The organism is Xenorhabdus anantnagensis (assembly GCF_028598555.1).
Taxonomy (GTDB): Bacteria; Pseudomonadota; Gammaproteobacteria; order Enterobacterales; family Enterobacteriaceae; genus Xenorhabdus; species Xenorhabdus anantnagensis.
Genome location: NZ_JAQRFN010000001.1, coordinates 115,343 through 173,013, shown reverse-complemented (window position 1 = coordinate 173,013; position 57,671 = coordinate 115,343). Strand labels below are relative to the sequence as shown.

Below are 57,671 nucleotides of genomic sequence, written 5' to 3'. Positions count from 1 at the left end.
TATCAAGCCCAGACAGAGATTGTTTCTGGTCTGCCACGAATGCGGTCAGCACCCGTTGATAGATACCCGCCAGCCGCACGATGGTTGCTTCGTCGAACAGGCTGGTTGCGTAATTCAGGCAACCCGTAATGTTGGTTTGTTCATCAGAAAGAAGCAAACTCAGGTCAAATTTAGCGGGACTGCATAGGAACTCATCCAGTGCAACTGGACTAAACGGCAAGCTGACCTTGTTTGGCAGATTCTCCCCAAAATTTTGCAGGCTGAACATCACCTGAAAAATTGGGTGACGGGAAGTATCCCGTTCAATTTCCAGCGCTTCAACCAAATGTTCAAACGGCATGTCCTGATGGGCTTTGGCTGCGGCAATCAACTTATGGGTTTGTTTAATCAGGGTTGTCACGCTGGTGGTCTGCTCAAACTGTGCCCGCAAAACCAGTGAGTTGACAAACATACCGATCAGGGATTGAGTTTGGGCATGGTGGCGGTTATCGGTAGGAGTACCCAATACAATATCATTTTGTCCGGACAATTTTGCCAGCATGACATAAAAGCCACTGAGCAGCACAGTATACAGGGTAGTTTCCTGATTTTGTGCCAGTGCTCTTAATTGTTCAGATAGCGTTGCGTCCAGCATAAAATTGAAATCCCGTCCTTGATAGCTCACTTGTACCGGTCTGGGATGGTCTGTCGGTAAAGCCAGTGCCTCGTAGCTGGCTAAAGTTTGCCGCCAGTAGGCAAGCTGGCGTTCTCGCACATCACCCTGTAAATACTCTCTTTGCCATGCAGCATAATCGCCATAAGTGATATCCAGAGGAGGCAGTTGGCTGTCACGGCCTTCTAACAAGGAATGATAAATCTCTGCCAGTTCACCCAGAAAAATATCAATGGACCAGCCATCAATGGCGATATGGTGCCACAGCATTAATAAATAATGCTTATCGGCAACCTGATAGTGACATAAGCGCAGGCTTGGTTCAGTGGTCAGATTGAATGGCGTGGTTATCTCAGAGCTTACCGTGTTCATAAGCGTGTTGATATCGTCGCAAGGCGGTGTCCTTGATTCGATAACCAAATTCCTATTAGACATCTGTTGGTGGATCTGTCCTGCATCATTACTTGGACTTGGGTACACCATTTTCATCACAGGATGGCGTTCAACCAGTTGGTTTATGGCTGTTTCTAACAATGGCAGACAAGCGTTGTTATCCAGTTGAACCAGATAAGGGATATGGTAGGCATAGGTGCCTTGTTCAAACTGTTCGATAAACAACATTCGCTCTTGGGCAAACGATAAAGGATAGCGATCTAGCCCGAGGTGAGGGATGATCGTATAGGCTTGCTGTCCTATGTGGGCCACCAGACCAGCAATGGTTTTCAGCTCAAACAATTGCGTCAGTGATACCTCCATTGTCAGGATTCGACGAATAGCTGCCGTCAGTTTAATCGCCATCAGGGAGTTACCGCCAATGCGGAAGAAGTTATCTTCAATGCCAACCCGCGCCAGACCCAACACTTCCTGCCAAATCGCACACAACTGGGTTTCCAGCACATTGCGGGGAGCGACATAATTGCTCTGATTTTCTCTTATCGGCTCCGGCAGGGCGCGGCGATCCAGCTTGCCATTCAGGGTCAGCGGCACGGACTCAATGCGGGTAAAACTGACAGGCAACATATATTCCGGCAGGTGGACAGACAAGTGCTTAATCAGGGTTTCGTCGGACAGTGCGCCATCCGCCACCAGATAGGCGACCAGCACTTTATTCCCGTTGTGCTCACGGTCAATCACCACCGCTTGTTTCACCTGCGGATGGGAAGTCAGGACACTTTCGATTTCTCCCGGCTCAATGCGATAGCCCCGGATTTTGACCTGAAAGTCATTGCGCCCCAGATATTCCAGAGTGCCATCCGGTTGCCAGCGGACTAAGTCACCGGTTTTGTACAGGCGGGTGTAACCTTTGGCCTTGTCTTCGGCGCTGGCAAAAGGATTTGCCACAAAACGTTCGGCGGTCAGTTCAGGCCGGTTCAAATAGCCCCGCGCCAGTCCGGCACCGCCGATATACAGCTCTCCCGGTGTCCCGATAGGAGACAGGTTGCCATAATCATCAAGAACATAGAGACGGGCGTTATTAATGGCCCTGCCAATATTTGTTGCAATATCCCCGTGTTGGTATCGCTTTCCGGTTGCACAAACAGTAACTTCCGTCGGGCCGTAAGCATTCAGGACATCGCTGTGCTGGCTGAAATATTCAAGAAAATCTAAAGAAGGCGATTCTCCGGCCGTCACTAATAGTTGCAGGGAGGGTAACTCAGTGCCCATTAATAGCTTCAGCATGGCTGGGGGTAAAGTGGCTATTTCAATGCCTTCTCGCTGAATAAGTGCTGCAACCGCAGGGGCATTGCGTTCTGTTTCACTGCAAATATAAACCGTCAGGCCATGCAGTAAACTGAGGAATAATTCGGAAACCGAAGCATCGAAGACATAAGCGGCAAACATCAAGGCTTTTTTCCGCTTTGCCACATCAAAAAGCTCTGCCTGTGCTGCCATCAGATGAGCCGCATTTTTATGCTCAATCATAACGCCTTTGGGACGGCCGGTGGTTCCAGAGGTATAAATGATATACGCCAAATCGGTCGGTTTACTGATTGGTGACGGATTTTTCACGGGCTGGCCTGCGGTGGTGGTTTGGTTATCCGCCGCTATCAGTGTGGGTTGTATCCGTGCTGGCTGTTCAGCAAGCAGTGCTTGAGTGTATTCCGCCAATGCCGCGAAGTGTCGTTGCTGGGTCACGATGCAAGGAGCCGCGGTATCAGCCAGAATAAACTGCACTCGTTCTGCCGGGTATTCCGGTGAAATGGGCACATAAGCGCCGCCGGCTTTCAGTACCGCCAACATACTGATAACCATGTCCAGACGGCGGTCGAGGTAGAGAGCTATCGGGGTATCGGCCTGCATGGGGGCATCATTATGTTGCTGGCAACATTCGCGGATCACACCGGCAAGTTGGTTCGCCCGTTGGTTGAGCTGGCGATAGGTGAGTGTTTCTCCTTCAAATACCAGTGCCACGTTATCCGGTGTCCTTTCCACTTGTGCTTCAAACAGTTGTTGCAGGGTCTTGTCCTGCGGGTAGGGGGCATCGGTCTGGTTCCAGCTATGAAGCAGGGTCTGGCGCTCTTCCTCACTGAGGAACATGATTGACGCATGAGGCTGGTGTGGATTACAGGCTACGGCGTGCAGAATGCGTTCAAGCTGACAGAGCAAGCGTTGTACCTGTTTATCCGTCAGCCAGTCCTCACCATAATTCAGTTTTATTATTAAACTATGATCCTGTTCATAGGCCATTAGTGACACCGGATAATCCACTTTTTCAATGGCCCGCCGGAATGTCAGGGTATTTTCGACACCTTCCCTGTTTTCGTTCACGACGGGAACAGGGTAATTTTCAAAGACCAACAGGCTATGGAATAACCGTTCCCCGCCGGATTGCAGGCTGGCGAGTGAGACGGCACTGTGGCTGTTGAGTGCGGCGATATCTTGCTGTATGTCTTGTAAGACGCCGATAATGCTGTTTGTTTTGTCCCACCGCACTGTCAACGGCAGGGTATTGATATACAGGCCGACACTGGACTCAATACCTTCCACGGGGACATCACGCCCGGATACGGTGGTGCCGACAATAGTCTGTTCATCTCCGGTGTAACTGTGCAGTAATTTATGCCAGGCAAATTGCAGTACCACATTCAGGGTTACGCCTTGCGCTCGACACGTATTCTTAAGCTGCTCATAAGCGTCTCCTTGTACGGTGAGCATCTGTTCAGCCGGTTTTTCAACGGATTTTATTTGCGTCAGGTCAACGTGATGACTTAACAGGGCAGAAAGATCATTGGTGCCTTGGAATCGTGTTTTACGTTCTGTCCAATAGGCCTCTGATTCAGCCTGATGATCCAGATGATATTGCAGGGTTGCCAGATAAGCCTGTTCCACTACAATCTGAGGTACTCGCCCCTTTACCAATTCGTTGTAATACTCATGCACAGTCTGCAATAAAATCGGGCCACTCCAGCCATCGGAAATGCAATGGTGCTGGGTGATCAGCACTGTTACCAGCCGTTCATGTTGCCTGATGAAAGTCAAGCGAGTTAAATTGGACTGACTTAAATCAAAAGGCAGGTTACGGTCATGTTGTTGGATCGCTGCAATTGCATTATCCCGTGTTTCTTCGGGTAATTGACTGATATCTTCGAGCTTGACATCCGCCGAGCTAATACTGGCCCCTGCGGTTACAACCTGCAAAATTTCCCCTTCCCAATCAAATGCCGTTCTGAGGATGGGGAAACGCAATGAGGCCAGTGACCAGGCTTGTTGATAGGCAGCAAGGTCGAGTCGGGTGTGATAATCCAACAGCATCTGCACACGATAGGCATCATCTTGTGGCTGAATCAGATGATGATAAATAAATCCCTGCTGCAAACTGGTGGCAGGATATAGATTTTCCACCTGATAGCTTTGCTGCAAACGGTTTAAGCGTTCAATTGAAACTGTTTTGAACTCATAATCACTGGGTGTTTTGACTCCACCCAATAGAGCCTGTTTCTGACCGGCAACGATGACATCATTGAGGGCTTGCTCAAAGGCCGTGATAAACATTTGTGTCTGGGCTGATGTCAAGCGAGACAGTACACTGAATTGCAATCTTCCCGCCTGAACGGCGCCATTGATATCCAGCAGTAAAGGGCTGCCATTCTCGCTGGCTATCAGCAAACCACAGTCATCGTAAGTGAGTGCCCAGTCCTGATGGCTGGATTGTCCGGCCTCATCGCCTAATTGACCAAGCCGCAATTGACCAAGCCGCAATTGACCAAGATAGTTAAAGCTGATGGGCGGTAAATCTCCGGTCAGATATCCGGCCTGATGCAAGGCACCGTAGCCAATGCCCCTATTAGGTACAGCGCGGAGCATTTCTTTGGTGTGAATAATGGTTTTCGCAATATCGGCCTGCATTGCCAGCCGAACAGGATACACGGTTGTAAACCAGCCGACGGTTTCGGAAACGTCCAGTGTGCTGTCGATAGTTTCTCGCCCATGTCCTTCTAGAATAATCGGGTTCACTGGTCGGGAGAAGGTTGTCTGCAATGCCAGAGTGAGGGCACTGAGCAGTAAGTCGTTAATTTCAGTGTGATAACCTAAATTGGCTTCACGCAGTAGTGTGTCGGTCAGTTCAGCCGAGAAACTTAGCTGACACGGAGTGATTTCTCCCATTGCTGGATAAGTTTCTTCCCCTGTCATTACGTTCTGCCAATAGGGCACTTCGTCTTGTTGCTGTACTGCATAGCTCTGGACAGCAGTGACCCATTGGCGATAACTGCTGGTCTTCGCTGGTAGCGTTGTTCCTTGTAATGGCAAATGCATGTGTAGCAGCAGACGCATATCTTCAACAATAATCTGCCACGATACCACGTCAATAATCAGGTGATGAAATGCAAAAAATAACCGGGCGCTGCCGTCTGCGTATCCGGTCAGATGAGCGGTTTGCCATAAAGGCCCCGCACAATAATCAAAGCTACTCTGCCATTGGGTCAGTTGCTGGTGTCGTTCCGTATCATCCAATTCGCTAATATCACAATGCAGTAATATCGGCAGCCAAGACGGTATTTCTGTGGGATAACACTGACGATAACCCTGTTCTGTGGAGACAAAATGGGCACGTAACATATCATGCCGTTCGGTCAGCTTTATCAGGGCTTGTGCAATATCTGCGTGTTTGATATTTCCGGGAATCTGGAACATAAACGCCTGATTCCAATGGTGCGGACACGGCAGATTCTGGTTGAAGAAATCTTGCTGGATAGGCAGCAAGCCAAATTCTCCACTCAATAATCCCTGCTCTGCAACCACGGTGACCGAGGATGAGGCTTGAGTCAGCAATTGCGCCAGGCGTGACACGGTGGGTGCTTCAAAAATCGATTTGACCTGAAGAGAGAAACCTATCTGCCGTAATTTAGAGACTAACCGGATGCCGATAATCGAATCGCCACCGATACGGAAGAAGTTATCTTCAATACCAATCCGTTCTAATCCCAAGACATCTTGCCAGAGCGCGCACAACTGGGTTTCCAGCTCAGTACGTGGCGCCACATAACGATCCTGATCTTCCCATACGGGAGTGGGCAAAGCATGGCGATCGAGCTTACCGTTGATGGTCAGGGGAATGACATCAATGCGGGTAAAGCTGGCAGGGATCATATATTCCGGCAGGCGGGTTGAGAGGTGTTCCATCAGAATGTCATTGGTCAGGGCTTCATCTGTGACCAGATAAGCTGCCAGTGCTTTATGGCCCGCATGTTCGCGGTCAATCACTACCGCCTGTTTCACCTGCGGATGAGAGGACAATGCCGTTTCAATTTCCCCCAGTTCAATGCGGTAACCACGGATTTTGACCTGAAAATCATTGCGTCCCAGATACTCAAGGTTACCGTCCGGCAGCCAGCGCACCTGATCGCCGGTTTTGTACAGGCGGGTGTAGCCTTTGGCCTTGTCTTCGTCTGTGGCAAACGGGTTTTCCACAAAACGCTCGGCAGTCAATTCTGGACGGTTCCAATATCCTCGTGCCAGGCTGGCACCGCCGATATACAACTCTCCGGGGGCACCTATAGGAGATGGTTTTCCGTAATTATTAATGACATACAGTCGGGTGTTATGATGCGCCTTGCCGATGGGAACACTGCCATTAAATTCATCAACTACATCAAAATGAGTAATGTCATTTGTTGTTTCAGTGGGGCCATAGAGGTTAATTAAGGTACTCGAATGACTATTTATGGCTCTGAACGCATTGACATGGGACATCGTCAACGCTTCTCCACCACACAGAACATAACGGATAGTGTCGGGCAACTGCTGTCCTGAATCCCGTACTATTTGGCAAAAGGCACCTAACATGGACGGAACAAATTGCACCACCGTCACGCCAGTTTTTTGTATCAGTTGATACAAAATCTCGGGCTGTTTATGGATATCCGGTGAAGCTATCACGATACTGGCACCGAACCAGTTAGCGGCAATGAGTTCCCAGACTGAGGCATCAAAGGTATAAGGGATTTGTTGCAGGACTTTATCCGACGCACTTAATGGATATTGGGACTGCATCCAACTTAGGTGATTGATGACGTTTCGATGGGTTAATTCAACGCCTTTCGGCTGTCCGGTTGTTCCGGAAGTATAGATAATATATGCCAGATCAGTACTTGTGTTCACCGGCACCAAATTTTCCACTGATTGGTTTTGGGTTACTGTGCGGTCATCTGCGGCTATCAGCGTCGGTTGACTTGATAAAGTGTATGTACATTTCTCTAATGCCGTCAGATGTCGTTGCTGAGTCAGCACGCACGGACTTCCGGTGTCTTCCAGAATAAACTGAACCCGTTCCGGTGGATATTCCGGGGAAATCGGCACATAGGCACCACCGGCTTTCAGTACCGCTAAAATACTGACCACCATTTCCAGACTACGGTCGAGATAGAGGGCTATTGGTGTATCCGCTTGCATTGGTGCATTACACTGCTGCTGACAGCGTTCACGTATCACAACGGCGAGCTGGTTTGCCTGTTCGTTGAGCTGGCGATAGGTCAGGGTTTTCTCTTCGAATATCAACGCCACATTATCTGGAGTAGCTGCTGCCTGAGTCTCAAACTGCTGTTGCAAAATTTGATTCTGCGGGTAGGGGGCATCGTTCTGGTTCCAGCTGTGCAGTAGTGTGTGGCGTTCCTGTTCTAATAAAATAGGTAATTCACTAACTAATAAAGAAGGGGAATCAAGCAAAGCAGTCAATAAATTTGACAATCGTTCAAGTGTTTTTTTTATCTCTTGCTCACTAAAATATGCCTGCAAGTAATTTATTGTTATCATTAATTCCTGATCATATCCAAAGTCTTTCAATCGAAAAAGGATGGGATCAATATCAAATATTCCTTCTATAAAATAATGCTGTGCTTGGTTGATTTCAGATGCTGATTCTGAAAGTCTTTCATACAATATAAATATATTGGGTAAAGCAATTCCCTGGTTATTAGCCATTCTAATCAGGTGAGAATAAGGAAATTGCCCGTGGTGAAAGTTCTCTTTTAGTGCTAATTCTATTAGCTTAATCTGTTCAATTACACTGACTGAGTTAGAAATATGGCAATGTACCGGATACAAATTTGCCTGCATTCCCACAACATATTTCTCTAATTTTGTTTTTCTTCCATGCGTAATAGTATTAAACGTTAATTCTTGTTGTCCTGTCAGCTCTGACATCATAATCATGACCAGACCCGAAAAGACAGAAAGAATATTCGTTTTATTTTTTTCACAAAAAACACGCAAAGCTGCTTTCATTGAAAAAGGCAATATCCAAGTATCATTACCAGAGCCATTATTTTGATAATAAGGTGTTAATTGATGTATATTGTTTTTTGTTAAAAAAGAATGCCAGTAGTTTTTATCTTTTTCGTAATGGGCAGAGTTAAGATAATCTTTCGATTTCTCTATTGTATCTAAATATTGTGGGATTTCTGATAACCAAACTGTTGATGTGCCATTTTTCAGACATGCGTACAACTTATGGATATATTCATGGAATCGGAATAAACCGACTCCATCAATGATAATATGATGGAATTTAGTAAAAAGATAATACTTCTCACTAGTAATGCGCAACAATGAAGCCTGGTATAAAGTTTCATTGGGAAAGTTTATAGGCTGATCTATCTGTTGTTGCATCCACAGTTTTGCTTTTTTTTCAGGGTCAGACTGAGTTGCAAAATCATGGAATATGACTGATTCAGGAATACTCTGATTTTGAATATATTGGATTGCTTCATTATCCGAATTAACAGATATATGTAACCTTAGTATATCAACATGTTGATGTAGTAATCTCCACGCTTGTTGTAAGATGACTATATCAACCTCACCTTCCATCAGGGTATACCAGCCTAAGTTATGCTGTTGAATGTTTCCATAGAGGGATTGCTCGTTAAATACATCCTCTTGAGAGGGGTGAAGGTTATATAAGTTCGAATTCAACGAACCTTCAGGTGTTATCATAATAAATTATACGAATGCATTCCGTTTACAAGTTTTTTGTAATTTTTGCTACAGATAAGTAGATTTCAGTATTTGCCTAACCTTAATTTGTTTATGTTTTAGCATTAATATAATTTAATGCCTTATATTTTATTCTTTATAGCTTTCAATATTAAATTGCTATTTTTTAATAGGTTTTGGCATTATCTATCATAGTATCATTACAGCTAATCTCGCAACCTTTCAGCATTCTTCCTTATGCAAAATAGTTAATATTCTTTGGCCAATGGTTAAAGTTTTACTTTTAATATATTCAAGTCTACATCCTTGTCACCTTCCTTATCTTATTCAACTTGTTTTTATTTTCAGTTGCGAACATTATTTATTACTCATTATTCCATGGTTGCGATTAAATCGTCGTACTTATATCTCTTTGAGCTGTAATAGTGGTTATCAATTGTGTTTAAGTCTATATTATTTTTTATTTAATATGGGTGTGTTTTTTATTGCTCATGGATACAAGACGGTATAGTTAAGTCTATTTATGGTTATTTTCTAATATTTAAAATGCTATCATGCTGTTTTTGTTAAAAATAAATGATTTTGAGTCATTTTTATATTGAAATAAATAGTTCCTTTGAGTCATTTTACCAAAGAGTTGTAATGTTTTTTATTAGTTGAAAAAAGTATTTTAATTAAATTTGTTGGATGTGGTAGTGTTGGTTGTTGAAAACATGAAATTTGACTATAAAAATTATACTCCGATAAACGCAATAAGATAAAAATATAAGGTGTTGTTTTTATAGTTATATAATTGAGTGTTCATAATGATAGAAAACACCTCATTTCGTTCAAGCATTGCATTTCAAGTTATGGTAGATTAACCGGTTTTTTTGGTAAATGTGGTCTATCTTATAAATTTGTTTTCTAAAAATGTAGGGCACTGATTTATATATTGTTCGTTATTAATAATCAGGAGATAATATGCTGATAAAGCGAGGTATCATTCTTGGCAATCTGTTACTGATTGGAGCTATATTGGTAGGTTGCAGCGGGCATCAGACGAGTGCTTTATCAAACCGCCACAAGCATTATCAATATTCTGATTTGGGCATTAACCTGAGTAAAGACGCCAGTGACAGTTGTTCTGATGCGGGAGGAATTCCAGCATTAACCAAGCAATTGAATGGGCGTTCTATTCCTGTTTGCCAATTGGCGAATGGTCGTCGCTGTAATGAACAGGCTTTGTTGGATGGTGGATGTACTTCCATCTGACTTTTTTATTTTTCTAATTTCTCTATGGCAGAGACATTTATTGTCCATAAAAATGTTTCTGCCAATTTTTGATCTGAATTTTTCCTCATATTTATGATATTTCCTCTTCCTGCAAAAAGAAAAACGTTTTCTGGAGTATAAAAATATTTATTTCATTCATTGACTGAAACGATACACTAATGATAGGTATTAGAAAGAAAGGCAAATAATATTTTTTATTTCCGGGCCTTTTCCCAGGAAAATACCAAATTATTTTGTTGTTAATATTGCAGTCTACAAATAATGAGTAAGCATGCTGCTCATAATATCTGCATGATGTTTATGGGATTTATTCAACAAATCACTTCCGCCATCATATTCCTCCAAGCTTTCTTGACTTACCTTATTACTTTTACTTTTTCTTTTCCATTTTGCCTTTACTTCTACATCAAAGGTGAGTTTTAATCCCTTATGGGAAAATCCTGCCCGTTACGGGTAATTAATCCGTCCTGTTCTAACTTGGTTAATCAACGGCTGAAATTCTTCACATTCACCCCCATCGCCTTTAAATCATCACGCACAAGGGTAATGGGGCAATGCTACAAGGTTCTTTCAGAGCAGTGCGTGACCGGATGCACTGCCATAGTGCAGTATGGAGAACACTGGGGATTTTAACTGTTTTACTCAGGGCAGGTACTTTGTAGAAAAATAAATCAATACGTGAATATTGATAATTTTGCACATTCAATACGATTTTATTGATAGGTTTTGATATCTGGACTGAGTGTCTATTAAATATAAAAAGAAGAATTGTCACTTATAATAACTATGCTAAAAATGTGAGAACTCGCCTTGCCCCTTTTACTGAAATGGCTCAGCTATGAGTTTTTAATTGCGATGCGGGGTCATGCAATTAAGTTCTTTGAAAGATTAGAATATTTAAAATCTGCAACAATGGGAGATTGTGTACAGGTTATGCAGTATTTAGGAAAAATAAAACTATAATAGAAATAATATTAATTAGTTTTAATCTGGCTGTTATCCGCTTTATTTATCCATTTTAATGAGATAAATATAATATTATCGCTCGCGGTAATGATAAATTATGGTAATCAGTGAAACTGAAAAGTTGGTACTTGATTGGTGCCAAAAAATGGAATGGAACATATTTCTTCTCCAGAAAACCGTGGAAGTTAGATCTTAATACCAGTCTGACAACGGGGTCACCTCCGTGGGCTTGGGAAACTGGAGAAGAAATCATCAATATCCATGAGAATACCTTACATTGAACCTGAGCCATTGACCTTGAAAATGCTTGTTGAGTCAGCCAAAGCAGGGAAATGGATCTACAAATAAGGAAATGGATCTACAAATAAATAGTGCTACCTCTATGATAGTTCCGAATCAACCGTTTTGCCGGTTCGACCTGAAAGAAGGCGATTTGGGGAAAACCAGATTCCCCTCTGGTTTCCCCCGAAATATGATGACTATCTATCCCAATAAGTTCTTAATCTGTTTACCAGAATTAAGCACGAACATATTTCACAATGCATTCAAGTTTTTCGCAGGTTTCCTGCCATTCTCGTTCTGGTTTTGAATCTCTGACCAACCCCGCGCCAGCCTGAAGCCAACTGCGTCCTTTATGTTGATAGAAAGAACGTAATACCAGCGCGGCATCCAGTTTTCCTGTGCTATCCAACAACATGACACAGCCACTGTAAAGCCCACGCGGTTCCCCTTCATAACGAGAAATGGCTTCTAATGAAGGTTTCTTCGGTATCCCTGAAGCGGTGACTGCCGGGAATAGGGCAATGAAAGCGTCCCAACGATTTTTATCTGTTTGCAGCAATCCTTTTACGCGTGATGCCAAATGCTGTACTGAACCACGTTCACGAATAGCCATAAATTCTGATACGCAAAGTGTGTCTGCCTGACAAATCGGAGCCAATTCTTCTAATGCGAGTTTTGCAGACACTGCGTGTTCAGCGATCTCTTTCGGATCAGAAAGTAAATCGGCCCGTAGCCGTTGATCCAACTCCTTGTTATGTGTCAATGCTCTGGTGCCCGCCAGTGGTTGGCTATTGACCCAACCAGAACCATCGGCCTCAACCACGGTTTCTGGGCTGAAACCGTAAGCAGAAAATTCTTCATCCCGTAAGAAGAAAGAGCGGGCAGGTGTGTTCGCCTGACGGCCCAGCCAGTAACTGTGTGTTATATCAACATTTGAACCAAGCTCAACTTTGCGTGACAGGATCACTTTTTGGTAGTGACCTGCGGCAATATCTTTAACCGCATTCGCTACGTTAGCCTGATAATGCTTCGCTGCGTCTGCCGTGTTGATAATTTCCAGCTCTTTTGTATATGGGGAAGCCGGTATACCTGCTTGATCAGCTTGCCTGACTTTCTCGCTCAATATGGCGATTTGATCTTCTTCAAGCGTCCGTATCAGAACCTGTCCTTGAGTAATGCGTAATTCATGCTGTGGAACAGTGATTTTTATTAGTGTTTCATTTTGCTGTTCTAATGATGAATCTAACGGTAGCCCGTATGCCATATGGGAAAATTCAAATAATGTTCTGCCATAAGCACGCCAGTCTTTGATAGGAAGCGTATTGAGTGCCAGTTCCAGTTTTTGGCTTAATGTACTGATATCATATGGATGAAGATTGCCTTTTGAATCAATTAATTGCCCAGATGCATCGGCACTGATGCTGGCTGCATAACCTATCCCCAATGACCATTCACCTTTGATTTCATAGAGCATACAAGGTTGTGCATCATTCTCTGCGAGATCTGCAAGCAAGTGAGTGACCAGATCTAACGGGGTGCTGGTAATAACGATAGTGTGTTCATGATATTGTTGCATTGGACTTCCGTATTCTGCTTGTGCCATCTGTACTAACTGACGTTTGTCAATTTTTCCTACTGTGGTCAATGGCCAATACCCTACAAATAACCATTGATCTGGGGTTTTATGGCGCTGAACGCCTTTCTGATGCAAAAATGCCTGTATTTGTGTAGGTTCCGGTTGGTTGCTGCTTTTTGGTATGCAAACGCAAATTCGTTCACCCAAGAGTTCATCAGGAACTGCGATAACAACTGCGTCATCAATATCGGGATGTTGCAGCAGCAATGTTTCAACTTCTTGCGTCGAAATTTTCTCACCACTGCGGTTGATCTGCTCTTTAATCCGTCCTTCAACGATCAGGTTGCCATCTGCTGTCATGCGAACCAGATCGCCGGTACGGTAGAATCCATCAGTGGTGAAAGCGACAGTATTATGTTGCTCTGCACGGTAATACCCCTTAATAGTGTAGGGACCTCGTGTAATCAGTTCACCGACTTCACCGGATGCGACAGGTTGCAGATTGGCATCAACAATTTTGATCTCATCTTCTTCTGATAATGGACGACCTTGGGTATTAATAATGACCTCATAGGGATCGTCCAGTCGGGTATAGCAAAGCAAGCCTTCCGCTGTACCAAATACCTGCTGTAAAGGACCAAGGCGCGCCATAACCTGTTCTGCCAGTTCCGGTATGAGCCGGCCACCACCGACTTGTAAGCAGCGCAGGGATGAAAGGTCGCTCTGTTCCCAGTCACGAGCCTGTTCCCAGAGCCGGGCAAGCGCCGGCACTAGCGCGATATGTGTCACCTTGTGCTGTTCGATCAATGGCATGGCTTCATCACAACTGGCGCTGTCACTCAGGAGTACACACCCGCCCTGAGAAAGTGTACCCAGAATACCGGGGCTGCCTAAGGTGAAGTTATGTGCAACAGGCAATACCGCTAAATAAACGCTTTCGGTATTTACTGAACACAGACGGGCAGAGAGCACAAAATCATAGGTATAGGCATCATGAGTACGCGGAATTAATTTCGGTGTTCCTGTCGTTCCGCCGGAAAGGAGGAGTACGGCAATATCGCCATAACATGGGCCAGAGACATTGAGTGGTTCACCATCAATGGAGGCCAATGCGGTAAATTCCTCAGCTTCTCCATCAACGATAATATGCTGCATATCAGGACAAGATGCCGCAACTTCCCGCGCCATTTCCCGATAATCAAAACCGTGGATGCAATCCGGGATAATATAAGCCACCGGACGGGCAATCTGACAAAGTGCATGAACATCATGTGCCCGTTGTGTCGGCATCAATAACACTGGATGAGCACCCAATCTAAACAGAGCAAAACAGGTGACAACAAAGGAGATGCGGTTAGGTAGTTGCACCATGACGTTATCGCCACGACGTATTCCCTGCTGGAATAATCCACTTGCCAGCCTTTCCGCAGCTTGATGGAGTTCACGGTAAGTCAGTTGTTGTTCTTGATAGATCAGCGCGGTTTTATCACCCCAGATATTCGACCATCCTGCAAGCTGTTGGTCTATTGTTTCGCCATTCCAAAGATAATCTGGCGTCATAGTAAGGTCTTTTTCTGGGATTGAATAAGGTGCCATTATGCGAACTCCTGTGGATAAACATATTGCATAAATTGGGTAACGCGACGAATAAAACTCTGCGGTTTTTGCGTGATATAAAAATGATTGCCAACAATCTCTTGGCAGCAATACGAAAGATTTTGCTTGTCACCTGCAAGCCAGTGATGCCACTGCTGCACTTCCTGGGCGGAAGCTTCTTTGTCTTCGTTGCCATAAAGCAACAGTGTTGGTGTTTGCAGTTTTACGGAATCAGATTGAATAACATGGTGATAGTGCTCTGTAGCCCCAAAATCAGCACGTAGCATAGGTAAGAACAGTGCCAGCAAGTCTGGATCTTCTCGTAAAATCGGGTTGCACCCGCCAATATCAATCAGTTGTTCAATGAAGTCATGATCAGGTAATCCACTCAATTGACGGCGGGATTGAAGATGAGGTGCATGACACCCCGAAAGCACCAGTGCCTTAGGAGGACAGGCATGTTGTTCAAGGTGTTGGCACGTTTCAAAAGCAACCTGAGCGCCCATACTGTGACCGACCAGTATCAAATTTTCTCTTTGTGCGGGCGTGAGTGACATGATCAGATCAGAAAGTGATTGCGCTAATGGCGCAATTCTGGTGACCGCCTGTTCATTCATGCGGCTGTCACGTCCGGGGTAAATTACCAATGAAACGGCGATGTCTGGATTTTCCAGAGTAGACCATTGGCGGAATGCACTGCTGCTGCCCCCGGCAAAGGGGCAGATTAACAGGGTGTATTTAGGTTCGCCACGAGGTGTCAGACACGGGCGAAGCATCGGATGTACAGGGAGTGCCCACTTCATCAGGATTCTTCCTTAATTAGCATCAATAGATAGCATCAACGGTTAGCGTCAATAGTCAGCATTAATTGAGCCGGATCAATCCAGACTGGGGGCTGTAATTCCTGACTAACAGGCTCTCCCATGATGCGCAAAATTTGTTGCCATAAACCTGCCAGCCGTAGCTGGTAATCGTAGCTGAAAGCAGGGGGGCAGAGTGCACCATTCAATACAGAACTTAAGGTACTGAGTAGAAATGCCACGCCTTCCGCACCATCACATTCAAATGCCGTCATCCAGTCTTTGGTTGCCGGACAAAGAATGTGAGATGTTGTTTGGTGCAGGTAAGTGCCATCCGGCTGACCGGCGTTCAGATAGAGGCTCTGCCCATTATTCAGATGATTTGGTGCATGAAGAACCGGTGTCCAGATAACCGGCCCATAACTGGCTTCTTGCGTCAGGTAACCTGCGGGCCAAATCAGCGTCGTCTTGTGCATGACAAGGTTGTGCATATCTGGATCTCTGAGGTCCAGATAGGATTGAACGTTTAACGTTATCGTTGTGCCTGCAAAGCTGAGTTCAAAGCAATGAAATGCGCCACTCGGTTGACTTACATCAGCTATCTCTATCTGTTCCGGGCAATGACATGCCTGTAGCAACAGATCAAGTGCGGAAAACAGTAACTGACGGCTGGTTGTCAGATTGCCACTTATCGGACGTTGCTGTGATAACTGGCTGATTTGATGGGCCGCATGTAACCAGCTTCTGCCGGCATGGCATTGGCTGTAAAAGCTATTGACCCAAAACATAACACCATGTTTGTCAGCGGTTGACTGATGCCTTTTGATGGCTTCTGTATCAAGGGGGTGTTCCTGAATAACAGAAATACCCCGCGCCAATAATGCTTGAGTTAATTGATCGCCTTTGCCACCAATAACTTCTGCGCGTATTACCACGCAGGCAATATCAATGTCGTCCGGCAATTCATCCAATGAGCGGAATAGGGGCACATTGAAATCACGGGCCAGTTGCTGCGAACGAGGGCTGCCTTGTGCCAGAATACCGGCCAGTTCCAGATCTGGCCGGGGTTGCAGAAATGCATTAAGGTACAGTTCGCCAAATTTGGCACCGACAATCAGAACCCGCTGTGGCTTTATCATATGTTCTCCTTAACAGGCTCAATAGTTGGGGCTGAACGCAGGATGTTTTTCAGACACGTAACCAGAGAGCTGACATGTTTGGGTTGGAATAGGCTGTAGTGATCACCATCAAGTTGTGTCACATTGACTGGCCCGAAAGCCTGCCAGCCAAGATCAGTTGAGGTGATTGTTGTTGGATCGAGATAATCCATAAAATCAGGCAACGCCTGTGCTGCCCGAATAAGGCAGAAAGGTTGTGCAGTCCGCGGTGGGCAGTAACCAAGCAATGCCCGCAGATTATGGTGCCATACGGCATAAAGTGCGGTCAGCGAGCTATCAATCTGTGCAGATTGTGGCAGGGCTCCATGCAGCGATTGCAGGAATGTCTCTGTATTGGTCGTGATCGCACTGTTATCCAGTGTCAGATCAGGGAATTGTCCCTGTAAATCGCGCAGGAAATGACGGTGGCAGAATGTATTATCCAGAATCAGATCGGTGCGTACGTTCGGTGCGAAGCTATCAATCAGGATGCAGTGAGAAACGCTTTCACCCGCAACACGTAATTGATGCGCCATTTCATAAGCGACTAATCCACCGAAAGACCAACCTGCCAGTGCGTAAGGGCCTTTAGGCTGGAGAGTACGGATTTGGTTGATATAGTCAGCCGCCAGCGCTGCAACAGAAGGTTCATCGGTATTCAGGCTAGCGGGTGTAAATGCCAGACCAATCAGACGTTGAGCGCCGAAATCAGCCGCCAAATGACGATATCCCAACAGATGTCCGCCAATAGGATGGACGATGAACAATGCAGGTTGTTCAACATTTCCCTCGTTCAGTATCACACCTTGGCAGGTGTTTTCCGGTTGATGTTCAATAAATTCAGCCAATGAATGCACGGTATCGTAAGTTTGCAGCAGGCTGAGCGGATATTGGCGATTGAACGTCTGATTGATTTTTACCATCAATCGTACTGCTGCAAGAGAATCTCCACCAAGGGTAAAGAAGCTCTCATATATGTTGATACCTTGTTGCTCTAATACTGATTCCCAAAGGTTTAATACCGTTTTTCCTGTCACATTGAGCGTCGTTGCAGATGGCGTTGAATTAACTTCTTGCGCTTCTTCAACCAGAGTAACCAATGTGCGTCTGTCAATTTTACCGTTGTCGGATACAGGGATCGTATCAAGAATAATAAATCGCTGCGGACACATCCAAATCGGCAGGGTTTGCTGTAACCAGTGAGGCAGTATTGGTAAAAGTTCAGTAGAGACTGGTGCGTTATCCGTTAAACGTAAGCCCGCGACCAATTGCAATGCACCGGTTGACGTCGTATGTGCAAATACCAGCGCTTGTTGTATCGCAGGATGTTCACATAAACGATGCTCAATTTCGCCCAGTTCAATCCGGTAGCCACGAATTTTAATCTGGTGATCATTGCGCCCCAGAAACTCGATATTTCCATCTGGCAGCCAGCGCCCTAAGTCACCTGTGCGGTAAAGCCGTCCACCCGTTTGCGGATGAGTGATAAATGCCTGTTCTGTTTTTTCAGAATCGGCCCAATAACCCAGTGCCAGCCCTTGTCCGCCAATATACAGTTCACCGGTTACCCAGACCGGACAAGGTGAAAGTACCGCATTAAGTACATAGAAAGTCTGATTAGCCAGAGGCTTACCATATGGGATACTGCGCCAATTTGGATCAACGTGTGTAATAGGATAGGCAATGGACCAGATTGATGCCTCGGTTGCACCGCCCAAACTCAGCAAGTTAAGTGCGGGATGAAGAGCATATAATTTTGCCGGTAAATTGATTGGTATCCAATCACCACTCATCAATACCCAGCGCAGACTGTTTAGGGGATGTGGATGTAGGGAATGCGGATAGCTGTGGGCATATTCCTCAAGCAGTTGCACAAATGCCGGAACAGAGTTCCAGACTGTAACCGATTCTTGTTGCAGCCATGCCAGTAATTTGTCGGGTTGTTTACTGTCACCGGGAGAAGGCATAACCAGTTTTGCCCCACGGCTCAGCGTGCCAAATAAGTCATAAACTGAGAGGTCGAAGGTTAACTCTGAGATTGCCAGCACGCTATCGCGCTCATTGAGTGCGATGCGTTGGTTAATATCAAGAATGGTATTGATCGCACCCTGATGATCTATCATCACGCCTTTCGGTTTTCCGGTAGAGCCTGAAGTGAAAATGACATAAGCCAAATCTTCAGGGCGTACAGATAAACGCGGCTCGCGGGTTACTGGCAAGTTGTTGAGCAATGTTTCATCCAGAGAGATGACTTGTACATTGTCAGGCCAGCCGATCTGTTGAGCGAACTTAGGTTGCGTCAGTACAGTATTCACTTCTCCTGATGCCAATAGCTGGTGAATTCGCTGTTGCGGATAGCTGGCATCAATGGGCAGATAAGCGCGTCCTGCCAATAAAATTGCAATCACCGCAACAACCTGTTCCCAGCCTTTTTCCATCACGATACCAATCAAAGACGAAGTCTGATTTTCCTGCGCTTGCAAATGAGCCGCCAGTGATAGGCTTTGTGACCACAAAGTGCGATAGTCGATCTGGCGAGAAGCATCGACAACGGCAATGTGTTGCGGATACTGGTTCACTGCCTGTGCAATCAGCGAGCAAAGGGTATGGGATGGAAAATCACTCTTGGTCGAATTACTGTTCTGGCACAAAGCGTGATCATTTGCCGGAAGCCATTCAGGAAGCGGGGTACTCCATTGATAATTCGGTTCGAGCAATGCAACGATGCTGGCTTGATAATGGGCAAACATGTTTTCTGCCACTTGGGGCTGGAACAATTGCGGCAAGATCGCCCATTGTATGGTGACACCGCCATCTGAGCCGGAAATGAGCATACAGTCGAGATAAACATGAGGGGTTTGTGCACCAAAGAGATTCAGTGTTCCTAACCCTGATGGCCCTTTGCCCGCAGTACCGGTTGTATCGTTGAATACGATCGGCATTCCGGCATTCAGATTGTGGCGATGCTGATTTTTCTCTCTGAGTACCAATTGACCGTCAAACAGTGCATGTAGAAGATCGGCGAACCATTGTCTTTGTATCCGGCTTGCGGCATCGCTGAACCCTGAAATATTGCGTAAGTCCACTTCCAGCAATGATGTAGTGGACAGATTGCCAACTAATATATCGCAATGCTGTGGCATTAACAGGCGATTGCCATGCAGGACATTGATCGTGAAATGTTCGCTGTTGCTCCATACCGACAAAATATGGGCAAATAGCGTGAGCATCACCTGTGATGGTGATACCCGATGTTCTGCTGCACGTTGTTGCAAGCGCTGCCATTGTTGTGGACTGATATATCCTGTCAGGCACTGTTGATCCAGTTGCTGTGACTGGTGATCTTTCAGTGGTAGTACCGGCGCATCAGGCAGTGAAGGCAAACGATCGAGCCAGTATTGTCGGCTTTGTTGCCAGGTTTCTTCGGTTTTTTCATTCTCCAGTGCCTGAATATAGTCACCAATAGTCGCAACTGGCGGTTCTGGCTGCCAGTCAGGTTGCTGATAGCAATGATGTAAATCACGCAAGATTAACGTCAGGCTTTTACCATCCGCCACCAGCAGATCAATGGTCAGGTGCAATAGATGCGTCCGATCATCGGTATGGTACAGCGTTAAATCAAACAGCGGCCAGTTGTCGCTGGGAACCCCTTGAATACGCAGAATGTCGCGGGCGTTATTCAGTTGTGTCTCGCGCTCATTCGGCATCATGCTACGGCAATCAATGACTGTCGGCGTATAGCAGGGAACTTCCGGCAGAATATGATACTGACCATCCTTCACATAACCGCGTAATTGCGCATGATGGTTTATCACTCGATTCCATGCAGTTGTGAAACGAGGCAGATCCAGCCCGTCGATAGCCAGTTCAGCGTAGAAATGGGCGATACCGTTACCAAACTGGAACAGTTGGCTCTCTCCCAACCAATAAGCATATTGCAGGGGGGTGAGTGGCAGCATTTGCTCTGATGCTGGTTCAGTTTGATGCGGTGTTGCCAATGCCACTGAATTTGTCTCAACGACCCGCAGGGTACGGCAAAATTCACTCAACTTGGGATGTTCAAACAGTTGTTGCAGATTAGCTTGTCCATAACCTTGGCGGCGTAGTTGCACCACCATGCGGGTTGCAATTAGGCTGTCACCACCACTTTGGAAAAAGTCACTGTGACGCTGTATTGACTGAGGAAGCAGTGAATTCCAGAGCGCCATCACTTGCTGTTCAATATCAGGAAGCTGATCGTCTGCTGTTTCCGATGGCACAGTTTCCGTGGTTAACGGTTGTACCATGTTCTCTTTGGCGGTCACTATGTTCAACCGGAAACTCGGCGGTAATGCTGCCAACGGTAACTGCTCTTGCTGTTGAATATGCAATGAGTAAGGCAAGGTGGAAAATTGTGTCGCTATTTCGCTGACATTCAGTCGTGCTTGTTGTTCAGCCTGCGCCAGAATCAGTTGTTGATGCAGTTCTGGCCCATCTTGTCCCGGCCATTCCAGTGAAACCCGATAACCGGACTTTTCCAAACACTTACGCCAGCCTGCAAGTTCCAGCAACGCGCTATTACCGTAGCCATCACCGTGATCATCTCCGCGATCGTCAGCCCAGGCGTTAATGCCTTCAATAAATCCGACACTGGCGAGCTGCATCGCACTTTCGCGCTTGGTTGATTCAATAATCAACAACCACCCGCCGGGTTTCAGTAAGCGGGACAGACGTTTCAGGGTATTTTTCAGATGGATGGCATCATGCAAGACGTTAACTGCCATAATCAGGTCATAGCCAGATTCAGGATGCTGAGCAAAATCAATATGTTGGTTAATGTCGAACAGGGCAAATTTTACGGTTTCGCCATAGTGATTGAGTAACTGGCGTGCATCATCCAAGAATAGCGGCGAAACATCAGTAAAGTGGTAACTGTCAATGGCTTGTGCATTGTGTTTAAGGACTTTTTCTGATGTGGCTCCCGTTCCTGCACCCACTTCCAGTACCGTGAAATGTTCGGATGTCTGGCTCAATTGCCGGACAATTTCAGCGGCAGTTTGGTTCAGACAACGTAATGCCGGGTTCTCACTGTAGAGGCTGGCTGTGGTTTGTTTATCGGTAAACAGCAGTTCCAAGGCATTGGTTCGTCCGGCAAGCAGGGTGTCATGTTGGTTGATACATGATGCTACATAACGGCTGATAGTTTGGCACCATACCGCATCATCCAGTTTTGCCGTAGGGGCAGGGATCTGGCTGAGCGGTTGCAGACAACAGTATCCGTCACCGACTTTTTCAATAAATCCTTGCTTGCTTAATAACGCAAGCCATTGGGTAAGCAGGCGTTGATATTGTGGTGCCAGTTGTAAGCGTTGTTCGATCTCTTCACGAGAATGGCATTTTTTTGAAGAAGTGAACAAATTATGGCGCAGTAAGGTCTGACCCAGCCCCAAGAATGCTTGTTGCTCAATATGTTGCCAAGAGTGCTCAAATGCTTGTTGTTCCGCTAACGTTGGTAGCGGTAATACTCCGGTGTTTATTGCCAGCGGTTCTGGCAACGATAATGACAAATTATCTTCTGCTACCAGCCATAAATTGTAACTTTGAGTATCGTCCTGACGTGGCTGAATCTCTGCCAGCCGTATTTCAGGCTTAGAACGCAGATGTTGTTCGGCTTGATGCAATTCAGGATGTTGCGGCCAGAAGTCATAGCGTGTGTGACCGACAGGCGGTGTATGAAGATCATAATTCTCGATGCGTTCAGGCTGGTGGCAAATTTGCGCTGTTTGTGCTGCTTGCGCGATTTGCACTAGCAGCGCGTTGTAAGCAGCAAACAGTGTTTCAATAACACCCGGTTCCAGCACATCATCCATGCAATACCAGTTAAACAGCAAGTCACCATCCACTTCCATAACCTGATGATCGAGCCAGACTTGCGGGGTTTGGCTCAGAACAAAGACCGGATCGCCCAGTAATTGAGTAATGGATTGCTTGATTGCGACCCCTTCTTGTGCCATCCCCAACATACTGGTGAAAACGACCGGTGTCAGTGGTTGCCGGCTTTGGGCTTCACCAGATTGCTGGCGACCGAGTTCCCGCAATACTTCAACACCATTGACATGACTATGGCTCAGGCGCTGCCAGAGCAAGGACTGGGTTTTTTCCATGCTGGCACGCAGGGAGGTGGTCTTGCGTAAATCAAAATCCATCAACATGACAGAGGTAAAATCACCAATCAGCTCTTGAACCTCTGGATGGAAAGGCTGTCGGTTAAAGAATGTCAGGTTGAGGGTAAACAGCGGATGACGACTGTACCATTCAAGCGTATGAGCAAACAGTGTCAACAGCCCCGCAGAAGGCGTGACTCCCCATTTTTTCCAGCTTTGTTTCAGTAGTTGCCAGTCAGATTGTGCCAGACGACCTTCATAAGTCGTGAATTGTGGTTGGCTACGCTCAGGCAGTTGTGGATTCAACGGCAATCTTGGCGCAGGGGGCAGTGAAAGTAATTGTTCCTGCCAGTATGCCCATGATGCCCGCCACTCTTTACTTTCACGTTGCGCCTGTTCTGCCATCACGTAGTCGCGGAAAGTAAATGTTTGTGGAGCCAATGGTTGCTGCTGGTGATAAGCCCGTTGGAGATCGTCCATCATGATCCGGAAACTCTGTACGTCAAATTGCAACAGATCCAGGTTCATATGTAAGCGGCAACGTTCATTCGGTAGCAATGAAACAGAGATTTCAAATAGTGGCCACTGTTCCGCGGATGGCACTTGGTAAGAAAGGGTATGACGACGCTGAGCCAAAGCCTGTTCACCGGTTGTATCGTCCAGCGTCCGTAAATCATCTTGCGATAAAGAATACCAAGGTGTTTCAGGTAGAATTCTTTGTTGCCCATCTTCATCCACTATCATGCGTAACATGCCATGACGCTGAATTAAAGCATTCCATGCCTTCTCAAAACGTGGGATATCAAAGCTATCCAGTTCCAGATCCCATTCAAACAGGACGTGACAAGCCACACCACCAAAATCAATGGCCTGAGTACGGCCGATCCAGTAAGCGTGTTGAATTGGTGTCAAAGGAAATGGCTCATGATGTCGGGTGCTGTCAATCATGATCTCAGATTGAGAAAAGGCAACGGGTTGCTCAGGCAATGCGTCCCCAATAAGTGCATCAAGCCCTTCCAGCGTCATATTCTGATAAGCCAATCCTGCGGTTAACCTGAAACCAAATTGCTGGTGGATCACTGTATTCAGCTCCAGAAACAGCAGGGAATCCAAACCGAATTGCAATAAATCCTGTTGTGGTTCTAAACGTTCAGGCTGTTCTAAACGCAATAGTGTCGCGATATGCTGACGCAGCCAGATAATTCGCTGTTTACTGTCCTGATAGAGCGAGTTATCTACAGAGACTTCGGCAGAGGGGGAAGATGCAGGTTTTTCGGCGACATGGGTAATGTCAGCTTGTAAACGCCGCAAAATATCAGGATGACGTTCATCTAACCGCATTGCCAGATAGCAAGGCGATGAGGTGTGCAGAGATTGATTGAGATGCCAGATACCTTCATTTGTGCTGAACGGTAACATGCCATCTTGCGCCAGTTTTTCCACCAATCGTCGGTCGCTGGCCATACCAATGCCACCCCAAACGCCCCAAACCAACGTTTTTACTATTAATGTTTTTACCGTCAACGACTCGGGGGCTGTCAGTGCCAAAGATTCTAAACAAGCGTTGGCGATTGCGTAGGCGCCTTGTCCCTGAGCGCCTAACATGGATGCGGCAGAAGCGTGAAGCAGCAGATAGTGTGCATTATGTTGTTGAAGTGCGGCTTGCAACGCCGATGCACTTTGGGCTTTGACGGATAACATTTGTGACAGGCGTGGATGCTCCAGTTCTGCCAGCCGGGTATGATCAGCGATTCCGGCAGCATGAATCGCACCCGCGATGCAATCCTCTTGTGCCAGTGTTTGCACTGCGTTTAACAAGGCTGGCGTGTCAGTGACATCAACGTTAATCCAACGTATTTCACATTCGTTATTCAGTGACAGCGCTTGTACAAAGGCATCCCAGTCCGCATTTTGGCGGCGGGCAAATACGGCAATCTTACGCGCGCCATGTGCCAGCAACCAACGGATGGAAATCTGACCGATACCGCCCATGCCGCCAGTAACGATATGCCACCCCTGATGAGGAATTGACATCGGCTGTTGTGATAACGCTAATGGTTGACATTGTAAAACAGGCACCGAAACTTGATTTCCGCGTACTCTCAGCCAACGGTGGTTTTCATGTCTGTGTTTGTATTCATGATCGTGTTCATTCAAATAGCCAAGCGCTAATGACAAAGCGTCAGCATCGTTGATATCAGCCATATCAATCGCCTGAATACGACGATGGGGATACTCTTCAACCGCGACACGCAGCAACGCCCAAACCGCGTATTGAGCCGGATTGATATTCTCTTTTGATAAGGTGGTTTCCGGTTGGGCGCAGCAGGTAATAACAGTTAAAGGCGCTGTTTCATCGCGTTTTAATTCGCTGATAACTTGATCACATAATTCAGCAACATCATTGCCTTGGAGCAGTAATAATGTATTTCCGCTTTCAGGCTGCAAATTAATACCTGCCTGACGCCAATGGTTGGCAATCGTGTCACTCGCCGTTGACGAACGAAGAGTCGTTGATGAGCAAAAAGTATATGTCGCTGAAGATTTCTGTTTATCCGCATTATCCACAATATTTATTGTGCGCCAATGCAGGGCATAATGAGTATCAGGACATGGCTGAGGCGCAGGCAACCATGATTTTGTCATGACTTGTTTTTTTATGGATAAGCATTGGCGGGGCAGATCGGCGCGACCACTCAACAGAGCGAATAAGCGTTCACCAGCGTAGATCAGTGCCGGAAAATCAGTGAGTAAATTTGCCTCCAATAACCGGCGTCTGGCATACGGCAGGGCATGGTGAGGACGATACATTTGACTTATTGTTTGGGCGGACGCTGTTGGCCCGGAAACTGTTGGCCCGGAAACTATTGGCCCGGAAACTTCTTGGTAATAGCCTTGTTGAACACAATAAGTCAGTAATTGTTCCAGCAGTGGGCACCAGCACGGTTGCAGCCGACCAGCCCGAATCGTGTCGATAGCGCTGAAACCTTGTTCAGCTTCACGCCCATGACATTGATATATCAATGCATCGGTATACAGTGCTCGTAGTATTGCCGCATCGGAATTTTGCTCAATAGCAGGATCGATCAGGGAATTGATATCCGGCCCAGTATTGGCATTGGCTGTAAGTTGTACAGATTTGGCGGCCGCAAAGCTGTAGTGTTGCTTATCAAATGGATAGAGCGGAGCATGGCATTTTGCCCCTGTGAGCGGGAAAAGACGCTGCCAATCCAGTTGTACACCAGCACAGTAAAGTTGCATTAGAGCCGTTTGCTGAACTGTTTCTGGGGAGCTTTGACGCTGTGCACAGGCAATCCAGGTTTCTTGTGGCAGACCGACACGCCGTCCGATACCCGTTAGCTGTGCATCAGCACCGAACTCTACAAATAATGCCACACCTTGCAGGCGGACAAATTCAATGGATTGATAATAACGCACTGTCTGGCGCATATGGTTACGCCAGTAGTCTGGTGAACCCAATTGTTCAGACGTTGCAATATTGGTTGTCAGGGTGGAGACCAGCGGAATTTCTCCCGATGCAGGTCGTAAGCCGTTACAATGCAGAGAAAATGCATCCAGAACTGAATCAAGCATGGCTGAATGCGCTGCACAGGCAACGTTAAGGCGCTGGCAACGAATCTGTTGCTGTTCCAGCCGTTGTGCCAGTGTATCAATTTCCGTTTCTGTACCCGCCCAGACCCAGTGTTGTGGGCCATTGCAAACGGCTTGATCCAATGCCAGCGAACGAGTAAAGGGAAGAATATCTTCTTCGTTGGCAAAAACGGCCAGCATTGCCCCGCCTTGGGCACATTTTTGCATCAGTTTGCCCCGCACCGTGACTAGCGGCATGACTTGTTCAGGCGTGAAAATGCCGGCAACAACGGCAGCGGCGAACTCTCCGACTGAGTGCCCCAATACGTAATCAGGCTTTAATCCAAGCGCTCGCCAGTGTGCCGCCAGCGCAATTTGATGCGCTACAATTGCTGGTTGTGCATATTCAGTGGTAGCTAATGCATCATCATGTTCTCCGAACATCACGGCTTTTAATGGCAGTGCCAACTCGGATGCACAGGCAGCACAACAGCGATCCAACATGGCGGAGAAAACAGGAGAGTTGACATACATGGCTTTTCCCATGCCAGACCATTGACAACCTTGTCCGCTGAATTGCCACAGTTGCTTGCTTTCACTTTTGGCTTGCCCGCTAAAAATGTCCGGAGTTGGGCTATGGTTCGCAAAGGCAGATAAACTCGCAGCACTTTTTGCAGCACTTTTTTCAGCGTTTTTATCAACATCTAGTGGTGTCAATGTAAGAGCCAAACGCCACGGCAGTGAAAGATCGCGCCCCTGCAATGCAGTCCAGGCCAGATCTGCATGATTTTCTGGTGTGCTATTGAGTGCCATCGCGTAACGTTGTGCCAATTGACGCAATGAGGATTCGGAAGCGGCAGAGAGCAATAAAGGCGCTGTTTGTGAAGGAACTTGTGCATGAGCTTGCGAATGATTGATACGGCGGTGATGTAATTCTTCGGGCAATGATTGCACCACGATATGGCAGTTGGTGCCGCCAATCCCGAATGAAGAAACGCCAGCGGTACGCAATTCTTGCGTCCAATGTTGCCCTTGTATTGCCAGCCTGAATGGACTTTCTTCCAGTCTTAATGCCGGATTGGGTTGCTGTACATTGATCGTTGGCGGAATGTAACCATGCCAGACAGACAGAACCGTTTTAATCAGGCTGGCAATGCCTGCGGCGGTATCGAGATGACCAATGTTGCTTTTCACTGAGCCAAGGTAACAAGGTGGTATTGCCGAACTGCGGTCAGAGAATATACTGCGTAATGCGTCAACTTCTATCGGATCGCCAAGGGGTGTGCCTGTGCCGTGTGCTTCAATCATGCCAACATCATCAATGCTGACATCTGCCAGTTGTAATGCTTCGGTAATAACGTTGCGCTGACCATTAACCGAAGGGGCTGTAAAGCCCACTTTTTCGTTGCCATCATTATTAATCGCACTGCCACGCAGCACCGCCATAATGGGATCACCATCGCGCAGCGCATCACTCAGACGTTTCAGTGTGACAACACCAACGCCATTGCCGCCGTAGGTGCCATTGGCTTGGCTATCAAAGGGGCAACAATGTCCATCAGGTGAGAAGATCATTCCCGGTTGATACGAATAGCCGCTTTCTTGTGGGAAAGAAATCGCTACTCCACCGGCCAGTGCCATGTCGCATTCACCGGAACGCAGGTTTTCACAAGCCATATGTACAGCAACCAGTGAACTTGAGCAGGCTGTTTGTACTGTCAGGGCCGGGCCTTTCAGGTTTAATTTATAGGCAGTGCGAGTCGCAAGATAATCTTTATCATTGCTCATTAACGCCTGTAGCCCTTTAACTTTGCCCACATCGGTCATGGTGAATTGTGACCATGAAGGCCAGGTACTGACCCGGCTACTGGCGAAAACCCCTGTTTTCAGGTGTACATTCCGTGGTGAATAACCGGCATGTTCAAGCGCATGCCAGGCTGTTTGCAGGAACAGACGCTGCTGAGGATCGAGCATTTCGGCTTCCTGACGTGAATAGCCAAACAGCGTAGCGTCAAATTGTTCCGCGTTCTCCAGTAGTGCAGCCCGATTGACAAAATTTTCACTATCAATGACTTCAGGAGGAATACCTGCATCCAATAATGTTTGACGGGAGAGTGTAGTTGTACACTCAACCCCATGTTGCAGGTTGTGCCAGAAAGTATCGCTATCTGGTGCCTGCGGAAAACGGCAGGCAAGGCCAATCACTGCGATGGGATCACAATTATCGTAGTGAGGCGTTAAATCAGTCATTGTGCAGCTCCTTTATGACGTTTTTCCCGTTGTTGCAGACGCTTTTGTTGTTGACGCTGACGAAGAGTCATCGACTGGTGATTTTCGTCTTGAGTGTCCTTTCGGCAGTGCAAGCTGAGTGTTTCTGGTGTTGGATAAGCGAATAAGTCAGTAATGGCAAGATGCTGGAAACCCGCATGTTGTAATTTGCCGTGCAATTGAATGAGTTGTAGCGAGTTGGCTCCTGCCTCAAAAAAGTTCTGTTGTGCATTGATAGGTTGATTTATTACGGATAAAAACAGGCGTTGAATTTCGCTGCATATTTCACGGCATACTTGTGGATCAAATCCTTCCGAACGTGTTGGTGCAATAACCGCAGATGCGTTATCTTCAACCACATTATCTTTAACCACATTATCTTCAATCATCAGGCATTGCTGGCGTGGCATCAGTTGTTCCAATGCGGAATGCCAGCTTTCTGGCTGTGCAGCGAGAGTGCGTAATAGCGCCATATAGCTGTTGAACATGTTTTGTAGCTGATGTGGCTCAAATAATTCTTCCACCGCATCCCAGTTCAGGCAAAGCTCGTTGTCAGATTCGTAAACCTGATGATCCAGCCAGATTTGTGGCGTTTGCGAGATACCCCAAACGGGTTTCATCCATGATGAATGTGAAAGGAATTGTCCTTCATGGGTTCCCAATGCACTGGTGAAAACAACCGGCATAACGGCCGCCTCGGCACCACGACTCTGTGTCAGTTCACGCATTACCCTGATCGCTGAGATATGGCGGTGATCCAGATCTTGCCATAACTGTTGTTGCAGCCGCCGAGCACTTGATAGCCAGTTTTTCTCTGGGTGCCAGGCCAGTAGTGACAGTGAAGTGAAATCTCCCAGAATATGTTTAATGTCTTCGTGCCAGTGTGGGCGATCGAAAAGGGTGAGATTAAGGGTTAATTCCGGTTTGGTGCTGAAAGCGGACAAAACAGCCGCATAAGCTGCAATGAGAAGTGCGGAAGGCGTTATCTGATGAGGTGCAGCATGTTGCTTTAACTGATTCCATTCATGTGCAGATAACCGATCGCTGTAACGCACAAAACGCGGGGATTGAACACTTTCCGGTGCAATACGCAATGGCAATTGTGGAGCCAGTGGTAATGTTTTCACTCGCTCCTGCCAATATTGCAGTGAATTCTGATGCGCCGGCATTTGTTGCTGACGTAACACACAATCCCGGAATGTGATGTTCAGTGGTGGCAATTCATGTTGCTCGTCAAGGTATAGCTGTTCTAGTTCAGCCAGCAATATCTGCATGCTCAACCCATCTAACAGCAGATTATCCAGACTGACAAATAGCCGGGAGACAAAGTTGTTATCTTGTGCCAGTTGGAAATCGAACACTGGCCAGTGGCTGGCGTCTAATACCTGATGTGACAGGTGTTCGCGCAATGTGTCTGCTTCAGTGATATCAGCAAATGGGTGTTGTTTAACTGAAAACATGGGGACATCTTTCAATATCTGCTGCTGTCCATTAATAACAACCGTTCTAAGCACCGGATGGCGTTGGATCAGGTGATTTAGTACCCGATTCAAACGTTGAACATCTAATTGTTCTATCCGGTATTCGATAAAGAAATGCGCACCAACTCCACTCAGGGCAAAACCGGGATGGCGTCCAACCAGATAAGCTTGCTGAACTTCGGTTAATGGGAAAGGCTGATATTGATCTTGTTCTTCTGGTATTGCATACGCTTCTGATGACGTTTCAGACAGAGGCGCAAGTAAAGGAGAAAGTGTAGCGGTGAACGCAGCCAATTGCGGATTACGGAAAAGGTGATTGAGTTCACCTTTAAAGCCTTGTTGTGCCAGTTCACCAATTAGACGTGTAGCTAAAAGGCTATCACCACCCAGTTGGAAAAAGTCGCTGTTATGGTCTAGCTGCTCTGTATTGAGCAGGTGTTGCCAAATGGCGGCAACGGTTTGTTCCAGCGTATTCAACGAAGTGATTTCATTCTGGCGTGCAGCTTCTGTTTTTGTGGCGGACATTACGCTTGTAGCAGACGATAAGCCTTGCGCCAGTGCCTTACGATCAATCTTACCGTTAGGGGTCAGGGGCAGATGCGGAATAACATGCAAGCGCTGTGGGATCATATATCCCGGCAAATGTTGCGCCAGCACGGACTTAATTTTCCCCCGATCAGGAATGGTGACGCTGTCACTTGCTTGCATCAACAACACACTAAGATTGCCGATGGTAATGGGTGTTTCTGTTTGTAATGGTAGTGGGGATAGAAGAGATAACCACTGTGACGCAGAGTGTAGCTGAATACCATGAGGTGAAAGCAACTCAGTGGTAATCAGAGAGAGAGAAGAGGCTTGTTGTAACTCCATTGCCAACACTAATGCACCGGGTTGTGCCAAAGGCAGCAATGACTTGATGCAGCTTGCCGGATCTTCTTCTCGGTGTAATACATTGTTCAGCAGGATAATATCTGCCTGATGTTGTAGTAACTCAGATTGTAGTAACTCAGATTGTAGTAACTCAGATTGTAGTGGTTCAGATTGCAGCGACTGAGGAATTTGTTCAGGCCAGCGTTTTACTGACGTATGAGCGTAGCGACTTAACCGTGTTTGCATCTGGTTAATCAGTGCCTGAGAACGTTCAAAGCCGATATAGGACAGATGTTGGTCAGTAATATGTTCTGCCAGCCATTGGGCACAAAGACCACTGCGGGCGTCGAACTCCATTACGGTAACGGGGCGTTGTAATCGCTGGGAAAGGGCAAGGATTACCTGTTTTAATCCAGCCAGCCCTTGTTGGGTTTCTGGTAGTGCAAAGAGCTGTTGTTCCGGTGCAAATTGTGGATCATCAAGTAACGTTACTGCTGCCTGTTGTCCGGTAAGAATATTACGCAGCGTAGCATGCCAGCGCTCAGGGATAGATCCTGCTTCATTATTATTGAATGAAGTGAATGAATGATCAAATGCAGTGGATGGCGATGTGGCTTGGTATACATGATGTGCAGACTCAGCCAATAGACTGTATTTCAATAGATTACATTGGCAAAGAGATGCCAGCATACGGGCAAACCAATCATGGTATTCCGGTTGAGGTTGGTAGTGTTTCAGACAATCGGTTAACGATTGAGGCGAAGTAAACGTAATACCATAACGTGACAGATGTTCCAGCAGGAATATTGCAACTTGAGGTTCACTGAGATCATCAGGTTTACCGGACTCATTGGTTATTGCCTGCATTGCAGGAAACAGATCACGATAGTTTGTCGGTAACTGCGGAGCACTATTTACCCGTTGGCATAAAGCATCGCCTTCCAATTCAAGGAACGCCACCAGCGATTTCTCTTTTTCGCCACTGGTTAATGCAACTCCTTTACTGATACCGGTTACTTGATTAAGGGCAGCATCAATTTCTCCCAGCTCAATTCGGTAACCTCCAATTTTGACTTGACTATCGCGGCGTCCCATAAATTCAAGCCAGCCTTCAGGGTGATAACAGCCCAGATCACCGGTACGATACCAGCGGGCTCCCTGATCGACGACGAATTGGGCGGCAGTGCGTTCTTCATCATTAAAATAACCCAATGCTACACCAGCGCCGCCAATCCAAAGTTCACCGACAACCCAATCAGGGCAATCCCGACCATCTTTACCGACTACACGGTAACGCTGGTTAGCCAAAGGATAACCATAAGGAATAGAACGCCACTGTGCATTAATTTGTTTAACGATATATTCATTCGACCAAATAGCGGCTTCTGTCGCGCCTCCCATAGCACTTAATACACCATCAGGATTGAACGCCCGGTAACGATCAGGTAATGACAAGCCGATCCAGTCTCCGGACAGCATCACGGTACGAAGCGCTTTCGGCGCATCGACTTCCATCCCTTCGCAATAGGTCAGCAACATATCAAACAGTGCCGGCACGCTGTTCCACAATGTAACGTTATGTTGCCCGATCAGCATTTCCCAGGTTGATGGGTCGCGGCGTTGTGCTTCGTTAATTAATACCAATGCTCCTCCGGCACTGAGGATGCCAAAAATGTCATAAACGGAGAGGTCGAAATGCAGGGCAGAGAGTGCCAGCAACCGGTCACTGCTCTGAACCTGATGACGGCGATTGATGTCCAGACAGGTATTGAGAGCGCTTTGATGGCTAATCACCACCCCTTTTGGCACCCCGGTTGAACCAGAGGTATAGATGATATAAGCAGGATCGGTCACTGCGCATTTAGGCATGTCAGCTAAAGGCAGTAACTGCTCATCCTGATGCCAGAAAATGCAGTGTACATCCTGTGACCAAGCCGTATTCTGCTGTTTTGGATCGATGATAACAACATTGATCCCGGCACTTTCACAGATAGCGCGACGTCGGTTTAATGGTTGATCTACGGGGACGGGAACGTAAACACCACCCGCATAAAGTATGGCTAATATAGCGACAATTTGTCCGATGCCTTTTTCCATACTGATGGCAACCCGATCTCCCGGCATAATCGGTATTTTTTGCAGCACTGCTGCTAAACGACGGGCTGCGAGACTGAGTTCGCTATAACGCATTTTTTCATTATCAATGATTAAAGCAACAGCATTGGGGGTGCGTTCTGCCTGTGCAAACACTTCCTCATGCAATAAGGCGTCGGGTAGTGGTTCAATCGTGTTATTAATTTGATGTCGCAAATGGTATTGCGATTCAGGCATCAGATCGGGGAGTTTTTTGCTCCATTGCGCAGCATTTTCTGTCAGATTCTCAATAAGCCCTTGATAGGCAGTGAATAAGGTATCGATTAAACCATCAGGGAAGAGTTCATCGTTGCTATCCCACTGAATGTTGAGCGCGTTTTCATGTTCAAAAGCAACGAAATCCAACCATACCTGAGGAGTTTGTGATATTCCCCAGCTTGGTTTTCCCAGCACATCAAGGGTATTCTCACCATATAAAGGGCGGCCTAAATTGCTGGTAAATACAATTGGTGCACCGTGTGGATGGTTACCTCGTTTCTTGAGTTCACGCAGAACTTCTACGCCAGACCAGTGACGATGTTCGTAAGCTTCGGCGAATGTTGCCTGTGCATCCTGAGCCAGTTGGCAGAACGGTAAATTATCACCGGGAATGTCCAGTAATAGAATGTTGGTAAAATCCGCCAAAATGTTGTCAACCGCAGGATGCAGCGAAGCTCGGTCAAATAGTGTTAGGTTAAACAACAAGCGTGTTGAATTGCTCCAGCGACATAATAAAGCAGCAAATGCAGTCGCCAATGCCATGGTTGGCGTAACGCCGTTTTGCTGCGCTAATTGTTTAAAACACTCCCAATGTTCAGGTGCTAACTGGAAACATCTGCGCTGAATCCGGACATTTTTTATCAGGGAAGGGTCTCGCGCCAGAGGAAGCTGGGGAGCAAGTGGCAAAGTGTCTAATCGGCTACGCCAAAATAACGCCGCTTCCTGCCGGGCTTGCCCGAATTGGCTCTGATATTGCGTTAGATAACTGCAAAAATCATAGTCAGAAGAAATAGCAGGCAGGCTGCGTTTGGCAATTAGTGCTGCCAGTTCGGTAAAGAACAGGCTGAAACTGGCGGCATCCATGATCAACAGGTCGATATTCGTATGCAGCCGATGTTGATTATCACCAAACAGACTCAGCTGAATATCGAATGTTTCTCCTTTTTCAACCTGCAATACCCGATGGTCCAGTTGCTCACGTATGTTGCTCAGTGCTTGTTGCTGTTCATTTGCTGTCAGGTTGCGCAGGTCATGAACCGTTAATTTTTTCCAGTAAGCGTGGGCTATGCCTTGTTGGCGTCCATCTGGCAAAAAACGCACGCGCAACATCGGATGCCGCTGAATCAGCACATGAATCGCGGCCTCTAATTGTTTTGGTTCCAGCCCGATACCATCAAATTCTTGATACAAATGACAACCAACTCCCCCCAAGGTTTGTTCTGGTGAACGCCCGACAAAATAAGCATGTTGTACAGCCGTCAATGGGAATGGACGAGCATCTACAATTCGTGGCAGTGGAGCCCGTGGCAGTGGCGTTATATCTTGGGATACCGAAGGAACAACCGGTGCATGGCGTTGCAGAAGTTGGCCCCAGGCATGCAATGTTGGCTTTTGGTAAAGCTCACGCAAGGTAACGCGATATCCTTGACGCCTAAACTGGTTTAGCAATGCCATTATTTGCATTGAATCCAATCCGTTGCGAATTAAATCGTCGTTATCGCCCACCAAAATATTTTTTTGATTAAGCAGGCCAGAGATGAGCTGGCGCAGTGAATCAGGGGAGAGAAGGTCCGTATGCATGAAAAAATCCTATAAAAGTGGCAGTTACGTAAATAAGTCAAAGAATGGGTGGGTTACACCTTATTCGGATGGATGTTGCGGGTGTAAGTGCCAATGCTCTTCTGAACCAAGGTGATTTTTCCAGAGAGATTGATAAAGCGGACAGCGATTAAGTAATTCGTCATGGGTGCCGCTATCACAAAGGGTTCCATGATCCATTACCAATATTTGATCAGCGCGGGTTATCGTGCTTAACCGATGAGCGATAACAAAGACGGTTTTATTCTGAGTAAGAGAATCAAACGCTTCTTGTATCAGCCGTTCATTTTCAGGGTCCAGTGAAGCTGTTGCTTCATCCAGAAATAAAACGGGAGACTGTTTTAAAATAGCGCGGGCGATGGCAAGGCGCTGGCGTTCACCGCCGGACAACGTACCGCCATCCACACCTAAAAGGGTATCGTATCCTTGCGGCAAGGCCATAATCGTATCGTGAATATTGGCAAGACGAGCAGCTTGTTCCAACTCCAACTGTGTCGCATTCGGATTGCCCAAACGGAGATTATTAGCAACAGTATCCTGAAATAGCGCTGTTTCCTGAAACACCATTGTGACGGTGTCATATAGGGCTTGAGTCTGGTAATGATGGATGGGAGCACCACCCAGACGGATTTCACCTTTATCCAGTTGATAGAAAGAGAGCAATAAATAGGCCAGCGTAGATTTGCCACTGCCGCTTGGCCCCACAATGGCGGTCATGCTGCCTTGTGGCGCATAAAATGAAACGTTTTCGATCGCTGGCTGGTTGGTTCCCGGATAGCCAAATGAAATATTCTTAACTTCAACATCGTATTTGGCTGGCGCACCTAATGGGCCGGAAACTTGCGTTTCAACCGCTTCTATCTCTGCAATGTGCGTTTCGCCTACTTGTGTCAATGCGGTGACATTGAGCAGGGGAATGATCCCACGTAAAGGTGTAATCGTGGCAAACAGCAGCAGAATTGTAATGAGCATTTCGGAAAGTGTGAGAGCTTCCGGAGAATGGAAGCGTAGTGCCCCGGCCAAAATGCCAACAACTACGCTGGTATCAATGACGATGTAGAACAAACTCAATAGCGGTATGCTTTTGAATACTCCGCGGCGGAATGCAGCACGTAATTGTTTAATTTCCTGCTCAAAACGCTGTTCTACCGTCGTGGTCGCTGCCGCTGCGCGGATAAAGGCCATGCCCTGTGCATACTCTACGATCGATTCAGATACGTCTGCCATCATGACTGCCCGTCGACGCAATATTTCATTGAGTTTTTGACGGATAGCGCCCAGAATGATTAATCCAACCATCAATACCAATAGTGCACTGCCAGCAACCACCCAATCGAACCAGAATAAGGCCAGATAAATGAGCGCCAGCATCGTAATCTGACAGGTGATTTGAGGAGTGGTATAGGCGGATTGATTTTCCTGCCATTGCACATCTTCGGATAACGTCAATGCTATTTTTCCGGCACTTAATCCCCGGATTGTCGCGACGGACATGCTCACGAGCCGTTGCAGTAAAGAACGGCGGATTTCTATGCCCAATCCATAAGCGGCAATGGTGAGTTGACGTAATGCGCGGGACATAAAAGCGAACCGCAGCAACAGTAAAAGAATCAATAACGTCAGAGTAATAAGCGGCAGTATAGCGTTGCCACTTTCCTTCAGGTGCGCGATAGCCCAGGCTGCGATAGCAAGTTGAGCAATAATCGCAATGGTATCAAGTTGCTTAAACAACAAACCGCAGAACCAGACCCGTTGCAGTTTTGGGGACAGATGTTGCTGGAGGCGATTAAATAACCCCATGATAATTTACTCCTGTGCTGGTATTTTCTCCCCGCCAAGCTGCCCACTGCTTGGCATATGCGCCTTGCTGTGCGACCAGTTCATCATGGTTACCCTGCTCAATGATTTGTCCTTTATCCAAGACCACGATTTGATCAAGATGACGGATAGTTGGCAGGCGGTGGGCAATAACAATCACTGTCTTATTGCGGCCTGTCTTCGTGTGGCATAGCGCATTGAGTGCTTGTTGCATCTCTTTTTCACATTCTGGATCGGCATAAGCTGTGGCTTCGTCCAGAACAAGAATTGGCGCGTTTTTCAGGATAGCGGCGGCAACAGCGATACGCTGTTTTTCTCCCACAGACAAGCTGACCCCATTGTTAAGCACAGTGTTATAGCCTTGTGGTAACTGCTGGATAAATTGGTGTGCTTGTGCTGCGGTAGCCGCAGCTTCAACGTCGGCTTGGGAAGCATCAGGGCGGGCCAGTCGGATGTTATTGGCTATCGTATCGTTGAACAGAAATATCCGCTGGAAAACAAAAGAGATGTTATTGCGCAAGGTGGTTTCATCCATATTGCGGATATCAATCCCCCCAACAGTAATTTTGCCTTGTTGCGGGTCCCAAAGACGAGCAATCAAACTGGCTACCGTAGATTTACCAGAACCACTGGCGCCGACCAGAGCCAGTGAACTTCCGGCAGGTACGGAAAACGAAATGTTGCTTAATGCGTTATCCTGCCCATCCTGATAGGAGAAGCTGACATTATGTAAGGTCACATTATGATCAATAGGCATGTGACCGACAGAGGCTTGATTGGTAAATGTTTGACTCTGAGTGCATGGTGTTAATTCAGGTTGATTCATTAACCAGTGATAACGTGTGATTAATGCTTCTTGCTGTTGCAAACGTGTCATCACTGCGAACATGGACGAGGCAATATTGCCGAATGCCATAGCAGCCAGAATAAAGAAGGTAAATTCAAATATAGAGATTTCTTGTTGGCTAAATAGCCAGACTGCCAAAGGGAGTACAAACAACAGGTTAGCGCTGGATAACACAAAAAATCGGCTGGATTTGACCTGCACTTTCTCAACCCAAACATCAATAATACGTGTCAGGGCGGTAAATGCTTCTTCCGCTCGCTGTAGCGCAATATTGCCACCTGAATAGGTTTTTACCACAGGGATTGCATTGATGACTTCACCCATGGTTGAAGCGATACGATTTTGGGCTGCGTAAAAGCGCTGAGTTGTGGTTTGAACTTTCATCTGAATATAGATGAATAATAGACAAGCGCCCAAAGTCGGGGCGAATGCCGCCAATGCCAACCGCCAATCGATGGCCAACATAACACTTAGTGCGATCAATGGGCCGAACAAGGTTGCGGACATCTCTGGGATAATATGGGCAATACCATCTTCAAGCTGTTCGACGTCATCCAGCATTATTTTCTTGATTTCGCTGCTGTCGGTCTGCATGAAGAAACCAAGGGGAACAGACTTCAACTTGCTACTGATGTTACGACGGATATCTGCCTGAACATCGGCTGCGATCAAATGAGAAACAAATGTCGAGCCACTGAAAGTCAGCATTGCAGCAAAGGTAGCGCTTAATAACATGATGCCGTAACTCAGTAACGTATCATATTGTCCGTCATAGAGAGATTGGGTAATCAACCCGGCAATTGCTGCTGGCAGTATTTGCAGTCCCGCAGAAACAATGGCAAGCGCAATGGCAACATAACTGAGAGTGCGGTATGGACGCATCATATTCCACAATGCTTTAATGACTCCGGCATCCGCAGCGCGTTGCTCTGGCGAGTTCTGCACAGAAGAATCATGGCTGAGCATAGGTGTTTTCCTTTTGGAAATCGCGGCGTTTGCGTAATGTCCAGTACAGGCCGGCGAGGGTGAAGAGTGATGCAAGAGCAAAAAGGGAAGCGTAGCTTGCTTTGGTCACAATCAGTCCACCCAGTATTGAACAGATGATCGCAATGCTCATATCTGCGGATTGCATCAACGCAAAATCCACCCCAGATTGTGTACCTGCTGCCAGAGACATCATTTGGGTATATAAGGCAACAAATTTGGCAGCGGTGATTAATGTGATGAGGATGTATGCAGCTGAAAGCAGGGATATGGAAGATTCTGGTTGTTGGGCAAGCCAGAAAATCCCCACTAATACCATGCATTCAAGCAGCATAAGGCCCAATAATGTTTGAATGGCTCCTAATTTACGTACAATGATGCCGCCAAACAGGACTCCGAATAATCCGGCTAATGCGCCACCACTGGCTGCAATGATGCCAAGTTGGGTTAAATCCACTCCGCGATCGACTAAAAATGGAGAGAGCATACCGAGTGACAGGCGTGTACCAACCATGCATAACAGTATTAAAACCAATGCCTGTTTAACCGGAGTCCGGCGTAATGCACTCTTCAGGGAGGGCGTTGTCACAGCCTTTGAAACATCCGGTTGTTGCTTTCCTTGAGTTTTTCGGATGAACAAAATAGGCAGTGACATCAAGAGAATCACAATGGTTAATGCACCAGCACCAATGTGCCAGCCATACAGTGAAGTCAGATATAAAAACAGGCCGCTGCCGATAATGGCTCCCAGATAACCGCCCCCGACCTGCATGACATTGCTCCAGGGGCGATGTTGTGGTGATAATCGGTCGATAGCATGACCATCTGTGGTGGTATCTACTACGGTCAGGCAAAGTGTTATCAGAAACAGAGCCGCAATAATCAGCGGCATATGTTCGGCGGGGTTTGCCAATGACATTGCACAGAAAAGCAGTGTAATCAGCAGATTGCCACAGAGCATGAGGCGGCGGGGGTGAGTATCCCCCGAACCTGATTTGCGATAGCGCTCTACAATCGGCGCCCAAAGGAATTTGCATGCCCAGGGTAACATCAACAGATAAAGTAACCCTATCTTATCCGGTGTAACACCGTGGCTGCGCAAAAATGCGGGCATGCTTTGTAACGTTAACATGCCAATGGTACTTTGGATGGTGTAAACACCAGCCAAAGTCAGAAGCAGTAACGAAATGTGACGGGAATTTGAAATATTGTGCGTTTGCGTCATAGTGCAACGCTCACATCCAGCCCAACATTCAAGCCCTTACTTATCATACTGAGCGTACTGGGGCCTTGCTGAAAACTAGAGACTCGATATTTTTTGTTGCCCAGATTTTCGCCATAAAGTTTGATGTTGACACCATGGGTCATTTCTAAACTTAATGAAGCGTCATAAAGAGTATATGCCCCTTGCTCAAGGGTATTCGCTTCATCAAAGTAGCTTTTTGAATAGTGGCGGGCACCGGCATTTATATAGAGATTGCCTGGTAATAATGTTTGATCAATAAGATAGTCGACACTGGCATTGAGCATGACATCTGGTGCATATGGCAGACGTTTGCCGTTGTAACTGGTCCCCGTTGCTGTATTGGTTGCATGAGTGAAGTTTGATTTACCTATATTGCCGCCCAGTGAAACTCTGAGTCCTTGCATTGGTTTAATCTGGCTGCTCAGTTCTATGCCTTTACTTTCCGCTTTTCCGGCGTTGCGAAAGGACTGCATGCCAATAGGCCCAACATAGATCTGCTTGTCTTTTGAACGGATATAATAAACCGCGCTGTTTAACGTCATGGCATTGTTAAAGAACGATGTATGCCAACCGAATTCATAATTATCTGAGGTTTCGGTATCGTAAGGTTTTCTATCCTCGGCAGAGGAAACAATATTGTTGAATCCGCCGGGTTTATAACCTTTAGTAGAGGAAACATAGAAACGGGTATCAGGCGTGAATTGCCAGCCCAAAGCTGCTTTAGGTGTAAACTCGTTGTTGGAAACTTGATTATCAAACGCGTCGACCGCCATCATGCCAGAACGGCCTGTATAGGCTATCTGCGATTTTTCATGTGACAAACGTCCGCCAAGGGTCAGATCCCATTGAGAAGCAATCGGTAATTTAACTTCACCAAACAGCGCCAGTGATTTTGTTTTAATGGTGTTAAGGGAATCACTATAGTAACCAGGATAAGCACCAACCAGATGTTTACTATTTTCATCTGAGAACCAACCGCCGAGAATACTGGTTATTCCATTTGAGTAGTTGGAATTTAAACGCAGTTCTTGGGTTGTGGCGTGATGTTTCTCTTTCCATTTACCCCCGACGAAATTACGGAAGATGTCGCGATCCTGATAAGAAGTGACACTGGTCAATGCACTGTCACCAAAATCATATTCGGCTTTCAGTGCATAACTGTTGACCCGCCGTTTTAAATCAGGGATAAGGCCATCGTACTCTTTCCGATGGAATTGTTCGTCGGTTAAATAAAGTTCTTCGTGTGAATTAAGATCTTCATGAGCAAAGCTAAGTTCAGCGCTAAAAGGGGAATCATCTGGCGCAAATGTCAGTTGTCCTTTACCTAGCCAGGTTTTGCTGGAGTCAATATTTTTAGCGCCCCGATTTGGTGCATCAATTTGCCCCGGTTCTTTTACCCAACGTAGGCTGGTACTGCCATAAAGAATGCCTTCGATCAAAGAAGTTGAACCGCTGAAAGAGCCGCCTTGTTTCAATCTGGAATAATTACCGGAAAGGTTAAGCCAAGGGCCTTCTTTTGGAGAGCGAGTGATAATATTGATAACACCCGCTTGGGCGTTTCCACCATATAAAGTGCCTTGAGGGCCACGTAATAATTCGACACGTTCTATATTGATTAATTCTTGTGTTAGAAATTGGTGATCCTGAGGAACGCCATCAACATAAATTCGAATGGAAGGTGAATAGTAATCGGGTGAGCTGATACCCCGAATTGTGGTTGCCGAATAGGTACGGTTGCCGCGAGAGCGGATTTGTAAGCCGGGGAAAGCCCGTTCAAGATCCTGCACTTGAGTGATACCCGCTTGCTCAAGTTCTTCGCCAGTTTTAACCAAAATGCTGCCGTCAACTTTATTTAATGCTTCTTCTCGTTTATTAGCCGTCACGATCAAAACATCTTCTTTAGCTTCAGGCGCATTTTCCGCCCAGGCTACAGGTGAGATCAGGCAGCATAAGACAGACGCCTTAACATATTTTTTTTTCATATGGTTACTCTTTATACCGTTCCAAATCATGTTTTACAAAAACCAAGTGTGGTAAAACAAAAAAACATTTCGGGGAGACTAACGAGAGTAGAAAAGTAGAGCTAACGGGATAGGGACAAAAGTAGCGCAATACGTACTATTGATAATGATTATCATTAATGATAAATTGCGTGATATTTACATTATGTAATATATATAAAATAAAAGCATAATGCCCTAAACACACACAACATGCTGTTTTATTACGTAAATAGCTTTTGAAATGGAATCTGATGCTAATTTTACAGGGGATCTCATGAAGACGATCTATAGCGAGAAATTGGGAGTTTTCACTGCTGGCCATTGCACTTATATACATTCACAAGTGGAGGAAAATAATATAAACCCCTCGTTGTTAACGGAGGAATTATCTGATGGAATTCACATAAACCGGATTCGTCTTGAGCTGAATAAGGATTTTACGGAATATTGTGAAGGGCCGCCGACGGTATCAATTGCTTTTGTTTTAAGTGGAAAAGGAAAAATGGCGATTGAGAACGGCGATGATTTAGATATTAATCCGGGAACAATGATCTTTTTCTATTCGCCTAAGATGACGCGTGGCATGAATTTTTTTGGTTGTGGTACATGGCATATCCTTGATATTCGTTTTTCTCTGAGCGAAATTGAAGCTCAGGAGTTACCATCTTTTACCAAATTAACGACTGGTTTTGAAAAAAATGCCAGTTATAGTGATGTCTTGATGATGGCTCGTCCTATCTATCCACCATTTATGCAGATAGTTAATCAAATAGAAGAATGTCAATTAAATGGTAGTGTCAGAAAGGTTTATTTAAAGGCAAAAGCGTTAGAAATACTCGCCTGCGTGACTGCTCAAATTTATGACTGCCAATATAATGCTATTAACGGCTTGCAGCGGCGCGCTGTTTATAATGCAATAAAAATAATTAACAGTGATTATTATTACCCTTGGACAATAAAATCGCTCTCAAGAGCCGTAGGTTTGAATGAGCGGAAATTAAAAGAGGGATTCCGTGCGGTTGTTTTTCGTACTTTCCATCAATATCTGGAAAATGTACGTATGACTACAGCGGAAGATTTATTGAAAAAAGGGATGAGTGTTATTGAGGTTGCTGCCGCAGTGGGTTATTCCAGTCCGAGCCACTTTTCTAAACGTTTCCGGCAACATTATTTGATCAACCCTAAAGCATGGCAGGCGAAATATGCCGTGAGTCATATATTTAGGGCAGAACATATTACAGCAGAAAATCAGTAGAAGTTTTGAATGTGAAATCTATTTGTTAATTGGCATTAATACAATGCGTCATAAATTTGGCGGTTACATTGTGTTTTTTATGATTAAATTGATGCCTCCTGCATAGCAGGGGGATTTTTATTCTAAACATCTATACCCTTCGGCTTTCAAGTTGCCTCTTTATTGGCTGCGCTCACTTACCCCGGTCACATAGTGATCTATGCTCCCGGGGATTCGCTCCGTTGCCGCCGCGACGCAGCTTGAAATCCATTGGGTATATCTCTAAATATTTATCTTTGAATATCTATTTCTGACCCCGAAAAACCTGGCTTACCAGCACCAACACGCCTATCAACAAATAAACAGCAAAAATGCCAACCAACCATTGGGGCATTTCCAGTGTTAAAAATTCCCATTGCCTAATTGAACAATCACCATAGGCCTGGAATACAGAAGGCAACCAATCATTTAACGGTAACCAAGATGGAAATTGAACAAAGAACTCACAGATATTAAATGGAGAAGGGTGTAACTGCATCATGGTGTGATCCCATGCCAGTCTCAATCCTTGCCACGCGCTGTAAATCCATACCAGGATCGCCAGCCAACGTAAAGGCGTTTTAGGTGCAATTACCCCCAACACCGCAGCCCCAAAAACACCAAACAGTGCAACACGCTCATAAATACACATTACGCAGGGTTGTAACTGCATCACATGCTGAAAGTAGAGTGCTGTTGCTTCTAGGATCAGAGCGGTCAGTGCCATTAATAACCATGAGCCTCGCTTTTGGGAACTCACTTTCAAAAATTGAAACATTTATTTTTTCCCCTTCATTTTTTCAATATAAATAATCATTGGGTTATTTTGCCGTTTCAGCTGCCATAAAAAAATAAAATTACAATCAACAGAATCATTTTTTCAGGAAAATGATTAATAAAAAAACTGGATGATATGGTTTTACGTACTATCTATGGCCTTACATATTATCCGGCAGGATACAACAATCAATTTGATTAATGATTATAGTGAAATGATCAAACCAAGTTTGACGAGATATTCAGTAGCAGGTACTAACCAAAATTCAACACACAATAGTCCTACTAGTGTCATCACAATGGTATAAGGCAGCGCCATCATTACCATGCGCCCATAAGAGAGACGAATCAGCGGAGACAAGGCGGAAGTCAGCAGGAACAGAAAAGCCGCTTGTCCATTTGGGGTTGCCACGGATGGCAAATTAGTTCCCGTGTTGATGGCAATAGCTAAATATTCATACTGTTGTTGTGAAATCAGGCCATTTTTCAGGGCCGTCAGGGCTTCATTAATGTAAACCGTGCCGACAAAGACATTATCAGAAACCGCAGAGAGCAACCCATTGAACAAATAGAATAAGGAAAGCTGCGAAGCAGGTGACGATTGCAAGACAAATTGAATAAATGGCGTGAACAGTTGTTGATCAACAATTACGGCAACCACAGAGAAAAACACGGTTAACAAGGCAGTAAATGGCAAGGCTTCCTCAAATGCTTTACCCAATGCGTGCTCTTCGGTGATACCACAGAATGCGGTCGCTAAAATAATAACTGACAGACCAATTAAACCCACCTCAGCTAAATGAAAAGCCAGTGCCACTATCAGCCAAATGCCGATCAGTGCCTGAACAGCAAGCTGAACTTTTTCTTGGCGGGTGCGTTTTTCACTGGCTTGTTGGTCATAATCTTCTAAGACAGAGCGAACTCGCTCAGGCAATTCAGCACCGTAACCAAACAATTTAAAATGTTCGACCAGCAAACAGACCAGTAAGCCACAAATAAACACAGGAATAGTAACGGGTGACATACGGATGAAGAAGGTAACAAAATCCCAGCCAACATGTTTGGCAATAATCAGGTTTTGTGGTTCACCAACCATCGTCATTACGCCGCCCAGTGCCGTACCGACCCCTGCATGCATCATCAGGCTACGCAGAAACGCCCGAAATTGTTCCAACGTCTGTTTTTTATCTTCACTGTCAATGACATCATCATCATTCAGTTCAGAGTTACTATTGCTGGAAAGGAATTGGTGATAGATAGAGTAAAACCCGATTGACACACTGATGACGACTGCAATGACAGTCAGGGCATCAAGAAAAGCGGACAAGAAAGCACTGGCCAGAGAGAATGCCAGTGCCAGCATTTTTTTTGAGCGGATACTTAACAGCAACTTCGTGAAAACAAACAGCAGTAATTGTTTCATGAAGTAAATGCCCGCAACCATGAAAATCAGCAATAAAATGACTTCCAGATTGTTGGAAATTTCATGGCCTATCTGTTTTGGCGAAGTCATTCCGATGATGACGGCTTCAATGGCGAGTAACCCACCGGGTTGCAGGGGGTAGCATTTTAATGCCATTGCTAATGTGAAGATAAATTCAACAACGAGCATCCAACCAGCAACAAAGGGACTGACAAAGAAATAAACCAGTGGATTGATGATAAGAAAAATAATGATAGCTAATTTGTACCAATCCGGCGAATTGCCGAGAAAGTTTTTCACCACTGCACGTTGGATACTGATTTCCATTATTATTAACATTCCTCTTTGTGGATACGTAGACAAATCTATACCCAATGGATTTCAAGGTGCGTCGCGGCGGCCAGAGAGCGAATCCCCGGGAGCATAGATAATCTATGCTCATAACAACGGTAACCGGGTGAGTGAGTGCAGCCAACAAAGAGGCAACTTGAAAGACGAAGGTATAAACAGCCATATAGAAATATATTGGTATAGTACGCTCAAAACGATAGCAATTTAAGGGCATTAGCACATAATTAATCCGCGAATGATTGCATTTTTTATGAACCCTTTCACTCTTTCGCGGTTTATTTAGCAGGTAGCTATGTCGGACAAACACATTCTGGTATGATCGACGGCTATTATTAGCCAAGAAAACTGCTTTGGAATAATTAAAATTATGGTAATTAAGGCTCAAAGCCCTGCTAATTTTGCGGAAGAGTATCTTATTGAAAGTATTTGGAATAATCGCTTCCCACCAGGTTCCATACTGCCAGCAGAACGTGAATTATCTGAATTGATCGGTGTCACCCGTACGACTTTGCGTGAAGTGTTGCAGCGACTTGCCCGTGATGGTTGGTTGACTATTCAGCATGGAAAGCCAACTAAGGTTAATAACTTCTGGGAAACATCCGGTCTTAATATTCTGGAAACGTTGGCACGTCTTGATCATGATCGCGTTCCTCAGTTGATTGATAACTTGTTGGCAGTGCGGACGAATATCGCAGCCATTTTTATCCGTACCGCATTCAGGCTCAATCCTGAAAAATCGCTGGAAATTCTGGCGGAAAAAGAAAATGTGGAAGATACCGCGGAGTCTTTCAGTTCTGTGGATTATGATATTTTCCGTGGCTTGGCTTTTGCTTCAGGAAACCCAATTTATGGCTTGATTATTAATGGGCTGAAAGGGCTGTATACCCGCGTTGGCCGTTATTATTTCTCCAGTCCTGAAGCGCGTAATCTCGCATTGAATTTCTACCAGCAATTACGTTTACTGTGTCAGGATAAATCCTATGACAAAATCATGGATTGTGTACGTAATTATGGTAAAGAAAGTGGCATTATCTGGCATGGTATGCAGAGCATTATGCTCAATGAATTAGCAGAAGGATCAATGCATTAACAGAAGTATGTCTTGGTTGGTTAAACTCTTCGTTTTTTGATTGCCTCGTTCTTGGTTGCGTTTATTTACCCCAGTTGTATGGTTATATAACGTCTAATGATATGATGCGAAATTATCTATATTTCTGGGGCATTTCTCTCATCGTTGCTTAACATATGCGTACTATTTAGAAGGTACTTAAGAGTAGAAGGTACTTAAGAGGTATTTTAAGTAGTGCGCCCAACGCTTAATCCTTACTCATTTTGTGAACTTCTTTATGTCATCATGTTTTTGACGTATTAACCGATGTCGAAAATCCTCCTAACTGTGTATTTCAATTTTTTAAATTATTATTCTATTTAACTAATATCAAGTCAGAATTAAATTCTGTAAATTTCACATTTATTGGTTTAATCATGATTTTGATTTTGTGAACGAAATGTTTCTTTTTTGCCATAAAAATCACTTTAACAGGTAGAAAATGAAGGGGTTGGTAGCATTTCCATCTGCTTTATTAATTTGATTTAACTGTATTTAAATCAGAATTCTTCGTTTTTTAAATAAATGGATTAGTTACATTTTGTAATGAAAATGTGATTTAAATCCTAAAGCTTAATTAATCGTGCTGTAGTCTATTATTCTATATTGGTTTTTTATGTTTAGCATATTATGCTTGAAGATATTGCTTACCAGTAGGGGGTAGAATGAAGGTTCTTATTTTAGGCAGCGGTGTTATTGGCGTAACCAGTGCATGGTATCTTGCACAGGCAGGCCATGAAGTTATCGTCATTGATCGCCAGAATAGTGCTGCGGAAGAAACGAGTGCCGGTAATGCCGGTCAAATTTCACCAGGGTACGCGACCCCTTGGGGCGCGCCAGGTATCCCACTAAAAGCAATCAAGTGGATGTTTCAACGTCATGCGCCTTTGGCTATTCGCCCTGATGGTTCTCTGTTTCAATTACGCTGGATGTGGCAAATGCTGCGTAATTGCGATGCAAACCATTACGCAATGAATAAAAGCAGAATGGTACGTCTGGCAGAATATAGTCGGGATTGTATTAAGCAATTAAGGGAAGATACGGGGATCCAATATGAAGGGCGTCAGGAGGGAACCCTGCAATTGTTTAGAACTGTCAAGCAATTTGATAATGCCGCCAATGATATTGAAGTCTTAGAGCAGGAAGGAGTCCCTTATCGACTATTGACTGCCGAACAACTGGCTACAGTGGAACCCGCGCTGGCCCATGCTTCTCATAAATTAACAGGCGGTTTGCAATTACCGAATGATGAAACGGGTGATTGTCAGGTTTTTACCAAAGTATTGGCTAAAATGGCAGAAGATGCTGGTGTTAAGTTTATATTCAACAAGCAAGTTAAACAAATTTTGGTAGACGGGAATAAAGTCACGGGTATTCAATGTGATGATGGTATCATGATGGCGGATCACTATGTGGTGGCGATGGGATCTTATTCTACTGAGATATTGAAAGATTTGGTTAAAATCCCGGTTTATCCGCTGAAAGGTTATTCATTGACGATGCCGATTATGGATGAATCAAAAGCACCCACCTCAACCGTACTGGATGAAACTTACAAGATTGCCATTACACGTTTTGACAATCGTATTCGTGTTGGAGGCATGGCGGAAGTGGTCGGATTTAATTTGAATGTCCCCCAAAATCGTTGTGAAACGTTAAAAATGGTTGTACAGGATCTATACCGCAACGGTGGCAATATCGCGGAGGCCTCATTCTGGACAGGTTTGCGTCCTATGACTCCGGATGGTACTCCTATCGTGGGGCCAACCAAGTATGCGAATCTCTATTTAAATACTGGGCATGGAACATTAGGTTGGACAATGGCCTGTGGGTCAGGGAAGTTACTGGCTGATTTAATTTCTGGTAAAGAGCCTGATATTGCAGCAGATGATCTCTCTGTATTCAGATATATCAATGGATTCAATATAAAAGTGTTTCCAATGAAGCCTCATTTACATATTGCATAAACTATTAAGAAGGGGTCGTCATGCCACGTCCTATTTTGGCAACGATCCATCTCAATGCATTCCGTCATAATCTGTCGATTATTCGCCAAAAAGCGAGTAACAGTAAAATCTGGTCGGTAGTCAAAGCGAATGCGTATGGGCATGGATTGGACAGAATATGGCAATCACTCATGCAGACAGATGGATTTGCACTGCTTGACATGAATGAAGCTATTTATTTAAGGGAGCAGGGATGGCAAGGGCCAATCTTGCTATTGGAAGGTTTTTTCAAACCAGCGGATTTACAGATTATCAATAAGTACCATCTGACGACCGCAATACACAGCCATTGGCAGTTAGATGAAATAGAAAAAGCTAAATTGGACAATCCCATTGATATCTATTTGAAACTTAATAGTGGCATGAATCGGTTGGGATTTACTTCAGAAGAGTATCCACAGATATTTTCAATAGCGAGAGGGATTAAAAATATAAATTCCGTCACTTTGATGAGCCATTTTGCCAACTCAGATAATGAAGTGGGTATTGATGGACAGTTTGAGGTTATAGAACGTTTGCAAATGAACTCACTTCCTCATTGTCTGGCGAATTCTGGTGCTGTTTTGTGGCATCCGAAAACACATAGGGATTGGATACGGCCGGGCATTATTCTTTATGGTGCATCTCCGAGCGGAAAATGGCGTGATATTGCCGATTTTGGACTGAAATCAGCCATGACATTGCAGAGTGAAATCATTGCGGTGCATGAACTTCCCAAAAGGGAAAAAATTGGCTATGGCAGTCGTTACACGACCCAGATGCCCATTCGTGTAGGCACAGTCGCCTGTGGCTATGCGGATGGATATCCGAGGCATGCTCCAACGGGAACCCCTGTCATGGTTGATGGTGTTCGAACCCAATTATTGGGTGCTATTTCAATGGATATGATGACGGTTGATTTAACTCAATGCCCTCTGGCCAATATAGGTAGTGTTGTTGAGTTATGGGGAGAAAATCTGCCAGTAGATGTAGTTGCAGAATCGGCGGGAACTATTGGTTATGAGCTTCTGTGTGCTTTAGCGAAACGCGTTCCTGTCACGGTGGGTTAATCCTTTCTATATTCAGACAGTTTCAGGCATTTTTATCCTCGGTTTTGGAATAAATGCCTGTTTTTATATATACCCTCTCTTTTGAATTTTCTTTGCTATTTTCCCCCGCCGCTATTTTCTTCATGACTTCCACTTAACTGACTATTGTCTGAAAGTTTACGACAGCGGATAACAACAGAAAGCCTGTCAGGATTACCATTCTTAGGTCTCAATGGGTTATTGATACGCGCAGTTTCAATACAAGCCATATTCTTATAACCATCTTTGCTCATGTCTTTCATACTACTGGAAAGAGCAGCACCAGGGTTCCAACATACGATATCACTATGGTGATAATGGTGTATTTCAATCGTTCGTTTCCAGACAGGATCTCTGAGCAGGCTAAAATCATCTGGCTCTGTATAAATGCGATCGGTTCTCCCGCGGAAGACGAAATCTTCTTTGATGTATTGCTCTCTATCGGTAAGGGTATCAATAAAATGAGATCCAAGCCCACTGACCTGAATTTGATTGATGTCACTAACATTGAAATAAGAGTGAAGGGCACACGTGGCTTGATATTCACCGTGGGATTCGAATTCTATTTCGCAGGTTTCCCCTAATTTAAAACGGGCAATCAGTGTGAACTCATGTGGCCATAACTTATGGGTATATGCGTTGTCCTGCAATGTAAACGTCAAAATAACACCATTTTCATGCTCATTATGGGCTTTGAGTTCCCAAGGCAATATCCGTGCAAACCCGTGACTAGGCGCCGCAGATGAACCAAACCAAGGCCAACAGATGGGAATGCCGCCACGAATGGCAGTGCCTGCACTAAAAATGGCTTTATCGCTTAGCCATAATATAGGTTTTTCATTACTGGGCTGCCATGTAATCAGGTGTGCACCTTGAATACTGATTGCCCCACGGACTTTGGGATGAGAGACAACAACTAACGGAAAACCATCAATGTTTCTCTGGCTGATATAAGGGGAGATTTGTTCTACAATCGGTAATGAAAAAATTTTATCAAGCATCTGTCATGACCTTATGTAAACTTAAATTGGTGGTTGAACCAAAGGGGAATGATAGCTCAATATTTTAGATCCATAAATAAAAAAGCCACCTATAAACAGGTGGCTTTTGAACATGGATAGAAAACTCGATTATTTGGAGATATGAGCGATCAGATCCAGAACTTTGTTGGAATAACCAGTTTCGTTGTCATACCAAGAAACCAGTTTTACAAAGTTGTCGTTCAGTGCGATACCTGCTTTTGCATCAAATACAGAAGTCAGTTTTTCGCCGTTGAAATCGGTGGAAACCACGTCATCTTCAGTATAGCCCAGAATGCCTTTCAGCTCGCCTTCTGCTGCTTCTTTGATTACGTCACAGATTTCTGCGTAAGTTGCTGGTTTAGCCAGACGTACAGTCAAGTCAACAACAGATACGTTAGGAGTAGGAACACGGAAAGACATACCAGTCAGTTTGCCGTTCAGTTCTGGGATAACTTTACCTACTGCTTTTGCTGCGCCAGTGGAAGATGGGATGATGTTCTGTGCCGCACCACGGCCACCGCGCCAGTCTTTCGCTGAAGGACCGTCAACAGTTTTCTGGGTTGCAGTTGTTGCATGAACTGTAGTCATCAAACCTTCAACGATGCCGAATTTGTCATTGATAACTTTAGCCAGTGGAGCCAGACAGTTAGTAGTGCAAGATGCGTTGGAAACGATATCCTGATCTGCATAGGCATTGTGGTTGACACCCATAACGAACATTGGCGTATTGTCTTTGGATGGGCCAGTCAGAACAACTTTTTTCGCGCCAGCAGCAATGTGTTTACGTGCGGTTTCGTCAGTCAGGAAGATACCTGTTGCTTCTGCAACAACATCAACACCCACTTCGTTCCATTTCAGGTTAGCTGGGTCTCTTTCAGATGTAACGCGGATGGTTTTGCCGTTAACAACCAACTGACCGTCTTTAACTTCAACAGTACCGTTGAAGCGGCCGTGGGTTGAATCGTATTTCAGCATGTAAGCCATGTATTCTGCATCTAACAGATCATTGATTGCAACGATTTCAATGTCTGAACGTTCTTGAGCAGCACGGAAAACAATACGGCCGATACGACCAAAACCGTTAATACCTACTTTGATAGTCATAGTATTCCACCAGCTATTTTTTTTAGTGAATTAAAAGTTGTTTCTAAAGTTACCAAAATCTTGTCAGCCGTCAAGCGGAATCGTGTCAACAATTGAAAAATATCAATAGTAATCACTATCTGGATGCTTGCTATACAGCCGGTACAAGCTCTTCGCACATCATTATCGGGGCATAAGGAGATATTTAAAGTTACCATCGGTTAGATATGTGAGACTTATCACAATTAGTAAGGTAAATTGCTATGTTGAATGGGTTAGAATGCGTTTTGATATTTTGTTGTTAATTTTTTGTTGTTTTCGATGATTTTTTATTGAAAATTTTGACCTTAAAAGGTGGTCATTATGACTAAAAGTCAAAACATTTTCTTTTCCATAGAACAGCTTAGTGAAATGCAGCGCCATGTTACGCAAGAAGCAGGCACTGAGCCGTCATTTTCAGGAAAACTACTGCACAACAAAAAAAGTGGCATTTATCATTGCCTGTGTTGCCGCCAGCCATTATTTGTTTCTGATACGAAATTTGATTCGGGATGTGGATGGCCGAGTTTTTACCAACCAATTAGTGAAGGTTCTATCACATATATTGATGATTATTCTCATAATATGCACCGGATAGAAGTGCGTTGTAGCCACTGTCAGGCACATTTGGGGCATGTTTTTCCCGATGGTCCCAAGCCGACAGGAGAACGCTTCTGTATTAATTCAGCAGCACTACGTTTTGTTGATAAAGAAACAGGCGAAGAAACAGCAGGTTAATCGTTCCTTAGCCGACGCGACGCATCTTGAAATCCATTGGATATAAATGAAAGATTGAATTAATAAGCTGAGAAAAAACGATTCAGCTTGGTTTTTGATAAAGTACAAAGGAAATATCAATGAAGTTGGATGATTTACTCTCCGCCATGACTCCTGAAATTTATCAGCGGCTAGTTCAGGCTGTTGAACTCGGGAAGTGGCAGGATGGTGTAGCACTCACACCGGAACAGAAAGAATACAGCTTACAGGCGGTAATGCTTTGGCAAGCAAAATATAATCATGATCCTGAACATATGACAATTGGTACAGATGGTCAAATTGCCATAAAAAGCAAACAAGAGTTAAAGGCTATGTTTCAGTCCGAAATGGTTGCAAGATTGAAACCCCAATCGGAAGATTGAAATAGGATGAATTGACAACCTCGTCCTTGCAGAAACAGGACGAGGTTATATTTTGGTTTTGATTGCGCCATAAATTTGATCGTGTCACAAAATGGCTATGATTTCGTTTTGTGGGATTAATTTAGCACCTTTCGCTGCCATTTCCTCAAATGCTTGCTGGCTGTCATTGGCTTGAATATTGACACCACGGCAACCATCAGTAATGACATAGGTTTCATAGCCTAGTGCTAAAGCATCAAGCACAGTAAATTTTATGCAGTAATCGGTGGCGATACCCAGCACAAACAGACGTTGAATGTTCTGTTTGGTTAGCCAATCGTGCAGGCGGGTTTCGCTTTTATGGTCATTATCAAAAAACGCACTGTAGCTATCTATTTGGGAGTTTTCACCTTTTCGGAAAACCTCTTGAATGGCGGATTGGTTTAATGAAGGATGGAATTCGGCACCAAACTGTCCTTGTACACAATGGTTCGGCCACCATACTTGGGGAATGCCATTAAGTTCTCCTAATTCACCTACCTTCCGCCCGGCATTTTCTGCAAAGCTCATGTGGTTCGCCGGATGCCAATCCTGACTTGCGATGACAGTGATATTGTTTTTCTGGCATAGTGCAATCACGTTATTTGCTACCTCAATCACCGCATCACTATCTTTGACAGCCAGTGCACCCCCAGTACAAAAGTCATTTTGCAGATCGACAAGTAATAATGCTGTTTTCATCATATTTCTCGATTTACCTATTTATTATTCATCGGAATAACTCAATTCTCCACGCAGATTTTGTTGCATCAGGTGGCGGATTTCTTCAGGTGTATAAGGTTGACTCAATAAATAGTGCAATTTCGTTAAAGTTGCCTCGAAAGTCATGTCATAGCCACTGATAACACCTGATGCTGCCAGAGAATGACCAGTAGCATAGCCTCCCATATTGACTCGACCAGAAATACATTGTGTTAAATTGATCACAATTATGCCTCGATCGGTTGCTTCCTGTAACGTTTTCAGTAAGTCAGCACGTTGAGGCGCATTACCAACACCGTATGATCGTAAAATCAATGCCTTGACTGGTTGCATCAGAATATTTTCTACCACCTGACTGGATAATCCGGGATAGATAGTCACAACGCCGATTGGTTGTGATGTAATCGGATTCACAACAAACTTGCCGTGACTGACAGGTATGGGATTTGTTTTGAAAGTACGGATATTTATCCCGGCTTCCATTAGTGGAGAGCAGTTTGGTGATGAGAAGGCATCAAAGCCATCCGCATGGGCTTTAATCGTTCTATTTCCACGAAATAACTTATTGTTGAAGAACAGACTGACTTCGTTAATAGGGTAATTCGCTGCGAGATACAGTGCATTAAGGAGATTGGTTTGCCCATCGGAACGCAGTGCTTCCAGAGGGATTTGTGACCCTGTCACAATAATCGGCTTATTGAGGTTTTCAAACATGAAAGAAAGTGCTGATGCCGTGAAAGCCATGGTATCCGTACCGTGCAGAATCACAAAGCCATCATAGTCATGATAATTCTGATAGATATCATTTGCGATAATGCCCCAGTCATCAGGACTCATATCAGAAGAATCGATCAGGGGATGATGTTCACGGATAGTGAATGTTGGCATTTCAGGGCGGTGAAATTCAGGCATTTTTGAGAGTTGTTGTTGTAAATGACCGGAAACGGGAATATATCCATTGGGAGAATGTTGCATCCCAATAGTGCCGCCAGTGTAAACAACATAGATGGACTTCTTCTGCATGGTAACGTCTCAATAAAAATAATTAGCTGGATTATAGGCAGTATCAGAAATAAAAAAAGCCTGATGGTGAAATCAGGCTTTAAATTTGCTAGAAACTCTGCCAGACGTTGTTAACGGATATCGACACAATTCAGACAGTATGTGTAGATATTCTGTGGATCATTCATATTGCTATAAAACGCGGCTTGTTTTTTCATATCTCGGGCAACTTCGGCGAATGGCGCTGGCAACATTGACTGCAAGGTATTTGGCAATAGCACTTGTGCTGATGAAGTTAGTCCCTGCATGATTTTTTCAGAGAATGATAATTCAGGTTGCATCCAGTTCAGTGATACTTTTTTGATGCTTGCCAATTCAGCGGCTTTTTTAACAGCATCATCAAAATCACCCAATTGATCGACTAATCCATGTTTTTTGGCATCAAGGCCACTCCAAACACGTCCCTGGGCGACGTTATTGATTTCGTCCGGAGATTTATTGCGGGCACTTGCCACTAGTCCGATAAACTTATTGTAACCATTCTCAATAGATAACTGCATTACATCTGAGAACGCCTGATTGATACCTTTGATTGTAGAAATATCGGCGAACGGGGTTGTTGAAACACCATCAGTATTCACGCCAATATAATTGAGGCTCTTCTCAAGGGTCTGAAAGACACCAAAAATACCAATGGAGCCTGTTAATGTGCTGGGATCAGCAATAATGTAGTTAGCGGGAGTGGAGATCCAGTAACCGCCGGAGGCAGCTACTCCACCCATTGAAACAACGATGGGTTTCGCATTTCCTGTCTTGTCATCCCGGATAGCTACCAACTCATTACGAATAATTTCAGATGCATTGACACTGCCACCTGGGCTGTTTACTCGTAATACGATCGCTTTTATGTTGGAGTCATGGTGTGCTTCACGCAGTTGTTCAGCAATGGAGTCGCTTCCAACGATACCTGATGAGTGCTTACCTTCTGTAATAGCACCGTCAGCAATAATGACGGCAATGTTGCCTTCATTATCATCATTTTGTACTGGTTCTTGAGCAATGTAGTCATAAATACTGATGTAATTGAAATGTTTTTTTTCTTTATCTAAACCGAATACATCCTGCATCTTCTTTTCAACGACATTGCGTGGCTCAATATAATCTACCAGCTTGTTTTGATGTGCATACAGTGAATTATCTCCGCCAGCTTTGCGGAATTTCTCGATAAATTTCGTTGCTCCAGGGAAGACTTGTTCGGCAGGGATATGTCTGTTAACTGCAACAGTGTTTAAATAATTGTCCCAAAGTTCGTTGAGCCAGAGGCTATCAGCTTCACGAGCTTCTTTTGACATATTGTCACGCAGCATGGGTTCTACTGCTGATTTATATGTTCCCACACGGAAAATATGGGTGGACACTTTCAACATATCTAACAATGACTTGTAATATAAATGGTTGGTGGAGAAACCGTGGATATCAACGGCTCCTAATGGAGATAAATGTATTTTATTAGCGTAGCTGGCTAAATAGTATTGTGATTGGCTGTAATTATCACCAATCGCATAAACAGGTTTGTTTGTTGCTTTAAATTCATTTATGGCCTTGCCAATATATCTCATGGACGTTGGATCAGCGCCGATAAAGTCACTCAGTTTTAATACCATTCCTGTAATTTTTTTGTCGTCTTTTGCGCGACGAATGCTGTCAACAACATCAAATAAGGAAGTTTCTTTATAATTTTGATTGGATGGATCAAAAAGGCTTTTTCCGTATTGTTCAAACGGATCGCGAACAGTTACACGATCACGAACAATTCCAGACAGGTTGACATACAATGCTCCTTGATAGTTGTTTTCAATCTTGGATGGTTTTTGATAAGTGATGTACCCAAAAACTACAATAGCAGTCAGTAGGATAAAAATAAGATTGAAAATAAGCTGGCGAGTAAAATTTAGAAGTCTCCAACTCCATTTCAGTAATGCAGTTATGAAGTGCCATAAAGTACGCATATCGTCTCCAATTATGGTATCAAATAGGGTTATCCTAAACAGCTCGTCTAGAAATGTCAGCTGAAAATAATGTTGTTGGTTGAAAAAACAGTGTATGTACTTTCATTCATTCGTGAATAAACAGAGAATGTCAGTTTGTGACAGATTATCTTATTTAGGAGAAAATAATGAGTGCTTTGGAACTTTTGTTAAATCGTCGTTCAATTTCACGTTTAACAACCCCCGCCCCAGAGGGAATTGAATTACAGCATATTTTAGCAGCCGGGATGAGAGCGCCTGATCATGGTGCTTTACGTCCTTGGCATTTTGTTGTGATGCAGGGAGAAGGCATTAATAAATTCAGTAAACTCCTCGAAAAAGCAGCAATTGAGGAGGAATTAGGAAAAGAAGTTGAAGAGAAAGCGAAAAATGCACCTTTCCGAGCACCAATGATTATTACAGTTATCGCCAAGGTCGTTGAGCATGTGAAAGTTCCTGCATGGGAGCAAGTTGTTGCTGCGGGGTGTGCTGTTCATGCCATGCAGATGGCCGCAGTCGCTCAAGGTTTTGGTGGTATATGGCGTTCAGGCTCGTGGACAGAAGATTCAACTGTTAGAGCAGGTTTGGGATGTGGGGAGAATGACAAAATTGTTGGGTTTCTCTACTTAGGAACCCCAGAACTCAAGGCGCCTGCAAAAGTCTCAACACCAGAT

Annotated in this window: 27 protein-coding genes (2 of these 27 running past the window's edge); 10 read left to right on the top strand and 17 right to left on the bottom strand. The window is 45.1% G+C overall.

All coding sequences use genetic code 11. The annotated features are described in order from the left end of the window. A protein-coding gene (locus tag PSI14_RS00630) for a non-ribosomal peptide synthetase (protein WP_273573912.1) crosses the window boundary here: on the bottom strand, positions 1–9,064 show its 5' portion. It extends 3,272 nt beyond the left edge of the window; 9,064 of the gene's 12,336 nt are visible here — the first part of the coding sequence; the start codon lies at positions 9,062–9,064; its stop codon lies off the left edge, out of view. 984 nt (positions 9,065–10,048) lie between these two features. Here PSI14_RS00630 and PSI14_RS00625 point away from each other — a divergent pair. From PSI14_RS00625 to PSI14_RS20020, 3 genes are all read left to right on the top strand, one after another. Then, positions 10,049–10,339, top strand: a complete 291-nt coding sequence (locus PSI14_RS00625; protein ID WP_273573911.1) for a putative hemolysin — start codon at positions 10,049–10,051, stop codon at positions 10,337–10,339. A gap of 1,094 nt (positions 10,340–11,433) precedes the next feature. Continuing rightward, a complete protein-coding gene (locus PSI14_RS00620; protein ID WP_306309166.1) occupies positions 11,434–11,607 on the top strand; it encodes a hypothetical protein in 174 nt (57 codons plus the stop codon). Next, a complete protein-coding gene (locus PSI14_RS20020; RefSeq protein ID WP_306309171.1) occupies positions 11,588–11,674 on the top strand; it encodes a DUF1493 family protein in 87 nt (28 codons plus the stop codon). Before PSI14_RS00620 ends, PSI14_RS20020 begins: the two co-directional genes overlap by 20 nt. Before the next feature lie 169 nt (positions 11,675–11,843). Here the strand turns inward: PSI14_RS20020 and PSI14_RS00615 are convergent, their stop codons facing one another. From PSI14_RS00615 to PSI14_RS00575, 9 genes are all read right to left on the bottom strand, one after another. Further along, positions 11,844–14,744, bottom strand: coding sequence for a salicylate synthase (locus PSI14_RS00615; protein WP_370688800.1), 2,901 nt, complete (start codon positions 14,742–14,744; stop codon positions 11,844–11,846). Between the two features lie 35 nt (positions 14,745–14,779). Further along, the gene (locus PSI14_RS00610; RefSeq protein ID WP_273574091.1) at positions 14,780–15,556 is read right to left on the bottom strand and encodes a thioesterase II family protein; all 777 of its coding nucleotides are present in this window, start codon (positions 15,554–15,556) and stop codon (positions 14,780–14,782) included. Positions 15,557–15,618: 62 nt separating this feature from the next. Continuing rightward, positions 15,619–16,719 carry a Gfo/Idh/MocA family oxidoreductase gene (locus PSI14_RS00605; protein WP_273573909.1) on the bottom strand — a complete coding sequence of 367 codons (1,101 nt, stop codon included), beginning with the start codon at positions 16,717–16,719 and terminating at the stop codon, positions 15,619–15,621. Next, positions 16,716–28,721, bottom strand: coding sequence for a non-ribosomal peptide synthetase/type I polyketide synthase (locus tag PSI14_RS00600; RefSeq protein WP_273573908.1), 12,006 nt, complete (start codon positions 28,719–28,721; stop codon positions 16,716–16,718). The genes PSI14_RS00605 and PSI14_RS00600 overlap by 4 nt, the downstream gene beginning before the upstream one ends. After that, complete coding sequence (locus PSI14_RS00595) at positions 28,718–35,023, bottom strand: non-ribosomal peptide synthetase (protein WP_273573907.1); 6,306 nt, start codon at positions 35,021–35,023, stop codon at positions 28,718–28,720. Before PSI14_RS00595 ends, PSI14_RS00600 begins: the two co-directional genes overlap by 4 nt. A gap of 60 nt (positions 35,024–35,083) precedes the next feature. After that, positions 35,084–36,841: an ABC transporter ATP-binding protein gene (locus tag PSI14_RS00590; protein ID WP_273573906.1), complete on the bottom strand. Its 1,758-nt coding sequence runs from the start codon at positions 36,839–36,841 to the stop codon at positions 35,084–35,086. Next, positions 36,828–38,672, bottom strand: a complete 1,845-nt coding sequence (locus PSI14_RS00585; protein WP_273573905.1) for an ABC transporter ATP-binding protein — start codon at positions 38,670–38,672, stop codon at positions 36,828–36,830. Before PSI14_RS00585 ends, PSI14_RS00590 begins: the two co-directional genes overlap by 14 nt. After that, the gene (locus PSI14_RS00580) at positions 38,659–39,915 is read right to left on the bottom strand and encodes an MFS transporter (protein ID WP_273573904.1); all 1,257 of its coding nucleotides are present in this window, start codon (positions 39,913–39,915) and stop codon (positions 38,659–38,661) included. Before PSI14_RS00580 ends, PSI14_RS00585 begins: the two co-directional genes overlap by 14 nt. Then, entirely contained in the window at positions 39,912–41,918 is a 2,007-nt protein-coding gene (locus tag PSI14_RS00575) for a TonB-dependent receptor (protein ID WP_273573903.1), read from the bottom strand. The genes PSI14_RS00580 and PSI14_RS00575 overlap by 4 nt, the downstream gene beginning before the upstream one ends. 295 nt (positions 41,919–42,213) lie before the next feature. Between PSI14_RS00575 and PSI14_RS00570 the strand changes: the two genes are divergently transcribed. Further along, positions 42,214–43,194 carry a helix-turn-helix domain-containing protein gene (locus tag PSI14_RS00570; protein ID WP_273573902.1) on the top strand — a complete coding sequence of 327 codons (981 nt, stop codon included), beginning with the start codon at positions 42,214–42,216 and terminating at the stop codon, positions 43,192–43,194. Between the two features lie 283 nt (positions 43,195–43,477). On the opposite strand, the gene dsbB is transcribed toward PSI14_RS00570, so the two are convergent. Further along, on the bottom strand, positions 43,478–43,990 hold the full coding sequence (gene dsbB / locus PSI14_RS00565) for a disulfide bond formation protein DsbB (RefSeq protein WP_273573901.1): 513 nt from the start codon (positions 43,988–43,990) through the stop codon (positions 43,478–43,480). Positions 43,991–44,194: 204 nt separating this feature from the next. Further along, on the bottom strand, positions 44,195–45,739 hold the full coding sequence (gene nhaB / locus PSI14_RS00560; RefSeq protein WP_273573900.1) for a sodium/proton antiporter NhaB: 1,545 nt from the start codon (positions 45,737–45,739) through the stop codon (positions 44,195–44,197). Positions 45,740–46,130: 391 nt separating this feature from the next. Here nhaB and fadR point away from each other — a divergent pair, with 391 nt between their 5' ends. From fadR to alr, 3 genes are all read left to right on the top strand, one after another. Beyond that, a complete protein-coding gene (gene fadR, locus PSI14_RS00555; RefSeq protein WP_273573898.1) occupies positions 46,131–46,853 on the top strand; it encodes a fatty acid metabolism transcriptional regulator FadR in 723 nt (240 codons plus the stop codon). 683 nt (positions 46,854–47,536) lie between these two features. Continuing rightward, on the top strand, positions 47,537–48,838 hold the full coding sequence (locus tag PSI14_RS00550; RefSeq protein ID WP_273573896.1) for a D-amino acid dehydrogenase: 1,302 nt from the start codon (positions 47,537–47,539) through the stop codon (positions 48,836–48,838). A gap of 20 nt (positions 48,839–48,858) precedes the next feature. Beyond that, the gene (alr, locus tag PSI14_RS00545; RefSeq protein WP_273573894.1) at positions 48,859–49,926 is read left to right on the top strand and encodes an alanine racemase; all 1,068 of its coding nucleotides are present in this window, start codon (positions 48,859–48,861) and stop codon (positions 49,924–49,926) included. Positions 49,927–50,021: 95 nt separating this feature from the next. On the opposite strand, the gene PSI14_RS00540 is transcribed toward alr, so the two are convergent. Together PSI14_RS00540 and gapA are read right to left on the bottom strand one after the other, a co-directional pair. Next, positions 50,022–50,945, bottom strand: a complete 924-nt coding sequence (locus PSI14_RS00540) for a D-hexose-6-phosphate mutarotase (protein ID WP_273573893.1) — start codon at positions 50,943–50,945, stop codon at positions 50,022–50,024. Between the two features lie 129 nt (positions 50,946–51,074). Beyond that, positions 51,075–52,070: a glyceraldehyde-3-phosphate dehydrogenase gene (gene gapA / locus PSI14_RS00535; RefSeq protein WP_273573892.1), complete on the bottom strand. Its 996-nt coding sequence runs from the start codon at positions 52,068–52,070 to the stop codon at positions 51,075–51,077. Between the two features lie 342 nt (positions 52,071–52,412). On the opposite strand from gapA, the gene msrB reads away from it, so the two are divergent. Next, positions 52,413–52,826: a peptide-methionine (R)-S-oxide reductase MsrB gene (gene msrB, locus PSI14_RS00530; RefSeq protein ID WP_273573890.1), complete on the top strand. Its 414-nt coding sequence runs from the start codon at positions 52,413–52,415 to the stop codon at positions 52,824–52,826. 119 nt (positions 52,827–52,945) lie between these two features. Next, a complete protein-coding gene (locus PSI14_RS00525; protein WP_273573889.1) occupies positions 52,946–53,227 on the top strand; it encodes a YeaC family protein in 282 nt (93 codons plus the stop codon). Between the two features lie 84 nt (positions 53,228–53,311). Here the strand turns inward: PSI14_RS00525 and pncA are convergent, their stop codons facing one another. The 3 genes from pncA to sppA all read right to left on the bottom strand — a co-directional run bounded on the left by pncA (position 53,312) and on the right by sppA (position 56,979). After that, positions 53,312–53,947, bottom strand: coding sequence for a bifunctional nicotinamidase/pyrazinamidase (gene pncA, locus PSI14_RS00520; RefSeq protein WP_273574090.1), 636 nt, complete (start codon positions 53,945–53,947; stop codon positions 53,312–53,314). 24 nt (positions 53,948–53,971) lie between these two features. Continuing rightward, positions 53,972–54,991 carry an asparaginase gene (gene ansA / locus PSI14_RS00515; protein ID WP_273573888.1) on the bottom strand — a complete coding sequence of 340 codons (1,020 nt, stop codon included), beginning with the start codon at positions 54,989–54,991 and terminating at the stop codon, positions 53,972–53,974. Between the two features lie 110 nt (positions 54,992–55,101). Continuing rightward, the gene (sppA, locus tag PSI14_RS00510; RefSeq protein ID WP_273573887.1) at positions 55,102–56,979 is read right to left on the bottom strand and encodes a signal peptide peptidase SppA; all 1,878 of its coding nucleotides are present in this window, start codon (positions 56,977–56,979) and stop codon (positions 55,102–55,104) included. A 167-nt stretch (positions 56,980–57,146) separates the two neighbouring features. Here sppA and PSI14_RS00505 point away from each other — a divergent pair, with 167 nt between their 5' ends. Then, positions 57,147–57,671, top strand: the 5' portion of a protein-coding gene (locus PSI14_RS00505) for an NAD(P)H nitroreductase (protein ID WP_273573885.1). The gene runs 27 nt beyond the window's last position; only the first 525 of its 552 coding nucleotides appear in the window; its start codon is at positions 57,147–57,149; its stop codon lies beyond the right edge, outside the window.

Coding starts and splice junctions, on each gene's coding strand:
- PSI14_RS00570 (WP_273573902.1), top strand. CDS start 42,214: ATGAAGACGATCTATAGCGAGAAATTGGGAGTTTTCACTGCTGGCCAT.
- PSI14_RS00575 (WP_273573903.1), bottom strand. CDS start 41,918: ATGAAAAAAAAATATGTTAAGGCGTCTGTCTTATGCTGCCTGATCTCA.
- sppA (WP_273573887.1), bottom strand. CDS start 56,979: ATGCGTACTTTATGGCACTTCATAACTGCATTACTGAAATGGAGTTGG.
- PSI14_RS20020 (WP_306309171.1), top strand. CDS start 11,588: ATGAGAATACCTTACATTGAACCTGAGCCATTGACCTTGAAAATGCTT.
- nhaB (WP_273573900.1), bottom strand. CDS start 45,739: ATGGAAATCAGTATCCAACGTGCAGTGGTGAAAAACTTTCTCGGCAAT.
- pncA (WP_273574090.1), bottom strand. CDS start 53,947: ATGAAAACAGCATTATTACTTGTCGATCTGCAAAATGACTTTTGTACT.
- PSI14_RS00550 (WP_273573896.1), top strand. CDS start 47,537: ATGAAGGTTCTTATTTTAGGCAGCGGTGTTATTGGCGTAACCAGTGCA.
- PSI14_RS00610 (WP_273574091.1), bottom strand. CDS start 15,556: ATGCTTCGCCCGTGTCTGACACCTCGTGGCGAACCTAAATACACCCTG.
- dsbB (WP_273573901.1), bottom strand. CDS start 43,990: ATGTTTCAATTTTTGAAAGTGAGTTCCCAAAAGCGAGGCTCATGGTTA.
- PSI14_RS00600 (WP_273573908.1), bottom strand. CDS start 28,721: ATGACTGATTTAACGCCTCACTACGATAATTGTGATCCCATCGCAGTG.
- PSI14_RS00625 (WP_273573911.1), top strand. CDS start 10,049: ATGCTGATAAAGCGAGGTATCATTCTTGGCAATCTGTTACTGATTGGA.
- PSI14_RS00585 (WP_273573905.1), bottom strand. CDS start 38,672: ATGCTCAGCCATGATTCTTCTGTGCAGAACTCGCCAGAGCAACGCGCT.
- PSI14_RS00580 (WP_273573904.1), bottom strand. CDS start 39,915: ATGACGCAAACGCACAATATTTCAAATTCCCGTCACATTTCGTTACTG.
- gapA (WP_273573892.1), bottom strand. CDS start 52,070: ATGACTATCAAAGTAGGTATTAACGGTTTTGGTCGTATCGGCCGTATT.
- PSI14_RS00615 (WP_370688800.1), bottom strand. CDS start 14,744: ATGACGCCAGATTATCTTTGGAATGGCGAAACAATAGACCAACAGCTT.
- alr (WP_273573894.1), top strand. CDS start 48,859: ATGCCACGTCCTATTTTGGCAACGATCCATCTCAATGCATTCCGTCAT.
- PSI14_RS00590 (WP_273573906.1), bottom strand. CDS start 36,841: ATGGGGTTATTTAATCGCCTCCAGCAACATCTGTCCCCAAAACTGCAA.
- PSI14_RS00525 (WP_273573889.1), top strand. CDS start 52,946: ATGAAGTTGGATGATTTACTCTCCGCCATGACTCCTGAAATTTATCAG.
- PSI14_RS00595 (WP_273573907.1), bottom strand. CDS start 35,023: ATGCATACGGACCTTCTCTCCCCTGATTCACTGCGCCAGCTCATCTCT.
- PSI14_RS00540 (WP_273573893.1), bottom strand. CDS start 50,945: ATGCTTGATAAAATTTTTTCATTACCGATTGTAGAACAAATCTCCCCT.
- msrB (WP_273573890.1), top strand. CDS start 52,413: ATGACTAAAAGTCAAAACATTTTCTTTTCCATAGAACAGCTTAGTGAA.
- ansA (WP_273573888.1), bottom strand. CDS start 54,991: ATGCAGAAGAAGTCCATCTATGTTGTTTACACTGGCGGCACTATTGGG.
- PSI14_RS00605 (WP_273573909.1), bottom strand. CDS start 16,719: ATGATAAAGCCACAGCGGGTTCTGATTGTCGGTGCCAAATTTGGCGAA.
- fadR (WP_273573898.1), top strand. CDS start 46,131: ATGGTAATTAAGGCTCAAAGCCCTGCTAATTTTGCGGAAGAGTATCTT.